The following is a 55,976-nucleotide window of genomic DNA, read 5'->3' as shown; positions in this document are numbered from 1 at the left end:
GGTGACTTGGTGGGGAGCGGTTCTTCAGACCGTTGCACCGCTCTCGTCGGCGGGGTAGACGGTCTCCCAGGAGACGTCCGAAAGGCCGAGCTCGCGACGCGTGGTGCTCAAGAATGCATCCTGCGCAGCCCAGAGAGCCTGAAAGGCCTCGACGGGGATGTCCACGCCCTGGCTTTCCGCCCGCGCGGCAGCTATACGCCGAACACTCTGCACTACTGCGGCACAGGCCTTCATGGTGTCGGTCGACTCCGATACGAGACGAACAGCGACGGACGCCGCGTCAAGCCGTTCCTTGTATCGCCGCCCTTCGTCGTCAAACCGCGGCATCAGCTCCCCCGCCCTCTGAGGATGTGGATCCGCGGTGATCTTGGCAGTCGGATCCACAGCGAACGCCACGAGTTCCCGATAGGCAGACGCGAAATCGCCATAGGTTTCGAGCCGGATGTCCCGCCACTGCCGCGCATGCTCCCGCTTCCACGACCGATCCTGGTTCCGAGTACTCAACCAGCCACCAAGAGCAACACCGAGCAGCGCAACCGCCGCACTCGTCGCCGTCGTGACAAAGACCATCGCTACCCCCTCCGACCGGCGGACGCAGGCCTCCGCCCCCGGGCCAAGTCAATCAGGACCCTGCGCCCTCAGGTTTGCGATTCGACTCCCTCTCTGTCCAGGACGACGAGCTCGGCGAGCGGCATCGACTTCATCGTCGTGTACTTCCACGAGTGCGCGTACTGCACGGCCGACGCGCATGCCTCGGACGGCGGCGTGCGCGCCGCGTGGACCCCGCTGTTCGACCAGTTCGACGTCGATCTGGTGATCAACGGCCACAACCACGTCTACGAGCGCACCGACCCGCTGCGCGGCGGCTCGGTGACCACCGCCGCCCCGATCGGCTCGACCGTCCGGTCGAAGACCTACGGCACCACCTATGTCGTGGCCGGCAGCTCGGGCAACAGCCTCTACCAGTTCCCGGTCGCCGACAGCTATGAGAACGACGTGGACAACGTCGCGCCGTTCGCGTCGTGGGTGCGCAGCCCCGGCGGCGTGAAGACACCGGAGAACGTCGACTGGTCGCGCGTGCGCTACACCGGCTACGCGCTGCTCGCGGTGGACGTCAAGCCCGGCCGCTACGGCCGTCCCTCGCAGCTGGTGCTGCGGGCGGTGAACGAGTACGGCATCGAGGTCGACAAGCTGACGATCGAGCGCTGAGAACGTGCCGGTCGCAGGCCCGGGCTGGCGGCCCGGGCCCGCAACCGACACCCGGGTCAGTCGGCGGCGACAGCCTTCGGCCGCCCCGGGACGAACAGCACCGCCACCAGCGCGGCGACCAGCACGAAGCTTCCGGCGACCGCGAAGGCGTGGCTGTAGCCGCGGCTCAGCGCCTTCAGGCTGCTGTCGTGGTGGATCGTGCTCACCGCGACGGTCGTCAGCACCGCGAGCGCGACGCTGGCGCCGACCTGGCGGCTGGTGTTGAGCAGCCCGCTGACGAGCCCGGCTTCCTGCGGGGCGACGCCGGAGGTCCCCATCGCGGTGTTGGCGACCATGCACGCGCCGATCCCGACCGAGGCCACCAGCGAGGGCACGAGGAATGACCAGAAGGTGGAACCCGTGTCGAGCAGAGAGAAACCGAGCATGCCCGCGGCACCCAGCAGCGACCCGACCGAGAGCAGAACGCGGTTGCCGAAACGCGCCGCCAGCTTCGCGCTGGTGAAGCTGCCGACGACGATCCCGAAGCAGAAGGGCAGGAAAGCCGCGCCGGCCTTGACTGGGCTGTAGTGCAGCACCTCCTGCAGGAAGAGCGAAGCGAAGTAGAAGCCGCCGAGGGTCGCCGCGCCGATGAAGACGACGATCAGGTCGGCGACCCACACCGTGCGGACGCGGAAGATGCCGAAGCGGACCAGGGGCTGCGAGGCGACCCGCAGCTCCCAGTACGCGAATCCGGCGGCCGTGACGACCGATCCGATCAGGCCGACCAGGGTCGTCGTGCCGCTCCAGCCGTGCTCGCCGGCGTAGACGGTCGCCAGCACCAGAAGCGTCATCGACGCCGTGGCCAGCACCGCCCCCACCACGTCGAGCCGCCCGGCGCTGGGCCGCCGCAGGTCGCGCACGCCGGCCAGCGCGAGCGGGAGCGCGGCGGCGACGATCGGCACGTTGACGAACAGCACCCACCGCCAGTCCAGGTACTCCGTCAGCACGCCGCTGAGCAGCACCCCGAACGCGCTGCCGGCCGCGGCGACCATCGACCAGACGGCGATCGCACGCCGCCGGGCCGGGCCCTCCGGGAACGTGACCAGGATGACCGTGAGGGTCACCGGCGCCAGGACCGCCGCGGCCAGCCCCTGCCCGCCGCGGGCGGCGATCAGCTCGCCCGGGGTTGTCGCCAGCCCGCCCAGCACCGAGGCGAGCCCGAACGCGGCCAGGGCCACCACCAGCGTGCGGCGGTGCCCGACCAGATCCGCGATCCGCCCGCCGAGCAACAGCAGCCCGCCGAAGACGAGCGTGTAGGCGTTGACCACCCAGGACAGCGACCCCGGCGCGAACCCGAGATCGGCGCCGATCCGTGGCAGGGCCACGTTCACCACGCTGATGTCGAGCACGACCATCAACTGGCACAGACACGCGACACCGAGCACGAGGCCGGCCCGCGCCGGCGGGTCGGTCGCGGCCCGGACACCGGCCGGCTGCTCATCGACGACACTCATGGGACCCCTCCAATGCGAACGTTGTACGCGTAAGGTAACCCTAACCACCCGAACGGGCAAGACTCAGCGCCAGACCTGCCAGGATGGACGTCGTGATCGAACGAGCCGACCCCGCAACCCGGGGTCGCTACGGGCCCCGCCGGCCGCGCCCGGGCCTGACCCCCGACATCGTCGTCGCCGCCGGCCGCCGGGTAATCGAACGCGACGGCCTCGACGCCCTGACGATGCGCACCGTCGCCGCCGAACTGAACACCGCCGCCGCCTCCCTCTACCGCCACGTGGCAGACCGGGACGCACTCCTGGTGGCGATCCTGGAGCAGATCGCATCAGGCCTGCCGGTAGACGTCCCGGGCGACACACCGCAGCAAAGACTCCGCCACCGATTCGTCGGCGCCCACGACTACCTGGCCGACTGCGTCTGGGTCCTGCACATCCTCATCCGCGGCGAACTCAACGCCGAAGCCGCCCTGCCGTTCAACAACGCCTGCCTGGACGACTTCCTCCAGGCCGGCCTGTCCCCGAGCGAAGCCCTGACCGCCTTCCGAGCCTGCTGGTACCTCACCGTCGGCGAACTCCTGGACAGGCACCAACACAAGCCGCGCGAGGACACACAGCGGGAGCGGGTGATCCGCGACTTCGACGCCCAGCGCTTCCCCGCACTGGCCCGCGTCCGCGATCTCACCGCCGACGAACGGGCTGCGGACGACTTCGAGGCGATGGTCGACAACGCGATTCGTGCGACGCTCGCGCGGTGAGGCTGGGCTCGTGCCGTTCCACCACTGCTGACCGCCCCGCGGGTCGCGGCCACGATGCGTAGACCTTTGCGTGCCGCTGAGGCACGCTGAACGCTAATCTCGACGAGCGCCGATCGGGACGCAGTCAGACTTCGCGATCAGTGAGGCGGGGGAACGCCGATGCCAGGGCACAGTGCACAGCGACGCAGGCGGCGTGTCGTCCGCGGCGTTGCGGCGGCCGCCGGCGTGGCGGCTGCGGTGGCGGTGGTCGCGGGGTGCGCGAGTAGGAGTGGGCTCGCGGCGCGGTCGGACAAGTCCGTCGGGGGTGCGATTCAGTTCGCGGCAGCGCAGGTTGTCGCAGCGAAGAGTGTCCACGTCCACGGGGTGCTCTCCGGGGGTGCCTCCGGGACGGTCGACGGGGCGGTTGTCTTCGCGCCGGCCGTGCAGGGCGAGCTGACGTTGAAGCTCAGCGATGCGGCGGACATGGTTCCCACCCACGTCCTCTACGACGGCACGACCTTCTACACCTCGATACCGAAGGGCTACCACGCCACTTCGAAGGCCAAGCCGAACGCCTCATGGTTCGCGATGAGCGCGACCGATCTCGTGCCGAAGAACTCGCCGGTCCTCAGCATGCTGAGATCCGACCCGGCGGCGCTGGTCAAGGAAGTTCTGGCGAAGGGCAGGTTCACCCAGGCCGGGACGGGTACGGCTGACGGCGTCGCCGCGACCCATTTCACCGGCGACCTGGCCGGCGACACGACAGGCCACGTCGATGTCTGGCTCGACGCCTCCGGCCTCCCGGTCGAGATCGTCTTCCAGTCGGCGGCGACATCAGCGTCAAACAAGCAAACCGCGGGCCGCACCGAGCTGCACTTCAGCCAGTGGGGCAAGCCGGTCACGATCACCCCGCCACCGGCCGATCAAGTCCTCACGGACCAGGACCAGATCTCCTTCGCGATCTCCGGCCAGCAGTTCAAGGTCTCCGGCGACCCCCTGAACGGTTCGACCTCCCCGCAAAACGGCGGCGGCGTGATCATCGGCGCCCCGCCGTCGGGCGGCGCCGGTCAGGCGACCTGCGTCCCAGTCAGCCTCCCGTCGCCGATCCAGCCGACTTCGACAAGCGTGTGCGTCACGTTCACACTACCGGCGGCGCCGACGCACACCTGAGTGAGAACGGGTGATGTCGGAGGGATCTTCCCGGGTACGCGGCGCCCCGACGTCGCGTGGCTCCGAGATGACCACCGCCAGCGTGGTCACGAGCAGGATCAAGCCAAGGATCAACAACGTGGCGAGAAGACCACCGGCGTACATGACGACGTCTCCCTTCCTAGCGGTCAGACGTCCCTAGTAGCCCGGTTCAGCAAGCTCAAACGATGACGCGCAAAAGGTCGCGTTGTTCCGTGGTCTTCGTGTCACGCGGTCACGGCGCGTCAGGTCCACTTGCTCTGTGATGAGTCGTCGTCGATCTTCCCCCGCCATCGGCGATCGTTCGCGGGGTTTCCTGTCGCGCCTGGAGCGCACCAGAACAGAGTCGCGGAATCCTTGCCACCCTCGGCGCTATCGAGGGCTTGCGTCAGCGCGTCGACGATCGTCAGCACTCCCACATTGGGTGCAATGTCGAGTCGACGCATGTGGTCCCCTGACAAGGTCGGCGATGTGCTTGCGACGCTCGGTACTCAACGGCAACAGTTCGGGAGAGGCGGGCTCCACGCTTGTGACTGCGATCGCGACTCTCACCACGTCAGTCCCATTGTTACCGCCAACGCGCTGGGACTGTAGAGCCCGCTGCAAGCCCTCGACCTCTATGACGCGTGTCACCGAGGTCGTGCTGTCGGCGAGCACCAGCACGCGGCTCCCTTCCGGGTTGGTGAGGCCGTGCCCGGACCAGAAGACCCACAGCAGATCCGCCTTGATCTGAGCAAGCTCATCCATGAACAGCTCGCTGACCATGGCGGAGTCGGCGGAGCGGGTGATGATCCCGTCAGGCAGCAACGGCATGCCGGAGCTGTCGTGCAGACTTCCGGGCTGGGGCGAGGCTAAGGAGATCACGTTCCCCACGGGTACGTGACATACGTCCACAAGCCAGGTGGCGAAAGCGCAAGCGTCCGCATAGGGACCACTGACATCCCAGCTCGAATCCCTGTGTTTCTCGACGGAAACGATCAGAGCGAAGACCCGCTCCGGGTCAACATCGGCGTCAGCGGTCACAGGCTGCGCAGTTCCTGGACCAGCCAACGATAGAACGGCTTGTGGCCGAAGTACGCGCTGTGTGCGCGGATCAGAGGCCGCCGGGTGTTGAACTCCACGTCCTTCACACGCTCGGTGCCGAAGACACCCTCGCCGATATAGGCCAGCGGGTCCCGGGGGTCATAAGCGTTGAGCCACCTCGCCGGAAAGAATTCCGGAAGGCTGTCACCGCAGCGCAGAGAATGCAGCGCGTCGATCTCATGAGAAACGGCGCTTGCGAACCCACGGTGATCAGTGCGGACACGACGTCACGATAGTCGTCCTGCGCGAACAGGTCGACGCAGGCCACACCCCCGAGGCTGTGAGCGAGGACGACCACGGGTGGTTCGGCCGTCGCCACTGTCTCGGCGATACACGTGCGAATCGCGTCGCCGCGCACCTGATACCACAGGATGTCGCCGATGAGGCTGGCCGACTTCTCGCCGATCTCGCCTCGCTTCGAATGCAGCCGCCACGACCCGGTCCATTCCGTGCTCCGCCACAACGGCAGCCAGACCGGCTTGGTCAGCGTCGAGAAGATGCCGAGCGATTCGCCGGGCTCTCCGAGCGCTCCGAGGATCACCTGGGCCATTTCATCGATGGCCTCGCCGTCGAGGCCAATGTGGACGCCTTCGTCGGGCCCTCGTCGTCCCGGTCGGTCAATAAGTGCGCCACGACCGAGCGGGCGACGGCACGGCGGACGTCCGAAAGGTCCAGACGGGTGTCGGCGAGGAGCAGCCGCAGGTCCTTCGCCACACCGGTTGCGGCTTTCGCGACCGATTCCAGGTTGAATCCGTGGGCGGCGGCCAGTTCTGTCACCGCAGAAACGTCGGTCAGCCCGGCCAGAGGCCCGGCCAGGACCACGTCCGGGGTGGCGTCCTGAGCCGGTATGTAAGGGGCCTTGCTGCGCCTCGCAAGTTCCTTCAACTCGGCGAGCGGGTCCGCCTCCAGCAGTGCCCATGCTGTAAGGTCGGCGTCCTCCGCCTCGGTATCCGTCCCAACCTCGAGGCTCCGGCCAGGCCGAGGCGCGCGCCGTGTTCCTCGCCCCATGAGCAGGGGACGAGCGTCACGTCGCACTTCGCGGCGGCCAGGTGCTTGCCGACCCTGCCGCGAAGGGTATTGAAGCCGTCCTCGCGACACCCGTGCCATGGACCAGCACCACACTCGTCACGTGATTCCCTCACAACCGGAGCGCGAACGTCCCGGATCGGCTAGTTCGATACCGGAATCATTTCAGCGTACGAAGATGATCCGTCGCATCGAAAGCAGCGATTCCACCGACATCGCACGCCCCTCCTTCCGATGGAGCGAGAGGAACGGCGAGACCTGTTGGCTGCGGCACCATGGCGTGAAACCGAGGCACTTCACCGGTTAGCGGCCGGTACAAAGATCGGACCCGAAGCCTGAGTACGACTGTGGGCGGCGGCCCGCTTAAGGATTCCCCCAAGCGGGCCGCGCCTACGCCTGAGCGCCGAATTCGGCTCTAGCAGGGCATTTGGAACTCATGATTGAAAACCCCGAGCTCGAAGGCCTCCCACTCGGCCCGGTCGAACACCAGCACCGGCCCCTCGGGCTGCCGGCTGTTCCGCACCTGGGCCACAACGTCGCCGTCTGTCCCTACGTGGAAACGCACCTCGACGCAGCTCGGCCCGGTGTCGCTGAAGCTGCTCCTCTTCCAGCCGTCGCACTGTGAGCTCATCGCCCCTCCTCCCGTGTGATCCCCCGCGCCGCCGGAGCCGATTCCGGTTCGGCGACGTGCCGCGGTTTTCCGCGCATGGGAGGTTTTCCACGAGATATTGCGGTCCGGCTTGCGGATCGTTGGATGCCGGCCTTGCGGCCCTCTGTGTCATTTGATGCATTCGGCCGGACCCCCGGCCCTCGGGCGGGATCAGCAGGAAACAGTCTGCGACGGCTGAGTGCCGTTCGAACCCGACCCCATGTGCGATATCCAGCTTGCTGGAACCAGCAAGACCACCTGCACCCCGCTCGGGCTCGAGTCGAAGACCGCTCCTCGAACCAGAGGCAGTGCACTCGTAGGTAGTTGCGCGTGATCCTCGTCGGCGCGAAGCATTATCGAGCCAGACCGTTGAGTGGCCGTCGCGTCAGCGGCGACGCTTGCGGCCTGCGCGCTTATGACGAAGGTCAGAGCTACGAACGAAGCAGCCTGCCGAGGGGCGGGGAGGCGCATTGAACTCCTGTTCGACTACGGAAGGTGAGTCCTTGACCAGTTCGAAGCAACCCGGGACGACAGCCGGGCGCCAACCAGCGCCGGGAAGAAAGACCGCAAGGTCACCGATTTGTCGCACTTGTGTCGCTATGCTGCGGGCACCGTGTCAGGATCCTGTTTCAGTGATACGCAGCCGGTGCAGGGTAGCGGGCGAACAGCAGCACGGCACAGGTAGATTATCACTTGATTTCGATCGCTTCGCACGCACGGCGGGCCGGCGGGCAAGACCGGGAATCTGCTCACTGATTCGCGCCGAGCGCGTCGCGAACCGTTGTCCTCGCAGCACGGGTCCGGTAGGTTCCATCGGGGTCAGTCCGGGAACATAACGCAATGGAGCTGCTTTCGGACAACAAGGCTGATTCGCTATTTTCCGGACAATGACGTCAGCGCATCGACGGTTCGGACATGCGGGGTGTTTGATGGGGCTGCGGGTCAACGCGGCAGTGCAACGACGATCGAACGCGATCCAGTTGCAGCTGCTGGCAGCCCGAGAAGCCGCGGGCCTGTCGAGGGAAACCCTGAGCGAGCTCCTGAGAGTCTCGAACCGCACGCTCCGGGACTGGGAACGGCGGTATGACTCCCCCGGTTTCGCCAACCTGCTCAACTGGGCGCGCGAGCTGGGGTTCCGTCTCGCGATCGTGGATCGGCTGGGCGGTTCCGAGCCGTCCCCCGCTCCACAAGAAGACGACGTGCCGTGGGAAGTCCATGAGATGCGTCGGCTGGCGCCGCAGTTGAAGTCCAGGAGGCTTGCCCGCAAGATCTCGCAGACGGACCTCGGCTTGATAGTCGGCGTCAGCAGGTCGTCCCTGCAGCGGTGGGAGGACGGCGAACAACTACCCCGGTTGATCGCGCTGATCGTCTGGGCCGATCGGCTGGATCTCGTCGTTGAGCTGCACCCGGCAGCCGAGCACGGTCCGACACGAATACCGCGGCCGGCGCCCTGAACATCCTGATACCACCCCTCACCAGCTCCGATTCCACCGCAATCGGAATTTGTGGCAGAGAAACACCGTTTGTCGCGAATACCTCTGGAGCCTGACAAAAACCCGTGTCACCATGTGCGCAGAGCAACGTTCTGTAATGCACTTGGGGGGCACCTGTGCAGTACAAAATGCTCGGTCCAGTGGGCGTACGCGTCCGAGAACGTTTCCACCTGGCCGGCTCTCCCCGCGAACAAGCTGTGCTCGCCGTCCTCCTGATGGAGCGGCGCCGGGCGGTCCCAGCGCGGACAATCGCCGACCGCCTGTGGGACGACGACCCGCCGGACGGCTTCCGCAGTACCCTGTCGTCCTACGTCTCGCGGCTACGCCGCCAACTGCGTAGCGCCGACGAAGCCGCCGGCAACATCGCCAGTGGCCCTGCCGGATACTGCCTCGACGTCCCGACAGAACAAGTCGATGTCCACTGTTTCGACCATCTGGTGACGCAAGCGCAGTCCCGTGCCACCACCGACCCTTCCGTCGCCCGGAGACTGTTCCGGCAGGCCGAGGCGCTCTGGAGCGGGGAGCCGCTCGCCGGCCTGACAGGGGTCTGGGCCGACACCGTCCGCAGGATCCTGATGGACAAGCGCCGTACAGCCATCCTGCGCCGTATCGAGCTGGACTTACACGCCGACGGCACCGCCGCCGAGGCAGTGGTGGAGCTGACCGAGCTGGCCGCGGCGAACCGCACCGACCAGCGTGTAGCCAGACTGCTGATGGCCGCGCTGGACCGCGACGGGCGCAACACCGAGGCTCTTGCCGTCTTCCGTGACCTGCGCGCCAGACTGCACGACCTGGCTGGAACCGAGCCCGGGCCCGAGCTGCGAGCACTCCACCAACGACTCCTCAACGGAACCGCGCCGGCCCAGCCCGCACCTGTCACCGCCGTCGATCGTCGAGTCCAGTCCGGCATCGACACGCTGGACCCTGCCCCCGCCTACCTGGCCGGGCGGGAAGCCGATCTCTCGGTCCTCATCGAAGCGGTCACAGCCGACCTGCGCACCGGCCAGCGTGCTGCGACGTTCGCGGTCGAAGGGCTGCCAGGAGCAGGAAAGACCGCCCTCGCCCTCCATGCCGCCCACCAGCTGCGCTCCCGGTGTCCGGATGGAGCGCTGCAAATCAACCTCCACGCCCACGACCCCCACCTGGCGCCCCTGGACCCCCGCGAGGCGCTGACCCAACTCCTCGACGCCTTCGGCACCCCGTTCCGCGAGCTGGCCCGCGCTGACACACTTCCGGCCCTCGCAGCTCTCTGGCGTCGACGTACAAGTGGCCGCCGCCTGCTGCTCGTCCTCGACGACGTCCAAGGCTCCGGGCAAATCGAACCCCTGATCCCGGCTACACCTGGCACGATCGCCCTGATCACTTCCCGGCGGCGCCTGACCGGGCCGCCGGGCCTGCGTCAGCACACACTGGCTCCGCTGCCCGACGACGCGGCGGTGGCGATCCTGGCCCACATCACCGAACGCGACCTCCCCCGAGACGACGACCTGGTCCGCTTCACCCGCGTCTGCGCCGGCCTGGCCCTGGCGATCACCCTGGCGGCCGGCCATCTGCGCAGCCGGCCGGTCTGGACCGTCGGCGACCTGGTGACCCGCTTCTCCATGACGTCGCGGGCCCTGGCCGACGACCCGCTGACCGGACCGATCCACACCGCGTTCGCCATGTCGTACCAAGCACTGGACGGCACGCTTCGCGATCTGCTCCGCTATATCGCAGCCCACCCCGGACCGGACATCGGGCCGGCTGCGGCCGCCGCCATGTCCCAAGCCCCGCCGGCTGACACCGACGTGCGCCTCGATGCCCTGGTGGACCACCGGCTCCTGGACCACACCGGGCCCCACCGCTACCGCCTCCACGATCTGCTCCGCCAATTCATCCTCGCTCAGTCCGACGAGCAGCAGGCCGAAGCCAGCCGCCAAGGCGTGGAACGGGCCGTCACCTTCTACCGCGCCGCCACCGCCCGCGCCGACCACGCTCAGAACCCGCGCCGACGAGCCCTGGACTACCCCGCGGCCTCGGCGCCGGTGGACGGCATCGCCCTGGACACCGCGGAACAAGCCCGCACTTGGCTCGATCACGAGCAACTCAACCTGGCGGCCATCACCACGTGGGCCTCGCAACACGACCGCCCCGCCCACACCGGGCTGCTACCTCACGTGCTCGTCCAACACCTGGACCACAGAGGACGCTCGCATCAGGCCTTGGAGCTGATCGCACAGACCTTGGTCGCACCCACGGACACCGGACCTGCCGCCGATGCCGTCACCGCCCGCTTGTTGACCGACCAAGCGGGACTGTACTTCAGGACCGAGGAACTCGGCCCAGCGCTCGAAAGCGCCCAATCAGCACTGGCCATATGGAACGCCGGCGAGGACCGCTACGGACAGGCCGACAGCCACGTCCAGGTGGGCCGTATCCACTGGCACGCCGGACGCCTCGACCAAGCCGTCGCCGCCTACCGCGAAGCCGCCACCCTTTACGAAGAACTCGGCGACCACAGCCGGGTGGCCGCAACAGAGAACCTCTGCGCCGTCGCCACCTACATGCGAGGGCAACACGAACAGGCGATCGCCCTCAGCAACCACGCCCTAGACCTAGCCCGCCACGAGAACGACCTGACGGTGATCGCCGACGTCCTCCTCGATCTCGGCGAGATGCACCGGAGACTCGGCCGCCAGACCCATGCCCTGGCCTGCTTCCACGAAGCCCACACGCTGTCCGCGACCCTCGGCGACCCGCTCGTCACCGCTGTGGTGAACAACAACATAGGCGCCGTCTACCAACACGCCGGCAACCACCTGCAGGCACTGGCTTCCTTCGACGCGGCGCTTCAGCTCCTTCGCGCGATCGGCGACCACCACACCGAGGTTGACAGCCTCGTTTTCATGGCTGCCTCCTACACCCACCTTGCCGACCACGACGCCGCGTTCGAAGCGCTCCGAAATGCAGCGGTCCTGGCCGATCAGACCCGCGACCAGCTCCAGCAGTCCCAGATCCGACTGGCCGAAGGAAACGCGTACTGGGCGATCGACGACGCCGGCCGGGCGATCGACGCCTACCAAGGCGCCCTGGACTTGGCCCGAGAAGCCCAAGCACCGATGGAACAGGCCGAAGCCCACCGCGCGCTGTCCGAAGTCCTCACCGCCACCGGCGACACCACTCGCGCGTACGAACACCATCAATCGGCCCTCGCCGTCGACTCACGACTCAACTGACGTGCTCACACGGATAGGTCGTTGTGGACCTCATACGCACGCCTGGTCTACTCACCACAGCGCTGACAAACCCTCTGAACAGTGGCGCCAGCGAGGCCTGGGAGGCTCTCAGGTCCACCGCGACGCGAGACGAATCCCTCGCTGAGGGTCTCTTCGCCTGGCAGCGCTCGATCGGCTCCGACGGCGCGACCCAGGATCACCAACGGCCGGTCGGACGCCTGGCGCAGGACCGCGACTTCACCAGCAGCACCATCACGTTCACCTGGCATTCGGCGCGGGTAGTGGTCATCAGAGTTCTGATTCATGACTCTGCAGGCAACAGCCACGAGAGGTGAGGGCACTGATGGGGTGGGCCGATCGGCGTGACGTCCGCGATTCCACGGTCACCTCGCACCTGTCGGGAAACGCCGCAGATGTGGTGCAGGCCCGGGACGTCTCCGGCGGCGTGCACTTTCACGGCGCCTCGCCCACGATCGCGATACCACGCCTGCTGCGCGCCGACGTCGCCGGGTTCGTCAACCGCAGCCGCGAGATGGCGGCGCTGGCCGAGGCCGGTGCTGCCGAAGAGGCCGCAGGGCTGCGGATGGTGGTGGTGGTCGGCACGGCCGGAGCGGGCAAGACATCGCTGGTGATGCGATTCGCCCACCAGGTGCGGGCCTCGTTCCCGCACGGGGACTTGTTCGTGGATCTGCGTGGATACGACGCAGGTGCACCGGTACCACCTACCGCGGCGCTGGAACGATTCCTGCGTGCTTTGGGCGTGCCGACCAGTGAGATACCGCAGGATCTGGAGGATCGCGCAGGGCTGTACCGCTCCCTGTTGGCTGGCCGACGGATGCTCGTGGTTCTGGACAACGCCGCGACACCGGGGCAGATACGGCCCCTGCTGCCGGGCGACGGCGCACCGCTGGTACTGGTGACCAGCCGCAGTCGACTGTCCGGACTCACGGCCCGAGACGGAGCCCGGCGCGTCAGCGTGGGTCTGCTGGACCAAGCCGGGGCCGTCGCCCTGATAAGAGCCGCGACCAGTGATTACCGAAGCTCCGACGACAGCGGGCAGATCGCGGAGCTGGCCGAACTGTGCGCCCGCCTTCCGCTGGCGTTGCGGATCGCTGCGGAGCGGGCGGCGGCTCGGCCGTTCATGGCGTTGGGCGACTTGGTTGCGGAGCTGCGTTCGGGCCCTGGACTGTGGCAGGCCCTGTCGGCCGATGACGATCAGGAAGCCGATGCGGTGCGCACCGTCTTCGCCTGGTCCTATCGCGTCCTGCCTGGGCCTGCGGCCAGGGCGTTCCGGCTCTTGGGACTCCATCCGGGACCGGAATTCGGTAGCGGTGCGGCCGCCGCACTGCTGGGCCTGCCGCACCAGCGGGCACGGCTGATGCTGGACACCTTGGCCGGGGCCCACCTGCTGGAGCAGACCAGCGCCGCCCGGTTCCAGTTTCACGACCTGCTGCGGGCCTTCGCCGCCGATGTCGCCGCCGCCGACGAGCCCGAGGACGAACGCCAGGAGGCCTTCCGGCGATTGCACGAGTGGTACCTGCACAGCGCCCGTGCGGCCTCCGCCCTGACCCAGAACGTGGCGACCGACGTCGTGGACGCACAGGCCCCTCCGGAGGTCGAACCGGAACGCTTCGGTGATTACCGCCAGGCCGTCGACTGGTACGCCGTCGAGCACACCAATCTTCGAGGACTGATCCGCTCTCTGGAACAAGCCGGAGACGGCGGCGCGGTCTACCGGCTCGCAGCGACCATCTGGCCGCTGACGTTCACGTTCGGTTCGGCTGACGAGCGCCTTTCGACAGCGCTCGCCGCGCTGCGCGGCGCCCGCGCCACTGACGACCTCACCGCGCAAGCCCGCGCACTGCGAAACGTCGCCAGCAGCGAACGGCTCACCGACGACCTGACGCACTCGCGGGTTCACTATCGGGAGGCGTTGGCAGCCTTCGAGTCCTTGGACAATCCCGCGGGCTCCGCCGATGCGGCCAACGGCCTGGGCTTGGTGCTCTTCGCAGAACGTCACCTCGACGAGGCCCTGCTGGTTTTCACTGAAGCTGCCGAGCATGCCCGCGCCGATGGCCAGGCACAGTGGGCAGCGATTCTGAGAAGCAACGTCGCTCACGTCATGGCGTATCAGGGCCTGGCTGCCGCGGCCATCGAAGTCGGCGAACAGGCCTTGAGCGAACTGGCGACCCCCGGGCGCCAGGGCTCGGCAATCCTGGAGACCTACAGCACGATCGCGCGAGCCTACATCGAGCTGGAACGCTGGGACCAAGCGCTCACAACTCTGGACACCGCCGACCGCATCATCAGCGCTGATGGGGCGGATCCCCTGTTGCAAGCCTTGTTGTTGATCGATCGGGCGGAACTAGCCCTTGCCATGGGGCAGCCAGCGGATGCCGAAGGACCGCTTTGGCAGGCCCAGAACCTGGGACGTGCCCTACACCACCGCGACCAACAGGCACGGATGCTGTCGGCCATCGGACGTACACTGCACGCTTTGGGCCGCACGGCACAAGCCGCCGACTTTCACCGGCAGGCTGTGGCATCGAGCCGCGGCCGGCACGACCGCTTCCGCCTCGCCGACGTGCTGTCCCGCCTCGCGGACACACTGGATGCCCTCGATCAGGGCGACGAAGCGGCCGCCGCGCGCACCGAGGCCACCACGCTGCTCAGCGGATACCAGGATCCACGTGCTGCCGGTCTGCGCGCCCGTTTGGCTGGCCATGGTGCGAGCTCGCAGCCGTAGAACGTAACTCACGACCAGCACGTCGGACACGCAGCCTGTTGCAGACCCCAGCGGACGGCGATCCAACCCGCGGTCGCGGAAGGGCGGCCAGCGCCGCAATCGCCTCAAGTCCCGGGGAAAGAGCGTAGCGGGGCAGCGACCCGGCCGAACGCGGAAACGGTCGACACGCCTCACCCGTCCCCAACTTGGACGACGCCGTGCCTCCATGGGAACCGTTTTCCGGACGGATCAAGACATGGTCGCCAACTTGGCGACGATGCCAGAGATCAACCGCCATTGCGCCCGCAGACCCGCCCTTCGAGGGCCACACGGGATACGCGATCATGAACAATGCGCGGTGGACACTTGCCACGCCTGACTGGCAGAAAGTCATATCCTGCATGACCTGCGGAAACGCCACTTGGGATCCGGAGATGGCCCGAAGCAAACACTCAACACGGTGCGCGCCACAAGTACCGCCTCGGCACCACATCGGAGCCCGTCGATTGACCTTGTCACCAAATCGCGGAGCGCGACATGTCCTCCCGGAGCGACTTCACACCCCCTCGGTCACCCGATCCGCGATATGCCGAGCGATCTCAAGCGCACTCGTAGCGGCCGGCGACGGCGCGTTCAGCACGTGCACCTGGTCGCGGGCGGTCTCGATGAGGAAGTCGTCGACCAGGGAGCCGTCGCGGCGCATGGCCTGGGCGCGGACGCCTGAGCCGTGGCGGACGATGTCGTCCTCGGTGACGGCGGGGACGAGGCGGGCCAGGCTGGCGGCGAAGCGGCGCTTCGAGAACGAGCGGCGGACCTCGTCCAGGCCCGTCGGGATCGCGTAGCGGCGGGCGAGGCGCCAGGTGCCGGGGAAGGCCGCCACTTCGGCGATGTCCTTCGCGGAGACGTCGGTCCAGCGGTAGCCCTCGCGGCGCAGTGCCAGTACGGCGTTCGGGCCGGCGTGCACGCTGCCGTCGAGCATCCGCGTCAGGTGCACGCCCAGGAACGGCAGCGTCGGGTCCGGTACCGGGTAGATCAGGCCCCTGACCAGGTGGCGGCTCTCGGGCCGGAGCTCGTAGTACTCGCCGCGGAAGGGCACGATCTGTGCCGACGGCATCAGTCCGGCCAGCCGCGCCACCCGGTCGGAGTGCAAGCCGGCGCAGTTGACCAGGGCGTCGGCTCGGACGATGCCTGCCCCGGTGGCGACCTCGACGCCGCCGTTGCGCCCGGCCCGGATCCCGAGCGCGGCGCTGTTCAGCCGCAGGTCGGCGCCGGCCTCGCCGAGGAGCCGGACCAGCGCGGCGCACACGCCCGGATAGTCGATGATCCCGGTGGACTCGACCCGCAGCGCGGCGACGCACGAGACCTCGGGCTCGTACTCGCGGGCCTCGGCCGGGGTGATCCGCTTCGCGGGCACGCCGTTGGCCACGGCACGCTCGGCCAGCACGTCGAGCGCCAGAATCTCCTCGTCGCCGGTCGCGACGACGAGCTTCCCGCACACCTCGACGGGCACGCCGTGCTCCCGGGCGAACTCCACGATGGACCGGTTGCCGGCGACGGACATGCGGGCCTTGAACGAGCCCGGCTTGTAGTACAGCCCGGCGTGGACGACGTTCGAATTGTGGCCGGTCTGGTGCGAGGCCCACTCGGCCTCCTTCTCCAGGACGGTGACGCCCAGCCCGCGCCCGGTCAGCTCCCAGGCCACGGCCAGACCGACGATCCCGCCCCCGACGACTACGACACTGCGCACGATTGGTCAGGCTACGCGACTCGGTGGCAGCAGGTGTGGGAATCGGCGGTGGCGCCGGGATCGAACGGTGAAGCGAAGCCCGGCCGGACCCGAAGGAGCGGTACTTCGGATCCGCCCGGCGCTCAGTTGCCTTACACGTGCTTACACGTATACGTGCCTAGACCTACCCCTGGCTAGACGGCCGCTGCGGGTTCCCCGGCGGCGGTCACGCGAACCCTCGCCTTAGCCCGCAGCGCGTCGACCGCCAGCGGACCGGGCCCGACGATCGCGATCATGAGGAACGCCCACGAGAACAGCGCGGCGGGCTCGCCGCCGTTCTGCATCGGCAGCAAGGCCTTCTCCTGGTGCACGGAGAAGTAGGCGTACGCCATGGTCCCCGAGACCATCACCGCCGACGTCCGAGTGCCGAGACCGAGCAACACGAGCACCCCGAACCCGAACTGCAGGGCCGCCGCGACCCCGCCGGGCCACGCCAAGGGCGAGGACGTGTGGCCGGAGACGGGGAAGCCGAACAGTGTGGAGGCGCCGTGGCAGGCGATGAGAAAGCCGACCACAATCCGGAACAGTGATGCGCCGTACTCCGGCACAGACTTCAGGGTGGACATCTGGTTCTCCGCTTCCGTGTCCGTCCGCCGGCCTGCGCCGCCGGACCGTGGTGGTGTCCCCCCGTGCGGCCGGGTGTGGCCGACTGTCACAGAACGTTGAAATAAGGGCCCTGGTTCAGTTCCGGAAGCGGATTTCCGGTGCGGGTGAAAGTTACTCCTCACCCGGGCGTTCACCAGGGCATTCACTCAGGCCAGACGCCCGTCCAGTCGTACAGCGGCGCCGAGGTCGCGTACTCCCGGAGGGAGGCGATCCGGCCCCCGTCGAGCCTGGCGATCGTCGCGCCCTCGAAGGTGGCCGCCTCGCCGTGCGAGGTGCAGGAGAAGATCCATTCGGCGACCGGGGTGTCCCCGGCGGCGGCCCAGGCGTCGATGTAGTCGTGCAGCTGGGTCATCCGGACATCATGCCTGCCGATGCCAGTGGGGGAACCCCCTAAGGACACTAGGGCCACCCCGTGGTTCGCCGGTCCGAAACGGCGACTACACTAAGTCACCACGAATCAGGGTTCTGCCGAGCCCGGCAACGCGAGGAGGGGCGCCCATCGTGCCCGCAAGCGAAGGAAGAGGCCCGGCGGAGGCCTCTGACCGGCAGGTGAACAGCGTGTTCGACATCGACGAGGTGTCCGGGTACCGGACCGTCGTCAAGTGCATGGGCCGCACCTTCTCCGCCGTGGCGGCGGACGGCGAGGTCACCATCACCGACGTCACCGACATCACCCGACCGGTCCGGCTCGGGGTCGCCCGGGGACGGGACGGCGACGGCCGGTGGCGGATCGTCGGCCCGCACGACCAGGACGTCCTGACGACCGCGAGCCTGCTGCACGCCGCCATCGCGCTGCGGCAGGCGGTCGAACCGGCCTTCGCGGCCCCGGCCGGCCAGGGCGAGTGAGCACGTGAGCGAATGAGCACGTGAGCGCATGTTCCCGCCGCACCGGATCCGGCGGGAACATGCGTCCGGGTGACTAACCGGCCGCCCACACCTCATACATCTGCGTCCCGTGACTGGTCGCCCCCGGCACCTGCGCCACGAGTCGATACCCGGAGCCCTGCGCGCTCAGCGTCTTGTCCAACTCGTCGTCGAGCGCCGCCGTCGGGCCGTGGTCCAGGATCACCAGGTTGAAGTAGTGGTCCTGCAACGCGCTCTGGTACGCCTGGACGCCCTGCAGCGCCTGTCCCTGCTTCGTCGTGTAGGAGAAGAAGAACGTCGTGAACCACTCGTACGGTTGCGTCTTGTCCCGGAGGTAGTACCGCGGCACCTCGTTCTCCTCCGCGAGGTACCGCTCATGCCCGTCGTGCACGAGCGGGCGGATGGTGTCGATCATCTTCGTCGAGTTCGGCCAGCCGTCGTAGAGCGGTACCACCGCGTGCGTCGCGTAGAGGGTCAGTACCGACGCGATTCCCAGCGCCAGGCCCGGAATGCGCTTGCGGACGTCCTTGTGCTGGAGGCGGGCCAGGCCGGCGATCGCCAAGCCGGCGACCGGGGCGGCGAACATCAGGCCGAACCCGAGGTGCTTGTGCAGAGACTGCATCTTGTGCAGGTGGCCCTGGTAGACGGTGGCCAGCAGCGCGGAGCCCGCGAGGACGGCCGCCAACCAGGTGCGGGCCCGCGAACGGTTGCCGCGGAACGCTTCGAAGCAGACCCCGATCACCGCCAGCGCGAACACCCAGCCGCACCAGACCAGCGACAGCCGGACGATCGCCGAGACGGGGTCATTGCCCAGGTCGCGGCTGGTCGTCGTCTGTCTGATGCCGAGCTTCATGTCAGGACTGAGCGACATGTACGCGGCGAGCAGAAGGGCCACGACTCCGGCCGTCAACGCGAGGCCGCGTACCAGGCCCCTGATCCAGTGGGCGCGCGACAGGTGCGCGCGGTCCGGGACGATGAACACCGACACCGCGATCACCGTGGGCACGTAAAGCAGCGCCGCGTACTTGACCGCGACTGCCAACGCCAGAACAGGGGCCGCCGCCAACACCACGGCGACCGGCATCCGCGCCGTCCGCACCACGATCCAGAACGCCGCCGCCAACAGCAGGATCGCCAGCGCGTCGTAGGTGGCGAACCGGCTGAGGAACAGCGTCGGCGCGGACGTCGCGAACAGCAGCGCCGCGAGGATCGCCGGAGCCTGCCCGTAGAGCCGCCGCGTGATCGTCCAGAGGAGTCCGGTGGTCGCGAGCAGGAACACCAGGCTCATCGCCCGGGCCGCCTCCAGGCCGCCGAGGTGGTCGGCTGCGGCGGCGAGGATCGGATACAGGAACGGGGCGCCCGAGAAGTAGCTCGGGTAGGAGTCGTAGGTCGGCGTGCCGTGCAGCTCCAGCGCGAGCTCACGGTGGCCGGCGTAGAGGTACAGCGACTCGTCCTCGAAGGCCGAGTTGGACAGCCGGTAGGCCAGGACGACCTGCAGGATCATGATCAGCGCCAGCGGGAGCCGACCGCGAAGCAGGGTGTTGATGCGGTCGCCGAGGCTCGATCGCGTTGCCTGCGACTCTGTGGCAGCCTCAGCCACCTCAGCCACCTCAGCCACCTCAACGCCCGCAAGCGCCCCACCCTGTGGTCCCGGCCCGTCCTCGGCCGTGTCGGACCGGGATTCCACCGTCGTCACCGATTCACCTTCAGAATGTCGATCCGCTGGTCCCCGCTCCCGAAGGTCGCCACGACCCCGGCGTGCCCCATGGCCTCCCGCACCGTCGGCAGCCCGTTCGGGTCCTGCCGGATCACGGACGTCGAGACGACGTAGTCGATGTCCTTCCAGCCGTCGGGCATGGTGTGCGCGACCGCCGGGTCCAGGTCCACCTTGTAGAACCAGATCACCCCGAGCCCGGGCTGGAAGCCCTGGTCGGCCAGGTCCGGCCACATCGCGTCGTCGACGACGATCCGGGTGTGCGCGTGGTCCGGGACGTGCGTCCTGATCCAGGACGAGGCCTGGGCGTACTGGTCGTTGGAGTAGGCCGTGTCGGCGGTCGCGTCGCCGGTCTGCCACTGCGGGGCGATCAGGCCGATCAGCACGACGCCGCCGAACGCGGCCACGTCGAGCCGCCGCCACGGCACGTCCCAGCGCCACCAGCCGCGGATCCAGGCTCGCGTCCGTTCTTGCAAGAGAAGAGAAACGACGGCGTCGGCGAGCCCGGCGATCGAGACGGCGAAGAACGGGATCGCCTGGATCACGTACATCGCCGGCAGGTAGCCGGTCGGCCGGGCCCCGACGACGATCAGGATGACGCCGGCAAGCGCGACCGGCCGCAGCCGCCGGACCGCCAGGGCCAGGAACGAGGACGCCGTCCCGGCGTACATCAGGATCGGGTCCCGCACCAGCCACCAGTGCAGCGTCAGGTTCGACACCGATCCGCCGCGCAGGATGTTCCCGGAGCCGGACCGCCCCAGCTGATAGGAGATGGCCCCGAACAGCGAGTTGTGCCCGGGCCCGGCGAACAACTCGCCCTTGAGTAGCGCGTAGAGCGGATACTGCAGGACGATCAGCCCGGCCGCGGACAGGAACCCGACGACGGAGAACTTGCGCGTCGCCTTGTCCGAGCCCTGCCATAGCGCCCACAGCAGCGCCGGCGCGACGACCAGCATCGTCTCCTTCGACAGGATCGAGACCGCCGCGCAGGCCCCGGACCCGACGTGGTGCCACAGGTGCCGCTTCGGCGACAGCGCCAGCACGAAGGCGGCGACCATCCACACCACGGCGAAGTTGTCGAGGTAGATCTCGCGCTGCATGGTCACCGACAGCGGCGACAGCCCGAAGACCACGACGCCCAGCGCGGCGGCCCACCGCGCCATGCCGATCCGGCGGCAGAGCACGTATACGAGCGCCGAGGCGATCGCCGTCACCGGCAGCATGATCACCCGCGCGTGCATCACGACCATGGTCCCGTGGTCGAACAGCGCCGGGATCCAGGACAGCGCGGCGATCTGGATCCAGCCCAGCGGCGGGTGGTCGTACCAGTAGCTGTAGTGCGCGAGGCCGTGGCCGTGCTGGATCGCCCAGGCCTGCGCGAGGTAGGTCCCCTCGTCGTCGCTGACCGTCGGGAAGTTGGCGATGTTCTTGCCCTGCACCAGCACGATGAGGGCCACCAGCGGCAGGCAGACCGACAGGTCGGGGTGGCGGCGGACGAAGTCCAAGGCCCGTCCCCGCATCAGAGTGCGGCCTCGGCTTCCAGGTGCGCGCCGACGTGCTTGGTGAGCTCCCAGTCCTTGCGGCCGCGCGCCTCGCGCCACACCGCGCGCAGCGCCGCCCAGGCCAGGATCAGCTGGTAGACCGGGCCGCCGAGGAGCAGCTTGACGTAGTGCTGCGGCCGCACCGGAAGCTGGTACTGCTTGCCGAAGTCGTGCAGCCCCACGGCTTCGAAGAAGAACGTCGCCAGCATCGGGATCACCGGCAGGAACGAGATCAGCGCGACCCCGATCGGCACGTTCGTGATGAGCGCGACGGTGAAGCCGAGCATGACCAGGATGCCGGAGAACGCCTGGAAGAACGGCGTCATCAGCGTGTAGCGGGCCAGCATGCGCTGGCGCCGCGAGGGGAGCCGCTTCCAGTCCTTCTTCCGCAGGACCTGCAGGAAGCCCTGGTTCCAGCGGGTCCGCTGCTTCATCAGCGCGACGACCGAACCGGGCGTCTCCTCGCGGGTGACCATCTCCGAGTCGTAGGCGACGACCACCTTCGCCCCCTGCGACGAGAGCCGGACGCCGAGGTCGCAGTCCTCCGCCAGGCACTCCTGGTCCCAGCCGCCGTTCGCGCGCAGCAGGTCGGTCCGCACGAACACGGTGTTGCCGCCGAGCGGGATGAAGCCCTTGCTGGCGTGCAGGTGCAGCCGGCTGCGGAACCAGAAGAAGTACTCCAGGCAGTTGCGCAGGCTGTACCAGGAGGAGTGGTAGTTGATGAGCTGCACGCCGCCCTGCACGACCGCGGCGCCGGTGTCCCGGAACGCGTGGTCGACGTGCGCCAGCAGCTCCGGATGCACCTGGTCCTCGGCGTCGAAGACCCCGACGACCTCGCCGCGGCAGTGCGGGAGCGCGTTGTTCAGCGCCTTGGGCTTGTTCTTCTTCTCGTGGTAGTCGGTGACCACCCGGACCCGGTCGGCGTTCCGCGCGGCCAGACCGTGCGCCACCTCGGCGGTCTCCGGGTCGTCGTGGCCGACGATGACCAGGACCTCGTAGTCGGTGTGCGTCGACTCCAGCAGCCGGGTCACCGTGTGGTCCAGGACCTCCTGCTCGTGCCGCGCCGGCACCAGGAGCGAGAACGACAGGCCGCAGTCGCCGTCGGGGGCTGCGAACTTCGTGGATTCGAGCGTCTCCGGCGTGCGCCAGGCGTGCAGCATCCACCACAAGGTGAAAGCCGCGACGCCGAATTGGAACGCGGAGAACAAGATGATGGCGATTGAGAACATTGAGTTGGATCCCCCTGAACGCGACCGGTCGACCCGGGGTGGCCCGCACTCAACACTTTCCCATGGCCAAAGCCAACGCTCTGGGAACGGAGTGTAAATTATTGCGCACCGCGATCGCCGAGGTGCTTGGGCGCTGGTAGTTTCCGGCTTCCGGCACAATGGCCGGATCGGGATCCGCGCAGGGGGTAAAGTGCTTCTTTCGGGCAGAATCACGCGAAGGCGCGCACGGCCGGCGATCGCCGTCGCCGTCGTCGCCGTACTGGTCTCGGCGGTTCTCACCTTGCCCTCACCCGCGGCCAGTGCCGACGTTACCACGGTATCGCAGGATACTTACAGGACCGGATGGGACCGGAACGAACCCGCGCTGACCCCGGCCGGCGTCGCGTCGTCCTCGTTCGGGCAATTGTTCAGCACTCCGGTCGACGGCCAGGTCTACGCACAGCCGATCGTCGTCAAGAACACCGTCGTCGCCGCGACCGAGAATGACAAGATATACGGTATGGATCCCGCCACCGGGGCCATCAGATGGACCGACGACGTGGGTCCGGCCTGGCCGATCACGAAAGTCTGGAGCCAGTGCACAGACCTTTATCCGAACATCGGCGTGACCTCGACCCCGGTTTACGATCCGGCTTCGGGATACGTCTATTTCACGGCCAAGGTCAATGACGGCACGGATATCACCAGTCCCAACTGGTATATGCACGCGGTGTCGCCGGTGGACGGCACGGAGAAGGCCGGCTTCCCGGTGCGGATCGGCGGTTCGCCGTCGAACGACCCGCAGAACGTGCCCTTCAACGCCGAGCACCAGATGCAGCGCCCCGGCCTGCTGCTCCTCAACGGCGTCGTCTACGCGGCCTTCGGCTCGCACTGTGACAACGGTCCCTACCGTGGCTATGTCGTGGGCGTCTCCACTGCCGGGAAGCAGACCGCGATGTGGGCCTCGGAGGTCACCTGGGCCGGCGGCGGCGGTGGCATCTGGCAGTCCGGCGGCGGGATCGTCGCCGACGCCAATGGCGGGATGTACATCGCGACCGGCAACGGCGTCTCGCCGGCCCCGGCGGCCGGAACCAACCCGCCGCCATATCTGTCCGAGGCGGTGGTGCACCTGTCGGTCAATGCCGACGGCTCGCTGTCGACGGCGGACTTCTTCTCGCCGACGAACGCGCACGACCTGGACAGCGCGGACAAGGATCTCGCCTCCGGCGGCCCGATGGCCCTGCCGGACACCTTCGGTACCGCCGCCCACCCGCACCTGCTGATGCAGCAGGGCAAGGACGGTCGGGTCTTCCTGCTCGACCGCGACAATCTCGGCGGCATGGCGCAGGGTCCCGGCGGCACCGACGCCGATGTCAGCACCATGACACCGGGGGCCGGCGGCCAGTGGAACCACCCGGCGTTCTGGGGCGGCGACGGCGGCTACGCCTACGTCGTCGACAACGGCGCACCGCTGCGGGCCCTGAAGTACGGCCTCGACGGCGCCGGGACTCCCGTGCTGAGCCTGGCCGGCACCAGCAGCGGCGGCGGCTTCGGCTACACCTCCGGCGCGCCGGTCGTCACCTCCTCGGGCACCACCTCCGGGACCGCGGTGGTGTGGGTCGAGTACTCCGGCGGCTCCTTCGGCACCGGCGGCCAGCTGCGCGCCTACAACGCCGTGCCGGACGGCAACGGGACGCTGGCGCTGCTGGGCTCCTGGCCGATCGGTTTCGCCTCCAAGTTCGCCACCCCGGCCACCGACGGCGGGAAGGTCTACGTCGGAACGCGCGGCGATGTGCAGAACGGCTCGACGCAGGGCACTGTCATGGCCTTCGGCTCGCCGACCACGGCGGCGCTGACCGCGGCCACGGTGGACCTCGGCAAGGTGAACGTCGGGTCCTCCGGCACCGCCACGCTGACGGTGACCGCGACCAAGCCGGTGACGATCTCGCGGATCACCGCGGCCGCACCGTTCTCGGCGACCGCGCCCACGCTGCCGGTGACGCTGGCCACCGGCGGCACGATGTCGCTGCCGGTGTCTTTCGCGCCGACGGCCGCCGGCTCGGTGACCGGGATCGTCGACTTCGCTACCGACTCCGGCACCGTCGGCGTCGGCGTGACCGGCTACGGCGTCAAGCCCGGTTTCGGTGCCTCGCCGGGCACGGTCGCCTTCAACCAGCAGCCGACGGGGACGACGGACACGGTCAACGTGACCGTCACCGACACGGGTACGGGTGCTGAGACGATCAGCGGCACGACCGCACCCACGAGCCCTTACACGGTCACCGGACTGCCGGCAGCAGGCACCGTCGTCCCGGCCGGCGGCACCTTCGCGTTCAGCATCACCTACGCCCCGACGGTCGCGGCGACGGACAACGCCTCGGTCACTGTGAGCTCCACGTCTGGGACGCTGACCGTGCCGATCTCCGCTTCGGCCATCACCGGACAGGCCAACCTGGTGTTCAGCCCGTCGACCCTGGCGTTCGGGAACGTCCCGGTCGGGGCCACCGCCTCGGCCTCGTTCACGGTGTCGAACACCGGCAACATCCCGACCACGCTGTCCAAGGCGAAGGCGCCCGGCGGCGACTTCAACGTCCCGAACCCGGTCCCCGAAGGCCTTGTTCTCGGTGCGGACCAGACGATCACAGTCACCGTGCAGTTCAAGCCCTCGACGACGGGAGCGCAGACGACTCAGTACACGCTGACGCCCGACAGCGGGCAGGGCGTGATGAACGAGCCGATCACCGGCACCGGCGTGCCGGTCCTGCCGACGCCGCCGACCTCGTGGCAGGCGAACGGCGCGGCGACGCTCCCGAGCAGTGCGGCGGGCACCATCCAGCTGACCCCGGCGACGAACAACCAGCGGGGTTCGGCGTTCTACACCTCCGCGGTGCCGACGAACGGCCTGACCGCGTCGTTCACCGCGCGGATGAGCGGTGGCACCGGCGGCGACGGCTTCAGCTTCGCGTTGGTCGACGCCACCAAGGGCACGGCGGCCGGCGTGGGCGCCGCGGGCGGCGGGATGGGCTTCTCCGGCCTGACCGGGCTCGCGGTGGTCGGTGCCTCGTCGTGGAACGGCAAGCTCGGCTACGGCGACTACGTGTGCGTCGCGCAGGGCCCGGGCGACGGCGGCCAGGACGTCAACTGCCTCGCGGCGGCGAAACTGCCCGCGGCGTGGGGGTCGGCGGCGCACCAGCTCGCCGTCACGGTCACCGGCTCCTCGGTGAAGGTGTCGGTGGACGGGACGCAGCTGCTGAACTACGCGCCGGCCGCCGGGGTCATCCCGGCGAGCGCGTTCGCCGGGTTCACCGGGAGCACCGGCGGACTGAACAACGTCATCGCCGTCAGTGGCCTGAGCATCGCGCCGGGGACCTCGACACCGGTCGGCCAGGCGCTGACCGCGAACCCGGGCTCGGTGGCGTTCGGCAACGTCGCGATCGGCGGCACCGCCTCGCAGAACGTCGTGCTGACCAACAACGGCGGCCGCACCGAGACGGTGACCTCGGTGACGGCCCCGACCGGCGCGTTCACCGCGACGCTGCCGGCCGCGGGGGTGACCGTCGCCCCGGCCGGGACCGTCACGGTGCCCGTGACGTTCGCACCGACCTCGTCCGCCTCCGGGTCGCAGGGTTCTTCGTTCGGCGTCACCACCACCTCCGGGACCGTCACCGTGGCCCTGTCCGGCTACGGCGGCACCGGCGGCGTCACCGCGAACCTGCCGGCGCTGACCGACGCCACGTGGCGGGCCAACGGCACGGCCGTGGTCGCGGCCGGCACCACGGCCGCACCCGGTGGAACGGCCACCCTGACCGCCGACGGCACCACGGGCTCGGCCGGGACCGTCGTCAACAGCACCGCGGTGAACCCGATCGGGCTGACGGCGTCGTTCTCGGCGACCATCTCCGGGTCGGCGACCCAGGGCGCGGACGGCATGACGTTCGCCCTGCTGGACGCGTCGCAGACCACGAACACGGCGCTCGGCCAGGCCGGCGGCGGACTCGGCGTCGCGGCGCTGCCGGCGACGTTCGTCTCGCTGAACACGTATGGCGACATGGGAATCTACGGGCACGCGGCATGGTGCGCGGTCGGGACGGCGACCTTCGGCAACGCCAACCTGAACGCGGTCGCGTCGAACACGGCGATCCCGGCGCTCCGGAACACCGGGGCGCACGCGGTCACGGTCACCATCACCGCGGCGTCGCACGTCGTCGTCACGCTGGACGGCACGCAGGTCCTGGACGCGGCGGTCACGCTGCCGCCGAAGGTGCTGGTGGCGTTCACCGGCGGGGACGGGTCGCTCACCGACACGCATCTGGTGACGAATCCGGTGGTGAGCTACACGCCGTAGTCGGCTGTCGGTCGGGCGCCGCCGTGCTGTAGTAGCGCGGCGGCGCTCGACGGCAGCAGATCGCGATCATGAGGCATGAATATCTTTGATGCCCGTGACGATCAATTCCACGGCGCCGGGCCAGTCCCCGAGGCCCAAGCGGCGAGGCTGTCATTGTCGATCAGCCGGATCCCGAGTTTGGCCGCGTACTCACGCGCTTGCCTGGTGAAACCACCAGTCGTGATGACAACGGCGACGTGCGCTCCATGAATCGCGTAACAAGTCCCTCCGAACCGCTGGAGATCCGGGCCGGACACGTTGTTTCCCTGTGCGTAGCGTTTGGCCTGGATGACGAGTCGCCGACCATCCGGGGTGACGGCTACGACGTCCGCCCCCAGATCGCCGGAGCCTCCGACAACAGACGTCTGCGAACATCCATCTCTGGCACAGAGATAAGCCAGCGCTTCCTCGAACTGCCGTGCGTTCATGGCGTGGTAGGTGGCGATCTCCCGTGCACGAAGGGCCTGCAGCTGCTCCGCAGCCGCTCTGTCGGCCTGCCTCTGCAGCCATCTACGGTACCGCCAGCGCCCGAAGAATCCGGCGACCACGATAGTCCCGATGATCAGGACTGCGCTGCGCAACGGATCTCCAGCGCTGCCATCGGCGGCCACGACCAACAGCACCGGCGCGAGCAACAGGAGCAGCGACGGCATTCTGACCACGGCTTTCACTACAGCCACCACGGTCACGGTCACGAGCCGGCCCGCGAGGACCGTCACGTCCGTCGTAGTCGAGCTCCGTCTGCGTGTCACGACACCACCTCCCCAGTCGCATGCTCGAAAGACGCCTGCTTCATGACCCGAGGACGGCGAACACCAGATAGCGGTGAAGTCGCAATCGGCGGAAACCGCGCCGCTCCACGTCGGCTGCAGCGACCGCCCGATTCCGCTGGTTCACCTGGTCTCGCAGCGCCGCCGCTTCCGATGAGAACTTCACTCGGCCGCCCGCCAGCTCGGCCGACAACTCCTTGTGCCGATCGGCCAGCCGGGTCGCTTCCTGACCCGCCCTGACGTTGAGGTTGATCTTCTCCAACCGGGCCGAGTCTTCTGCCGTGCGGTGCTCGGCATCAAGGCTTGCGAAGTCGGCGCTCTTGGCGTTCCGCAGGGCGGATTCCTGACCGGGCGGCAGCGAAGTCGGCGCGGTGCGCAGCGCCTCACGGGTCAGGCCGTCCCGCCACGCCAGCAGCGCCTTCGCCTTGACCTCCCCTATTCCGTCGATCCGCGTCCTGTTGCCGCCGGGCAGCACGAAATACGCCATACGCGAGGAGTACGCGGGGCTTCCGGCGACAAGCGCGATCTGGACGTCGGCCGCGGTACGGACACCGTGCGCGGTGAGTGTGGCAGCCGCGGCCGGACCCAGGCCATTGATGCCCTTGATGCCCTGGTGAATGGTGTGGCGACGCAGCCGGTCCTGGACGTGGGCGGTACGGATCCGCTCGAGTTCCAACGTGATCCGCCTGCTGTGATCCGCCTCGATCCGCTGCTTGCGTTGAGAGATCGCGGACAACTGCCCGGCAAGTGTGCGGTCCACCCGCGCCACGTCGTTCACTCGCCTGGTGACCGCCTCGCGTTGCTCTCGGACCACGGCGTCGATCTGTTGCGAGATCTGCGTGTCCTGTCTGACGCGGTCCCGCTCCACCTGCTGAAGTCGCCCCGCCGGATCGCCGAAGGCGGCGATCTGTTTCGCCCGCGACCGGCGTGTGTCACGGGCCGTCCGCCACTCCGGACGGGCTCGTCGGCCGAGGTCTGCGATCACAAGTCCGACCGCGATCACGATGGTGCCGAGGTACGCCATCAGCGGGTCGAGGACTATGGCGATGAGTCCCAACGCCGTCGTGAGCAGTCCTGAGAGTGCGAAGACCACATCGGAGGGCCGACGGTGCGTGAACCGCGCCTGCGCAGGGGCCGGTGTGGGCTCGATGTGGTCGTCGAGCCAGGCCGGACGACGGCCGGCGCTCGGCGCGACAGATCCCGCAGCGGTGTGGGGCGCGGGCGACGCTTCGATCACGGAGCTTGTCGAGGTGCCGCGTGACACCGGCGCGAGCTTCGGCATCGAATGAGTCGGTTTGCCCGCGAGGTCCCGGACCATCTCAGCGATCCGGCCCACCTCGCCACCGGTAGCGACCAGTTGGTTCAGCCGCCAGGACGCTGACGGGGTCGCGTAGTCCTCTTCGCAGGTCAGGAGATGCTCGGCATCCGCGGCCCGCAGACGGTCCCACAAAGTCGAGTCAACCGAGAGCGCCATCAGCGAAAGGTAGATGACCCACGCGGAGAATCGATCGATGGTCTCGTTGTAGTCCCCTGAGTTCCGGCGCATGGGAGCCTGGTAGTGCCGGTGTCCCTCTTCGACTGCTCGGGCACTGGCGAGCGCCGGCACGAACATGCCGTCGTAGTCGACGAGCCGCAAGGTGCCGTCGGGTGCCACCAACAGGTTGCCGTGCTGGAGGTCGCCGTGGCCGATGCGAGCGGTTTCGAGATCCGCGACCAGCGCGGCGAAGCGGTCTGCGAGATTGTGGACGGCTACGTGATCGGCGCGGTGCGTCTCCAGCCAGCTGATCAGACCCGTGCCGTCGACCCAGGCCATCTTGAGCACGGGCCAGCGCTTGCCGTGGACGAGTATCCCGTCTGGCAGGTAACTGAAGTCCATGCGCCAGGGTTGCGACAGGGAGCTGTCATCAACTCGGGCGAGATGCCGGCTGATGGCCTCGTACCGGCTGCGCTGATCGGCGACGTCGCGCGTGAAGCACTTGACCGCGTAGCGAAGTCCGCTCGGCGAGGTCATGGAGAACACGGAGGCGAAGTTGCCGGAGATCGGCCTGGGTTGCCTGAGACCCGTCAATTCCGGCCGACCATCACGCAGCTCGGGATCCTGGAAGCAGATCCGTGGGTTCTGAATCGCCTCGGCGTAGTCGGCGCCACTGGGGAAGGTCTGGTTTCCTGCCATGGACCCTATCCGATGTCGAAGTGGACGAAGGCGACGTCGTCATTGCGCATGTCCCCGACGGACCGCAGCGAAGCTATGAAGTCCTCGAACTCCGAAGGTTCTCGACCTGCGAACTCGCGGAGGAGGTTCCACGGCTGCTTGCCGGTTGCCGTACTGGTGAGGAACCACGCAGCGAGGGCGTCCGTCGCCATGAAGAGGGCGTCACCGGATTCGCACTCGCCAGCCGCGACTTTTACGTGCCTGGCGAGAAGCGCGGCGTCGTGGTTACGGCTCCCCGCCAATGCCGGGGTCACACCGAAATCCACCGGATCCGAAACGGGGAACGCGTAAAGCAGTCGGTCGCCACGGACGTGGAACAGGCACGTGTCCCCGAGTGCGGCCGCGTTCCATCGCCACCGCTTTTCGTCGGCACGGACGCTCACCGCAAGGGCCGTGGCGTACGCGCCGCGCTCGAGGCCCGGCTTCTCGTACCAGGCCACCGGTTTGCCGCCGTTCTCCCTGCGTTCGAGGTACGAGGCCAGCCAGGAGTCCCACCCCCGTGCCGCCGCCGCGATCGCGTTCGCGGCGGCCGTCGGGGAACCCACCGTTCTCGGCCTCCGCTCAACGCGACTGGCGAGCTCCTCCGCAAGCAGGCGGGCCCAGTCCCGGGCCAACAGGCTCTCCGATGCCCCATCGCACAGGACGGCCAGGAACGCGTCGGCGATCGGCTGGTCACACTCGACCAGCGGCGACACTACGAGAGCGTCTTCGCACTGGTCTGCGTCATGCCCGTCCTTCGGGACGAGGAACCGCGAAACATAGGCCGGTGTGGCGGTCACCGCAGTTCAGTGGCACGAGTTCCGATGTCCAGGAACTGCACGACGGCACTGATATCGGCGTTGTAGACGAAGCCGCGTGTCCCGTCGCTGACCTTCTTACCCTGTGCGGCGGCATACGATCTCATGTGGCCGGGCAGCAGGCTCGAGATGCCGAACAAGGTGCGCGCGTGGGCATCCGGGAGCGCGGCATCCGTGTCCGGGAACCCGACCGGGGTACCACCGACCGCGGAGACGTGCAGGTTGAACAACAAGACGCCGCCGTCGGCGCTGGCCAGTGACGTGATCTCAGCGGCCGCGGGCCCCGGATCGCCGTCGGTCGACTCCCCGTCCGACAGGTTCAGGACGATCGGCGGAAACCCGCCGGGATGCTCGTCGAGCCACTGCGCGATCAGCCGCCGTGCGTACCCGAGGCCGGCCACCATCGGCGTCCCACCGTTGGCTACCGGAGTCATCCACACCGGAAAGCTCGCTGTCGTCTCGACCAGGCCGCCGGCCCCGTCCGGGACCTTCTTCGACCGTTCCTCGACCCGCGCCGGGTTGTCAGCGATCTGGCTCAACGGTACGAGGTCGCGGCCGGACAGCGGGCCGCCGAGGGCCGGGCCGACGGAATGGCCGTACCCGATGACCGCCACGTGGAAGTAGTCCCTGACGCCCTCTTCCTTGGCGCATTTCACCGACAGCTCCGTAAGCAACCGGTTGATCGCATCGGAGACGACGTCGGCTTTGCGCCCCGGCGCCTCGCCACCGATGGGATCCGACATCGACGCGGACTGGTCGACCAGGAACACGAAGCATCCGGGATTGGACCTGCTGATCTCGGCTGTATAGGTCATTGGCATCCCCCCAAGGATTTCGACGGCCGCACACATGCTCATCAGAGCCCTGTCATGCGACCGATCGCCCGATCATACAGCGGGTGACCGGCCGCGCACAGGGATTGTGCGGGTCCGGCACGCACCAACAGTCCCGCCGGATCGGCTCGTGCTATGCGATGTCAGAGGGCAGCCACCCCAGGGGGAGACGCTCCAAGCCGATGACCACGTCCAAACCGAGGTGCTCGGCGAGGAGAGCCTTGAGATTGCTGCCGTCGATGAGCTCTATACGCCCCATGCGATCGGCGAATTCCCGGTCGGCAGAGCTGAACCACGAGGTCGCCACCAGGATTCCCTTGGCGGCGCGTTTGTCTTGGATGGTGCCTTCCAATGCACGCACCGCCTCGATGGGAATCACCTTGCTGTAGCGCTTAGCCTGAATCACGCACTGTCCGCCGAGCACCGGATCGGGGTTGAAGGCGAACCCGTCCACCCCGTCGTCACGGCTGGCTTGGGTGACCCACGCTTTCAGCCCCATCGCCTCAAACAGTTGGCGCACCAGATGTTCGAACTCCGTCGGGCTCAACTGCAGAAGATCCTTGCGGTGATCAAGCTGGGAAAGCACGTCCAGCTCTTCGACGAACTTGAACCGGCTGAGGTCGAAGGCGAGCACGGGGCGCACACCCTCGAGGTCGTAGGGGTGCGGTGACAGCATGGCGTTTAGGTACTTCAGGCATGTGCCCGGGTCCAGGGTCGGCTCATCGAGCTCGATCTCCTCGAAGTGCTCACGGGTGGTCTTCACGCTGACCAAGCAGGGATGGATGGGTTTGCCGGTCGCCGGGTCCTTGGCACGCACATGCCCGTTGACCAGAATCACGTCCACCAGACTCGGCGGGCTGATCGCGAGGGCGTAGTCGAGAGCCCTCAACGTGAAACGCGCGGCCAGATCACGGAACATCTGTCGGATCTCGGCGGGTTTCCTCGGCTCGGCCACGATGGCCGCTTTGGACGGTGCGTACCGGAAGGCGGCTTCGGCCGGGATCACCGTTTGGCGGGGAAGCTCGATCTCCAGCAGCAGCTCACGTGTCTCCGGGGCGTACGCCGCGCGCACAGCGTCCTGCAGGTGCTCCGGATAGCCGAGCTGCGCCAGCAACTCAGCAACAGCCGCAGCCAGCGCCTCGGCACCGCGGGAATCGAACTCCTCCTCCAGCGCCAGTCGGTGATGGTGCAACCTGCGCTCACGGTCCGCGAGAACCCCGGCGAAGGCAGCGACGCGCTGCTCTACTTCGGCCGTACGTTGCGCGGCCTCGGCCTTCATCTCTTCCACCGCGGCCGCCTTGGCCGCTCGTGCCTCGGCGGCGTCGGCTCTGGACCGTTCAGCCTCCGCCGCCTTGCGCGCCCGGGCCTCGACGTCGCGTTGGCGCGCCGCTTCACGCTCTCGCTGCTGCTCGCGACGCTCCAGATCCCGCTCGATCTTGGCGGCCTCTGCGGCCTGCTGCTTCTTCTGCTGTTCGGCGCGCGCAAGATTCGACTTGTAGGTTGCCAACTCGCGCGCGTCGCGGTTTTTCTGCTCCTGGAGTTCAGCCTGCTGCTGGGCCCGCGCCGCGCGGTCCTGCGCCGCAGCCTGCCGTTTCTCTTCAGCTTCAGCGTGGCGCTGCCGCTCCCGCTGGGCAGCCAGCATTTGCTGCATCAGTGACTTCTTGCGCGCCATGTGGCCCCCAGGCCGGTTCGATCCGGATACGCCGGAGTAAGTACCCTGACTCACCTGGGATCGAACCTGCCGATGACGGGATGCGTTCGCCGGCTGACATCATGTACACGAGCCAGCCGTCCGACGGTTCTGTCAGCTGGCCCTGTGGACCACGCAAACCCGGTGGCGTTCGCTGGTTCGCAAAGCCATCGCGGGGTCGGCGACCCGTACTCGAGCAGCTTCTCAGCCCTGCTCGAAAGTCCCGAGCGGATCGTCGTGCGTCGGTACCCAGCCCAGCTCGCGCCGAGCCTTGGCCGACGTCAGCCGCTGGTCCAGCGCGAACGCGTCCGCGACCGGACCCATCTGGGCGCGGGCCTGTTGGAGAGTGATCGAGACCGTCTTGCCGCCAAGGCCGGCGCCGCGCGAGGCCGCCTCGGCGACCTCCTTCATCGTCGGGTGGTTCTCGCCGACGCCGATGTAGACCGATCCGGCCTTCGCGGCGAGGGCGGCGACGTAGAGCGTGGCGACGTCGTCGACGTGGATCAGCGACCAGCGGTTGGCGCCGTCACCGATGTACGGGACCGCGCCGTCGCGCTTGCCCGGGGCGATGAAGAAGTGCTCGATCAGCCGGTTGTCGCCGCCGTAGAGCAGGCCGGGCTGCACGATGACGGGGCGTGCTCCTTCGGCGGCGCGCGCCAGGACCTGGTCCTCGACCGACTTGCGCCATGCCACGACGCTCGGCGGATTCCACGGCGCGGTCTCGTCCTGCACGCCGTCGGTGTCGCCGTAGACCCAGCTGCCGCCGGTGTGCACGTAGGTTCCGGCCCCGACGCCGTCTTGCATGGCGGTGGCCGCGGCGAGTTCGGTGGCCGGGGAGTCGGCCTGCGCGAGGTGGATCACCGCCTCGGCGCGGGCGGCCGCGTCACGGAGCACGTCCAGGTCGGCGAGGCCGCCGCGGACCGCGACCGCGCCGACACCCGCGACGGCCTGCGCCGACTGCTCGCTGCGCGCCAGCGCCTCCACGGCGTGGCCGTGGCGCACCAGCTCGGCGATCGTGGCCCGGCCGATGTAGCCGGATCCACCTGTCAGGAAAATCCTCATTTGCCATCCTCCGCCGCTGTTCGGGTTCGTCTCCACGATGCGGCCTGATCGACGATCGCGTCCAAGACCTCTTCGGCTCTCTGTGATACCCGCAGGGCATCACAGGACGCGGAATAGGTCTTGGACGGCACAGGGTCGGGAGGTCAAGAGTTGATGTGTCGCCTGCGGCAGCGGCCGCCCGCGAAGCTCGAACGAATCTCGAACGCTCTCCAGAAGGTGATGCAACCATGGCTCACGTCCTGATCACCGGGTCCTCCGACGGGCTCGGCCTGATGGCCGGCCGCCTGCTGATCGCCCAAGGCCACTCGGTCACTCTGCACGCGCGTAACGACAAGCGGGCCGAGCAGACGCGCGCCGCAGTGCCGGCCGCCGAGCACGTGCTGGTGGCCGATCTAGGATCCCTCGACGGCATCCGGTCGCTCGCCGCCGCGGCCAACGCGGCGGGCCGGTTCGACGCCGTCATCCACAACGCGGGCCTCGGCTACCGCGAGCCGCGCCGCGTCGAGACCGTCGACCGCCTGAGCCAGCTGTTCACGGTCAACGTGCTCGCGCCCTACCTGCTGACCGCGTTGATGACGCGGCCGGACCGGCTGGTCTACCTCAGCTCGGGCATGGCGCGCGGTGGGGACCCGGATCTGTCCGATCCGCAGTGGGCCGACCGCCGCTGGAACGGTTCGCAGGCTTACAGCGACAGCAAGCTGTTCGACGTCCTGCTGGCGTTCGGTGTCGCGCGCCGGTGGCCGGACGTGCTGTCGAACTCGGTGGAGCCGGGGTGGGTTCCGACGAAGATGGGCGGGCGCGGCGCGCCGGACGACCTGGATCAGGGCCCGGTGACGCAGGCGTGGCTGGCCGTCAGCGACGACGCGGCGGCGAGGGTCACCGGTCGGCACTTCTACCACCAGCGGGAGCGCCTGGTTTCCGCCGAAGCGCACGAGGCGGCGGTTCAAGACGCGCTCCTCGACTACTGCGCCGAACTCACTGGGACGACGATCCACGGCTGATAGAGCTCACCATGGCCGGAGTTTGAAAGTCGCGGTCCCCCATTTGGCCGAGCGCAACAGCCTCCCCGAGTCCCGTAGAACAAGTTCGGTCGCGCGCGCAGACATACGGTGTGGGTATGTCGCTCGTTCCGTGGTGGACGCTGCTGTCATCCGGTACCGCCCCGATCCTGCTGATCGGCGGCTGGACGGCCGCGGCGGCCCTTCAGCCCACGGGGTTCGATCCGCTCAGCCACACCATCAGCGCGCTGGCCGCCGACCGGGCGACCGACCGGTGGTTGATGACCTCGGTGTTCGCCGGCATCGGCGTGTGCTACCTCGTCACGGCGTACGGGCTCAAGCAGGTACGGCCCGCGGGGCGGATGTGCCTGCTCCTCGGCGGTGTCTGTTCGATCGCGGTGGCGGCCTTTCCGGAACCCGGCGACGGCGGCACCACGCCCCAGCACGTCGTGGCCACCGGGACGGCCTTCGCGGCGCTCGCGGCCTGGCCCTGCCTGGTCGTGGAAGACCGTCCGTCCGCCCCGTGGCCGTTGCGGCCGGGGACCTCGGCCGCGTTCACCGTGGTCGTGCTAATCAGCGCGGCCTGGTTTCTGGTCGAGCTGAACGGCCACGGCTACGCCGGGGTCGCCGAGCGCGTCGTCACGGGGCTCCAGTCGCTGTGGCCGGTGATCGTCGCCGCCGGGCTTCGGTACGCGGCCGGTCAGCAGGGTCGCGACCATCCCGACGAGGAACCCGCCCAGAGCCGGCCCCGGCAGGCGCCCACCTGGCGCGAAGCCGTCGACGGCGAAGGTGGCCAGGCTCTGAGCCGCGGCCGCAATGCCGACCACCAGCAGCACCGGTGACCACCACCCGGCCGGGCCGACCCCGCCGGGCAGGCGCAGCATCGGCCGCTCGGCCCGGCTGACGCCCGCGACCACCGGAACGAGCAGCACCGTCAGCAGGGCCAGCCAGATCACCCGCAGCTCCCACCACCGCGCGCTGCCGATGGCGGGCTGCGCGAACACCCCGGTGGCGTAGAGGGCCAGCGCGGCGACGAGCGCGGGCACGAAGTGCCACAGGTAGACGTTCATGACCACGCTGTTCAGGCGCTTCACCCGCGGCCACAGGCGCGGCCCGGCCAGCCGCCGGGAGGCCCAGGGCTCCGCCGCCAGCACCAGGCCCGACTGGGCGGCGGCGAACGCCAGCAGGGCGATCGAGGGCGGGTTGGTGTTGCCGGAGCCGACCATGTCGACCTTGTACGTACCGGACGCCACCAGCCCCACCAGCAGCGCCGCCCCGACCACGGTCATCGCGTACGGGCGCCACCGCGGCGCGGTCAGCCTGCCGTCCAGCCACGCGAAGCCCCACTGGTGGATGCCGCCCCACACGAACAGGTAGTTGGCGTAGCCGACGAAGTGCAGGCCCGGGGCGGTCCGGACCACCTCGACCAGCGCGGTCGCCACGGCCATCGCGGCCGGCACCGCCAGCCCCCACCGCCGGTGCGCGGCCAGCAGGACCGGCGTGAGCGCGTTGAGCAGCAGGTAGACCGGCAGGAACCACAGGTGCAGGGCCATGAGCCAGGCGATCTCGGCGAGCTCCGCATGGGGCACCCCCGCCGCCTGCGCGATCAGCACCGCGACGATCGCCACCGCGATGTAGGCGGCGGTCGGCCACAGCAGCCGCATGACGCGGTCGCGGACCCACCGGGTCCAGCCCTCGCCCTGGGCGTGGTGCGTGATCCACGACCCGGCGTTGACGTAGCCGCCGACGAGGAAGAAGACCGGCATCACCTGCATGGCCCAGGTGACCCACCGCCCCCAGCCGATGTAGTCGATCGCGTTGACGCCGGACAACCGCCCGTGCCGGTAGGTGACCGAGACCAACAGCCAGTGGCCGTAGACCACCCCGCTGATGGCCACGACCCGCAGCAGGTCCGCGTAGCGATTCCGCGCCATGTCGTCCTTCGGCCGGCCTTGGGCGAACTTCGAGATGAAGGGGGCCTACCCGGGTCTGGGGGAATTATTGGACCGGACCACTGGCAGCGCGGCCACGCTATGGTGGCTCGACCGTTGATGAGGAGCGATGCGCGGGTGGAATTGCCAGAATGGGGTCGCGTTCCGTATGGAGCAAAAGCCGCGGAGTGGAACACCTTCCGGACGCACTCGGACTCGTCTGTCCTTCTGGTAGTCCACAACGTCACTGCGGCCACGCGACTGCTGGATCTGGTGCCCGCCTTTGCCGGCGACTCCCGCCTCGGGCTGGCGTTCACGTGCCCGGGCTCGTCTCCTTTTCGAAACGGCATCTCGGCACTGTTCACGAGCAACGGCTTCGTCGGCCTCGACTGGGCTGACGCCTGCCGACTGCGGTTCGGATTGGCGATATCGGCGTCCCATGGGGGTGCGTTGTGGGAGCTGAATGCGCCAATTGTCATACTTCCACACGGCATGGGATACAATAAGTACCTTGAGTCCGGGAGCCGGGAGCCGGGAGCCGGGAGCCGGGAGCCGGGAGCCGGGAGCCGGGAGCCGGGAGCCGCGAGCCGCGAGCCGCGAGCCGCTCGGTGTTCGGCTTGTCGGATGCCTGGGTCCTCCATGACGGCGAACCCATAGCGACCGCCCAGATCCTGTCCCATTCCGAGCAACTCGAGCGGTTCCGCAAGGCCGCCCCGGCGGCCGCGTCAACCGCCGTCGTCGCCGGCGATCCGTGCTTCGACAGATTGCTGGAGAGCGCACCGGACCGGGACCTCTACCGCTCGGCTCTCGGCCTGGGCGACCGCCGACTGGTGGTCGTGAACACGACCTGGGGCGAGAACTCGCTGTTCGGCAGGCATATCGACCTCGTCGAGCGCCTGGTGGCGGAGTTGCCGGTGGATGACTTCATGGTGGCCGCCGTGATCCATCCCAACGTCGTCCACGCACACGGCAGAGCTGAAGTCGAGCGTGTTCTGGCCCACGCACGCCGCGGCGGACTACTGGTCGTGCCGCCGTTGGAGTGGCGCGCGGCGCTGCTTGCCGCCGACGCCGTCGTGGGCGACCACGGTTCCGTGACGTTCTACGGCGCGGCGCTCGGCATTCCCACTGTTCTCGCAACGTATCCCGCCGACGCGGTGGACCCCGAGTCGCCGATCGCGCAATTCGCCGAAGCGGCGCCGCGGTTACAGCTGGACTCGTGCTTACGGGACCAGATCGAGAAGCTGATGGCCACGTATGAACCTGCTCAGTACGCCGACGTGACGGGCCGCGTGACGTCCTTCCCCGGACGCTCGCTGGAACTTCTCAGAACCCTGTTCTACCGCGTACTGGGCCTGGATGAGCCGCCGTCGCCAGCCGTGCCCGAGCCGGTGCCCGTACTGCATCACCAGCGGCAACGCGTGTCGCCGTTGTGGGCCACAGTAGAAGGTGACAGGGTCGAGCGGTTCCCGATGGCCGTAGCCCACGCCAGCACGCCACGAGTCGGCGGGCATGTGGTCGTCGACGCGACGCAGCCAGCCGGGCGTGCCGCCGAGATGGCCGACGTGATGGTCCGCGACGCGCTCGGGGCGCCACCGGATTGGGCGGAACGAGTCTTCGAGCGCCTGCCGGGCCTGACCGTGGCTGGTCTGATCGATGGCGATACCTGCCGGATGAGGCTGCGGGACGGGACCGAGATCGTCCGCGATACTGCGCCGGGCAGGGACCCCGCGACATTGGCGTCCCAGCTCTACGACGAGATCGTCCGCGTCCCTCTACCCCGCGACCCCTGATCGTTCAACTCTCGACTCCACCTTGCAATGCCTGAGCGCGGGCTCGGACATCAGGTGCCTTGAGCGAGCCCAGCGCTTCGTAGACTTCGGCCGCACGGAGCAAGGCGTTGGTGGCGTTCTCGATGTCGCCGAGCGCCTCGTAGGCCGACGCAAGAGTGGTCAGCGCCACCGCGCCTTGCAGAGGGTTGCGAAGGCGGCCGAACTCCGCGATGGCCAGGTGCACGTGTTCCACGGCTTCGTCGGCTCGGCCGCCGGCGATCAGAAGGTCACTGAGATCGACGAGCGTTCGAGCCAGGTTGTAGGCGCTGTTCCCGTCGGCCTCGTAGGCGGGGATCGCGTGATCGTTGACGATGGCGATGGCCTCGGCCTGCCGACCCAGGGCACCGAGGGCTCGAGCCCGGTGCCGCTGAACGTTGCCGACAGCGGCAGGCCCGGCCTCAGGATCCGCCTCAACCAGCGCGAGCACCTGATCGAACGCGTCAAGGGCCTGCCGCGGCCGCCCGAGCCGCAGATCGGCCAGGCCGACCGACTCGATCGCGGCAGCCAGCAGCTTGGCCATTCCGCTGTCCTCGGCGGCGGGAACGGCGGAAGCGAACTCCGCCGCGGCTTGGTCTATATCGTCCTGGTTGTAGTAGGCAAAGCCAAGCTGCAACCTGATGCGCCCCTCCGCCGCCCGGTCGCCGAGACGCATCGCCGATTCGATGCCCAGCTGGTGGGTGTCGATCCAGTCGCCGAAGGCGTTGCTCCAGAAGTACAGACCCCACAGGACCTCGCACAACTGCCACACAGTGCCGTGGTCGCCCGAGTCGGACGCCGCGATCACGGCGCTTCGCAGATTCGCCTGCTCGGCTTCCAGCCAGCGGACGGCGGCGACGGCATCCTCGAAGGGCGGCTCGTCCGTGAAGTCCGGCCCGATGTGCCAGCGCGGAGAACGGGCCCTGTCGGCCACCGCGGTGCGGCGCAGGTACCAGCCGATGATCGCCTTCTCGGTCGCGATCGACGCGGTGAGATCCGATGCCGCCTCGCGCCGGACGAAGTCCTGCACCAGAGTGTGCAGCCGCCAGCGTCGCAGGAAGCGGGGCGCCCCGGTCTCGTGCAGCGGGGTGACCAGCCCCGACTCGACCAGATCCGCCAGGGCACCGGAGTCTGCCCCCAAGAAGGCGACCAGGTCCGCGCCGAACTCCGCTCCGGGATGGGACGCCAGCGCACGCAGCAGAACTCGGCCGGGCTCCGACAGACCCCTGACGCTGAGCTCCAAGGCGGCGTTCACCGAGTAGTCACCCCCTGATGCCATGATCTGGTCCGCGGCCTGAAGTCTGCTGCGGGTGTCCGCCAACTGCAGAGCCAACTCTTCGGCGGTGTCCCACCGACCGCGGTTCAGTTCCGCGGCGATGACCCGCAACATCAGTGGATGGCCTTCGCTGAACGCCGCCAGTTGGTCGAAGGCTTCCTGTTCGGCGTGGAGGCGTTCCGCGCCGACCAGGCCGGCCAACAGTTCCAGGGCATAGTCGTGTTCGAGCATCGGCACGCGGAGGAACTCCGCGCCGTGGGCCGTGCGGATCCCGCCGAGCTCGTGGTGGGCGGTTACCATGATCAGGCTGCCCTCGGACGTCGGGCACAGCGGCGTCACCTGTGCCGTGCTGACGGGATCGTCGATGAGCACCGCAACCGGCGCATCGGCAGTCATCTGCCGGAACAGCGCCGAGCGCGCGGCCAGACTCGGCGGAACGTCGGCCGGCAGAACGCCCTTGGCGACCAGCCAGCTGTCCAGGGCATCGGCGACCGATACGCCACGACCGGAACGGCCGCCACCGAGATCTGCGTAGTAGACGCCCCCGCGGTATCGCTCACTGCGACTACGCAGATAGCGCAGGGCGGTCGCGGACTTCCCCACCCCGGCCACGCCGCCGAGCTGGACCATCCCGACTTCTCGATCGGCGAACTGGTCCAGACGCTCGTGCACTGCGATCCGGTCGGTGTAGGGGCCATAGCTGGGCGGCAGCATGGCCGGAGTGCCGATCGGACGCGGAGGCGCGGAGCCGAAGAAGTTGATCGTCGCATTGTCGAAACTGCGGCCCTGGACGAGGCTGTGCACCGACCCGGAGACGTCGTTGTCGACCGCTCCCCGATTCGCCTCTCCACCTGCGTCTATCACCTGCCCAGCCTACGGTGACAGGGCTCGTACTTGCCAGACCGACACCTGCCGCGCGCCACTCGGCAAGCATGCTCGGCCGGACGCCGAGCTCACAGCGTAGGATGTCAGAACCCATATTCGACGCGCGAAAGGCCGACATGGATCCCATACTGACTCCGACCATGATCTCGGCCGCGCTGACGAAGTTCCTTGACAGCGCGGCAAGCCAGGCCGGCTCGAAGGCGTGGGACGCCCTGAAGGCCCTCGTGACCCGCCACCGGGGTCGGACCCCTGAGCTGCCAGCATCCGCCGAAGAAGCATCCGCGCTGGCCGACGAACTCGCCACTGCCGCCCAAGCGGACCCGGCCCTGGCCAGAGAGCTCGGCGAGTGGCACCAGTCGGTCATGGGATCGGGAAACGTCACGATCGCAGGCTCGGACAACGTCACGAACAATGTGTCCGGGTCGGCCGAGCGCGTCGTGCAGGGCCGGGACTACACCCACGCGAACATCACGCTCAACTGAGCGATCCGACGCCGAGGGCTTGTAATCGCATGGGGGTTCGGATGGCACGGGGCGATGGGTCGGCACAGACCGTCAGGTTCTGGCGGGCGGTGGAGATATTCAGCCCTCCCTCCATCCGAGAGCGGCCCTCAGACCACAAAGACGTCCTTGACCTGCAGGAAAACCAGGTTCCGCCCTGGCATCCACAGCATCCGAACCAGACCGACGAGCGACTCCGGCCCCCGGCGGGCTTCACCTGGCAGCACACCGTCTTCGGCGGGGTCTTCGAGCTGGAGCGGATGCGTGACGCGGTAGTAGACGTGTTCGGCGACGATCCGCAGTACCGCGACGAGCGGCTCTCCGGGTGCACGGCGCTGTTCGCCCTCACGGTGAACGCCGAGGGCAAGCTCATCAAGGATTCGGAAGTGTTGTCGGCCTGCGCGTGGGCGGTGGGCCGAACCGTCGGGCCGGGGCCGGGGGATCCGAAGTGGCTCGATGATGTCGACTGGGCACTCGCCCGCGTCGGCTTCGGCAGCGCAGTCCGTTCCATGAGTGATCCGGTGATCCCGACTCTGGGCCAGGCCAAGGCCAAGGATCTGGTCGATCGCGCCCGGGAGGCCGCGGCCGAGGCGGCGGCAAGCGGATTGTCGGCGATCGTCGGCCCACTGACGACGTCGTTCGCGGGACCGCTGATCGGAGCCGCGGCGGGGAAGGCGACCGAGACCTTCGCCAAGAAGCTGATCTCCCCGGACGATTCCGCGCCCGAGGGCTCGAAGGAGCGCGACGACGCTTCCGGCGGCGATCCCGCGGACAACAAGCAGAGCACGGCGAAGGTCACCGACCGGCGCCGCCCGCTGACCACGCCGGATCTGTTCGAGTTGCGCAAAGCGCAGGCTTACCTGTTGGGCGTCGAGAAGGCGTTGGACCCCGGCGCGATCTGGGTGGCGAGTCGCCGGGTGCGCGTCAAAGCGAACGAGAACGCCGACAACGGCTTCTTGAACAGCTTCATCCTGGACGACCTCACCCGTGCGGCGAACGCGCTGGATATAAGCCGGGCCAGCGCGCCGTTGACCGCCTACCTGCGCCCCCGCGAGGCGATCGATGTCCACGAGCGCATCGATGTGCGGCAACAGCCCGGAGCAGTCCTCGCCGCCACCGAGCCCCGCCACGTTCCCGGTGGACGCTGGGTCACCAAGGCGGGACATCCACTGGTGCTCAGCCAACAGTTCGCCGTGAACCGGATCTTCGACGCCCAGACCGCCGACCGAGTTCCCGTGTTCGCGGTCAACGGCCCGCCGGGCACCGGCAAGACGACGATGCTGCGCGATGTGATCGCCGGCCTGGTGGTGCAACGCGCCGAACGTCTCGCGGCGCTGCCGCGACCGGAGGCCGCGTTCATCGGGAGCCACTCGTGGAGCACTGAGAACTGGCGCAAGACGGTGCGCCAACTGCGGCCGGAGCTGGTCGGCTTCGAGATGGTCGTGGCGTGTGCGAACAACGGCGCGGCCAAGAACATCACCCGCGAGTTTCCCGGCCCCAAAGGCATCGACGCGTCCTGGCGGGCCACTGCAAAGGACGTCGACTACTTTGCCGGCGCGGCGTCGATCGCGCTGGGCTTGGAGCAATCGCCGCCTGACGGGCAGGCCTGGGCTGCGATCGCCGGGGCGCTTGGCGCCATGAAGTACCGCAAGGCCTTCACCCAGCGTGTGTGGTGGGGCGTCACCGAGCAGGAAGAGAACGCCGCCGCCCGCGAGGAACGGGAGGCCGTTCGGAGCCAAGCCGGACTGGCCGACATCCTCAGTGCCCAGAACAACGGTGGCGAGCCGGTGAACTGGCCCGCTGCGGTTGCCCGGTTCTCCGCTGCCAAGGCAGCCGTCGAGGCCTTGACGACGCTGCGGCAGGCGGCAGCGGACGCCGGCCGCAGAGTCACCGAACTCGCCCTGGACATCAGGACCCTGGCCGATTCGGCCGACCACTTGCGCGAACGGATCCAGGCCACCGATGCCGCACGCGCACAGGCCGATGCCGCGCTCGCCGAGGCGGAGAACGCCAGGGAGCTGACCCGGCGGGCCCGGAGCGAACACTCCGACTACAAACCGGGTCTCTGGGTGAGCCTGTCCACTCGGGGCCGGGCCGGACGGGAATGGCACGAGCGGGATCAAACGCTGGCCGCGGCGATGGCGGCCGCCGATGCCGCCGGCGCCGTTGTCCGCCGCGCCGTGCAGGACGCCGCGAACCGGTCCGACAGCCTGCGTCGCCAACTGGCCGACGTGACCGGTCGGCACTCCGAGGCGACCAAACGGCTCCAGCGCGCGGAGCAGGAGTGGAGCAAGGCGGTGGCCGCCTGGCCGGGCCACGTGCCGACCGCGGACACGATCACGCAGGACGCGGCACGCGAGATGCTCGCCCCCTGGGGCGATGCGGAGATCGCAGAGGCGCGTACCCGGCTGTTCCTGGAAGCCCTCCGGTTGCACAAGTCCTTCCTGCTGGCCAACGCGCGCACGATGCGGCAGAACCTGTACGCGGCATTCGACGTCATCAGCGGCGCGGTTCCGGAGAACGCCGACGGCGAGGCGATCAAGGCGGCATGGCAGTCGCTGTTCCTGGCGATTCCGGTCGTCTCCACCACGTTCGCGTCCGCGGGCCGGCTGTTCTCCCACCTCGGCCCGGGCGACCTGGGCTGGGCGTTCATCGACGAGGCCGGGCAGGCCGCCCCGCAGAATGCCTGCGGGGTACTGCTGCGGGCCCGGCGTGCGGTCGTCGTCGGCGACCCGCTCCAGCTGGAACCGGTGGTCACCATCCCGCACACCGTGCAACAGGCGCTGCGGAACCACTTCGGCGTCGCCGAGGAATGGCTGCCGGGCTGGACCTCGGTCCAGGCCCTGGCCGACCGGCCGGCCCCACACGGCACCTGGCTCGACGTGCCCAGCCCGGACGGCACGACCGACCGGACCTGGGTCGGCGCGCCGCTTCGCGTCCACCGCCGCTGCGACGATCCGACGTTCACCATCAGCAACACCATCGCCTACGGCGGCACCCTGATGGTCAACGGCAAGCATCCGGTCCAGCCCGCCGACGACCCGTACCTGGCGCTTCCGGCCAGCCGGTGGGACCACGTGGAGGCTCCGGACGCTGAGGGAACGTGGATCCCCGCCGAAGGCCGAACCGTGCGCCGGATCGTCGAGGCCCTGCTCGCCCGAAACGTCGATCCCGCCGAGATCAAGGTGATCAGCCCCTTCCGTGACGTCGTCGAAGGCTGTCAAGGGCTGGGCCTGGACCTGCCCGGAGAAGACGCTGTCGGCACCATCCACACCATGCAGGGCAAGGAGGCCGACATCGTGCTCCTGGTCCTGGGCAGCGACCCGCGCAAGCCCGGCCAACGCGGCTGGGCCGCCGCCAAACCGAATCTGCTCAACGTCGCGGCCTCTCGGGCGAAGCGCCGGCTGTACGTCATCGGGAACCGCGACCTGTGGAAGAACGAACGGTACTTCGTCGAGCTGACGCGTCATCTCAACGACATCTAGGACTGAGATGGCCGGCTCGGACTCGAGCCCGGCTGGGCCGATTCCTCCCAGATCAGACCGGCGGCAGCACGTCGCTGGCGCTGATGGTGTACGTCAGCGGAGGGTAGACGAAGTCCGTTTCGTTGTTCTCGCGGCGGCGTAGTTGGTAGAACTCGCGCTGCTGCTCGTCGTCGGCTGGTGTGAGGCGCGCGTCGTTTGCGAGGTAGGCGTGGCCGTCGCGGAAGTGGATGAGGGTCTTTGATGTTCGGAAGGTGACGCCCAGCCATTGGTTGTCCGCCGTTTGGGCGGGCGCGTCCAGGGTGATCTTGTGCTTGAGGCGGCGGTTCGTGGTGACGGAGAAGGCGACGATGCTGTTGTGGGTGAGGGGGATCTCGAACTTCTCGCCGCCGGGTTCCTTGGGTTCGAAGGTCAGCTTCCTTGGCGGGCCGGCTTCGGGGTTCTGGTAGCAGGAGAAGACGGCGATGAAGGACTCGGCGGCCAAGTCGAGGGCTTGGTCGGAGTGGCTGCCCATGGTCGTGTAAGCGTTCGTATAGGTCTCGATGAGGGCGTTGTTGAAGCCGACCGAAAGCGCCGCACGCTCTTGAACCTCCTGCGCTAGCCGCTCGTGCACCGCCCGGAAACGCTGCGCCGGGCTGCCGTATCGAGTGGTGGTGCGCACGAGGGGTACGCCACCCGCCTCGTCGATCCTGGTGAGTACGGCGCCTCGTCGGCCCTTTCCCACGTCTTCCCAGCTCACCGAGGCGGACAACTCTGGAAAGAGATTCGCCTCGGTTGGCAAGGCGAATGACAGGACGTCATCCGAGATCTCAGACTCGCGGGGCATCGTAGTCTCCGGCGTTCATGCTGAAGAGAATGTCGTTGCCGTAGTCGATGAAGGACGCGGTCCTGTTCTCCTCCGCGTACAGCCTGCGCAGCTCGTCCATGCCGTCCGGCGTCGGCGGCTCCAGTTCCACGAGGTCCCCGGCCAGCTTGAGGAACGTCTGGCCGCCCTTGTGCACGGCTTCGGCGTTCGAACAGCGCACCACGTATCCCAGGCGGGTCGGGAGCTGCCCAGCGTCCAGCATCGACGGCCGGATCTCGTGCGTATAGAGGCGGTTGGTGGACAGCGGCATGAAGAACACGGAGCCGGGATAGAGCGTCACAGTGAACTGCGAAGGGAGCGCGGACTCCTCGCGTTGTTCGGTCGACTCCTTGAGGCGGAAGTGGAGTTTGGTCAGTCCACTGACACCCTTCACGCCGTAGTCGAAGGGATCTTCGGCTATGGGCTGCAACTTGTCGAGCTGGTCGTAGAAGGTACAGAAGGCCATGATCCCGTTGGCGGGCATGTCCTTCGTCTTGTCGGCGTGAGCCGAGATCTTGGCCTTGGCCTGCTTCCGCTCAGCCGTGGCGAGGGTGTTGTGGTAGATCTGCGCGAGGACGTGATTCAGCGTTGCCGGGCTCCGGAAAACAGCACCCGCCTCGCGGTTCAGCTCCTCGACGATGCGCGTGTCGGTCGGGCGAAAGTTCTCGGTCGGTCCCGAGAAGTTCGTGGAGCAGCGGAGTAGGCGGAAATGCAGTTCGTCAGCGTTCTGCGTCACCCGCGTCAGATAGATCCCGCTGCGATGGGCCGTTCCCGGCTTCGTGGACTCCGTCAGGGACTGGAACTCGTGCTCCGCACTGATCCGCCCGAAGTGATCGTCGCCGAGTTCGAAGAAGCGGCGGTAGTACACGCCGACGCCGCCCATGCGGATCGGGACCCGGCCGAGGTCGACGAGGGGCCACGGATTGTCGACGCCCTCGCGGTAGCCCTGAGATAGCTCGCGGATAACGAATACCCGAGAGGCCGTACGCACTTGGTCGCTACCGATCCCGGATATATCGCCGCAGAGGTAGACGGTCTTCCGCGCAAGGTCAGGCAAGCCCTTAGCAAGGTCCTCGGGCGTGATGGTGAGCCCGAAGAAGTCCCTGACCAAGTCGTTATCATGCAGCGTGGAAGGCGCCACCAAGATGCTGCCCGCATCGTCGATGCACGCTTCCGCCAGCTCCGACTCGTCCACCAAATCCCCCGTTCATCGGCTGGGAGCCACAGATGAGCTACACATTATCGTTCTACACAGTCCCGGCCGACGAATTGACCGCGCAGCTGACGGCCCGCACAACCTCCAACGACCCGGAGACCGTCGCCAAGCACGCCGTTGAGCTACTGCGGCACTTGGGCAGCCCGGTCGACGCCGTGGACCACAGCTCCGCTGGCGGCACCTGGTTCCGCGACCGCTTCATCGGCGAGGCACTCGCCGGCCTGATCGGCGCCGAGCCCGCCGGGCACCTGCTGGACCGTCCGCTGGCCGGCACAAAATGGACCGGCTACCCATCGATGGGCTGGCTCACCCGGAACGAGCTGGCCGACGCCGTGAGCGCACTGGACGAAGCCGGCGAGGACGCGCTGGCGCCCCTGGACGACCCCGACTCCGAGGAGCTGCTCGAAATCGTCGGCGACATCCTGCACATGGCCGCCCAGACGCATCAGGACCTTGTGACGATCTATTCGTAGTCCGGTCAATCGCGGCGCGCAACCACCCGGTACGCATTGGAAAGCCGGAGGCTGCGTATCAGAGCCTTGGGAATGATCCGGTCCAGCACCGTCGCCACGACCAAAGCCGGAACGCCGAGCGTCACGATCACCACCCGCGCCATCCGCTTCAAGCGTCCCGGACGCCGCGGAAGCCACGGTGCCTCGTCCCGCGGGGCGAGGGCGTCCAGCACGAACCAGGTGGCGGCGAGGAGGTCGACGCGGTCGTGGGGTTCGGCGTGTTGTTCGGCCAGCACGGTGAAGCCGAGGGCGGTGAGGCGGTCCCGGAGGTTCTGGACCGGGGTGAAGTGCAGGTGTTGCGGTTGCAGCCAGGGGAGCCAGCGGCGGCCGAGGAGGCGGGAGTAGCGGCTGGCCGCGTCGGGGACCTCGATCAGCAGGTGTCCGCCGGGTCGCAGGGCCTTGTGTGCCGCCTCCAGTTCCAGGCCGGGCTCCACGCTGTGCTCCAGGTAGTGGAACATGCTCACCACGTCGTAGGTTTCCGCGACTGATGGCGCCATGTCGACGAAGCTGCCGCGGTAGCCGTGGCGGACGCGGCCGGCGCGCTCGGCCAGTTCGGCGCCGTCGGTGAAGTCGAGGCCGTCGAACGCCGTGTCCGGGAAGACGTCGCGCGCCGCCTCGCAGAAGTGGCCGTGGCCGGTGCCGACGTCCAGCCAGGTGTCCGGTGTGCGAGCGGAGCCGGGGACGCCGGGGACGCCGGAGACGTGCGGCAGCAACGCCTTCGCGCGGCGGCGGTACGTCGCGCCGCGGCCGGCGAAGATGCCGCCGCTGCTCTTCTCGCCGAGTCCGTCGTAGAAGTCGCGGTAGTAGAACTCAAGTCCCTCTGAGCTCAGGCGCGGGTTCTGGAAGATGTGCCCGCAGTCCAGGCAGCGGTCCAGGCGGAAGTCGCCGGGCTTGTGCTGGAGCAGGTCGGTGGTGTGCAGGCGTTCACGCAGGCGGTCCGAGGCGCACCACGGGCAGACGGTGCGGCGCGGTTCGAAGAACCGGTCGAGGCCGTCCTTGAGGTCGGCCTCGTAAGCGGGGCGGCGTAAGGCGATCGCCTCGGCGCGGCGTGGTGCGGTCGCGGTCGGTGCTCCGGCAAGCTCCGGTGCTCCGGCGGGCTGGTGTGTCGGTTCGGGCTCATCGGTCGGACCCACGCGAGTTAAGTATCACAGCTCGCATCCCGACGCCAGAGCGGGCAAAGGTACGAAATCAGGGCCCGAAGCTCCGATCAGGGCGTTTGAGCCGCAAGTTTCGTCTCAGGGTCGGAAGACACCCTCTGTGTGCAATTTCGTTGATACAGCTTAACAGGGGACTATCTTCCGACATCACGTTCGATGTGCCAAACTCCCTACCCGTTGGTAACCGTAAATCAGTGGCCTTACGGCCGCGCCGCGCAGGACGGAGCCGCGATGCCCGTTGCACGGGATCGACGAGACCTGGTCGTCGGGATCGGACCTTGCGGTATCCCGAACGCGCGCCTGGCTGCAGCGGTCGGCCGCGGCGGGGGCACCGGGGTCGTGGACCTCGGCACCGGCGGGAGGGCGGCGCGCGAGGCGCTGGCGCTGGCTGCGGAATGGCTCCCCGACGGGTTCGGCGTCAGGTGCGGGCAGGGCTGTGCGCTGGAACCCGCCGAATTGGCCGAGCTCATCGGGATCGGCCCGGGAAAGGTCGACCTGGTAGTGCTCGGTTCGGGAGCACCGTGGGGCGTGGACGAACTGGCCGCGACCGGCTGCCGAGTCCTGGTCGAAGTGACCGACGTCGCAGAGGCGCACGCCGCCAGGACCGCAGGCGCCCACGGGCTGATCGCCAAGGGATCCGAAGCCGGCGGCCCCGTCGGCGAACTGAGCACCTTCATCCTCCTCCAGCGCCTCCTCACCGAACTCGGCCTCGACCTCCCGGTCTGGGCCGCCGGCGGTATCGGCGAGCACACCGCCGCCGCAGCGGTCATCGGCGGCGCGGCCGGCGTCGTCCTGGACACTCAGCTGGCGCTGCTTCCGGAAGCCGAACTCCCTGAGGAGATCCGCGCCGCGCTGCGTGCCATGGACGGATCCGAGACGGTCGTCGTCGACGGCCACCGGGTACTTCGCGCGCCCGCATCCGTCCCCATCGGCCAGGACGGATTCCTCGCCGACCGCTTCCTGAAGCGTCACAACGACACCGTCGGTGCGGTGCGTGCGGTGCGCTCGGCGATCATCGAGGCGATCCGCGACGAGAACGGCGCCGAATCCCTTGCTCCGCAAGCGCCGCTCGCCGCCTCTCTCAGCCTTCGTATACCGTTGGCTCAGGGTCCGATGACGCGCGTCAGCGACCAGCCGTCGTTCGCCGCAGCAGTCGCCGACGACGGAGCGCTGCCCTTCCTCGCCCTGGCGCTCGCGACCGGCGAACAGACCCGCGCGATGATGGAGCAGACGGCGGCCGCGCTCGGCGAGCGTCCCTGGGGTGTCGGGATCCTGGGATTCGCCCCTGCCGAGCTCCGGGCCGCGCAGCTGGAGATCGTCAGGGAACTGCGACCGGCATACGCGATCGTCGCAGGCGGACGCCCCACTCAGGCTCGCGCCCTGGAAGACTCCGGCATCGCGACGTTTCTCCACGCCCCCTCCCCCGGCCTGCTCCGCCAGTTCATCACCGCCGGGACCCGCAGATTCATCTTCGAAGGCTCGGAATGCGGCGGCCACACCGGCCCTCGCGCGAGCTTCCCGCTCTGGGAGGCGCAACTCGGCGTCATCGAGGACTGGCTTGCCGAACAAGCGAAAGCAAAGCCCAACACAGATCCGGCAGACAGCCTCCAAATCCTGTTCGCCGGCGGCATTCACGACGCACGCTCGGCTGCGATGGTCGCCGCGATGGCCCGCTCGGTCGTCAACGCCGGGGTGCAGATCGGCGTGCTGATGGGCACCGCCTATCTGTTCACCGAAGAAGCCGTGGAGCGCGGCGCGATCCAACCGCTGTTCCAACGCCAGGCCCTGACCGCCGAGGCGACCGCACTGTTGGAATCCGCTCCCGGCCACACCACGCGCGGCATCGTCAGCCCCTTCACCACCGAGTTCCAGGCCCTGCGACAGGAGCTGCGAGCCCGCGACGTCCCCGAGCGCGAAGCCTGGGAACAGCTCGAACAACTCAACGTCGGCCGCCTCCGTATCGCCAGCAAAGCACTGATACGTGAGGGCTCTGAGTTGCTCCCGGTCGACGAGGACCGTCAGCTCCGCGAAGGGCTGTTCATGGCGGGCCAGGTGGCGGTGCTCCGCGACTCCGTCACCACCGTCGCCGACCTGCACGCCGAGGTCACCGAAGGCGCGAGCGCGTTCTACGCCGCGAGCGCGTCCGAAGCGGCCCGAGAGCTCGGAGTCCGCGCCGAATCCGACGACGCCGCGCACGAACCCCCGGCGCCCCTCGACATCGCCATCGTCGGCATGGCCTGCGTTTTCCCCGGCTCCCCGGACCTCGCGGCGTTCTGGGCCACGATCCTCGACGGCGCGGACCGCGTCACCGAGGTCCCGGCAGAGCGCTGGGACCCCGAGCTCTTCTTCGACCCGGACGCCGTCGGCTCGGCGGCCGGCCGTGGCACGCCCTCCAAGTGGGGCGGCTTCCTCCCGCCGATCCCCTTCGACCCGCTGCGCTACGGCATCCCGCCGAACGCGCTGAACAGCATCGAGCCGGCGCAGTTGCTCGCGCTGGAGGTCGCGCGGCGAGCACTCGTCGACGCCGGGTACGACCGGCCCGGCGTGGACCACGACCGCACCTCAGTGGTCTTCGGCGCGGAAGCCGGCAGCGACCTGTCCAACGCTGGCGTCCTGCGCACCACGCTCCCCGCCTACCTCGGCCCACTGCCCGCCGACCTGGACGCACAACTCCCCCGGCTCACCGAGGACTCGTTCACCGGCGTCCTGTCAAACGTCATCGCCGGCCGCATCGCCAACCGCCTGGATCTGGGCGGCGCCAACTACACCGTGGACGCGGCGTGCGCGTCCTCGCTCGCGGCCGTCGACATCGCGTGCAAGGAACTCACGCTCGGCACCAGCGACCTGGTGCTGTGCGGCGGCGTCGACATGCACAACGGGATCAACGACTTCCTGCTGTTCTCCTCGGTCCACGCGCTGTCCCCGACCGGCCGCACCCGCGCCTTCGACGCCGCCGCCGACGGCATCGCGCTCGGCGAGGGCGCGGCCTGCGTCGTGCTGAAGCGGCTCGCGGACGCCGAGCGCGACGGGGACCGGGTCTACGCGGTAGTCAAGGGCGTCGGCAGCGCCAGCGACGGACGCGCGCTGGGGCTGACGGCGCCCCGGCCGGAGGGCCAGCGGCGCGCGCTGGACCGCGCCTACCGATCGGCGGGCGTGTCCCCGGCCCGGGTCGGCCTCGTGGAGGCGCACGGCACCGGGACCGTGGTCGGCGACCGAACTGAACTCAGTACCCTGACGAAGCTGTTCGCCGAGGAAGGCGCCGAACCCGGAGGCTGCGCGCTGGGCTCGGTCAAGTCCCAGATCGGCCACACCAAGTGCGCCGCGGGCCTGGCCGGACTCGTCAAAACCGCGCTCGCCGTGCACACCGGCGTGCGGCCGCCGACGGTGAACATGACCAGCCCGAACCCCGCGTGGAACGCCGCCGAGAGCCCGTTCGCGTTCCGCGCGGCCGCGACGCCCTGGGCCGTGCCGCCGGGCGAACGCCTCGCGGGCGTCAGTGCTTTCGGTTTCGGCGGCACCAACTTCCACGTGGTTCTCTCAGGACACGAACGAGCCGTGGATCCGCGCCACGGTCGGTCCGAATGGCCCGCGGAACTCTTCGTCTTTCGCGGCCCCGACCGCGCCGCCGCGCACCGCGCCATCAGGACACTGCTAGACCGGACGACCGGAGACGCCGACAAGACTCCGTGGCGGCTCCGCGATTTGGCGCTGGCCGCAGCGCGGGCCTCCGACGCACGGACGGACCGCGCCTGGATCGCGCTGGTGGCCTCAGATCTCGACGACTTCGCATCCCTCGCCGAGCGTGCGCTGGCCGGTGAGCACGACCCGGCCGCAGGGCTGCACCAGCCGCCGGACGAGGTGTTCTTCGGACCCGGCGCACCGGAATCCGGGGGCACCGCGTTCCTCTTCCCCGGACAGGGCAGCCAGCGCCCCGGGATGCTCGCCGAGCTGTTCGTCGCGTTTCCCGAGCTCCAGCACTACCTGCGGCTCGGCCGCGAATGGGCCGACGTCCTGAACCCGCCGCGCGCCTTCGACGACGCCACCGCCGCCGACCAGGACCTGCATATCCGCGATACGCGAGTCGCGCAGCCGGTGCTCGGCATCGCCGGGCTCACCATGGACCATCTGCTGCGCAAGCTCGGGATCCGGCCCGACGCGGTCGCCGGTCACAGCTACGGGGAACTGGTCGCGTTGGCCAGCGCCGGCGCGCTGGATCCGGCCGCGCTGCTGGACGCCAGCCGGGGACGCGCGGAGGTGATTCTGGAGGCGGCCGGTGACGACCCGGGTTCCATGGCCGCGGTCGCGGCGGGAAGCCGGGAAGTCGTCGCCGTGCTCAAAGAGCACGGGCTCGCCGACCGTGTGGTCCCGGCGAATCAGAACTCTCCGAAGCAGGTCGTGATCTCCGGTCCCACCGAGGCGGTGGACGAGGCGATATCTCGGCTGCGGTCCGCAGGGTTCGGGGCGAAGCGCATCGCAGTGGCGTGCGCGTTCCACAGCCCGGTCGTCGCGGCCGCGGGTGAGGCGTTCGCGCGCCTGCTGAAGGACGTTCCGGTCCGTGCCCCGGAGACGCCGGTCTACGCGAACCGGACGGCTGCCCCGTACGGCCCGGGCGCCGACGACGTCCGCGACGAGCTGACCGCACAGATCGGCTCGCCGGTGCGCTTCGCCGACGAGATCGAGGCGATGTACGCCTCGGGCGTGCGGGTGTTCGTCGAGGCCGGGCCCGGCAGGGTTCTGACACGCCTCGTGGACGCGATCCTGGAGGACCGGCCGCATCTGGCCGTGGCCTGCGAGGACAAGCCCGGCGTCGGGCTGCGCGGCCTGCTCACGGCGGTGGCCCGGCTGGCCACCTCCGGCGTCGCGCTGCGCACCGGCTGGCTGTTCGAGGGCCGCGACGCCCGGGACGCGGCCACCGCGACCGCGGCCCCGCGGCCGGGCTGGACGGTCGACGGCCACCTCGTCCGCACCGCCGACGGGTCCTGCGTGCCCGGCGGTCTCACCCCGGCTCGACGAATCTCCCTGGAGGGGAGCATCTTGACGCCCGATTCCGTGACTCCGGCCAGCCAGGACGCGCTGCTCGCCGAGTTCCTGAGGACCAACCGCGAGATGATCGCCGCGCAGCGGGACGTGATGCTGGCGTACCTCGGCGGTGCGCCGGGGGCCGGGCGCGTGGTGTGGCAGGACGCTGAGAGACCCGCCGTGCCGCTGGCCGTTCCCGCTATCGCCTCGGCGCCGGTGGCCGTCGCGCCCGAGCCGCCGACACCGGACCGGGCCGAGGTTCCCGCCGCCGATCTGCTCGGCACGATCCTGGGGATCATCAGTGCCCGGACCGGATATCCGACCGACATGATCGAGCCCGACCTCGACCTTGAGGCCGAGTTGAGCATCGACTCCATCAAACGCACGGAGATCGCCGGCGAGCTTGCCGAGCGCCTGGGGCTGTCGGCCGCCGAGCTCGAAGACGAGCAGTTGGAGGAGTTGGCCAAGGCACGTACGGCGCACGCCATCGCCGACTGGCTTCGCGCGCACCTCGACGGCGGATCCGAAGTCGATGGGACGAGCGGCGTTCCGGCGTCATCGGGCTCTGAGATGGTGGCTGCGGCCCCGAAACGGTTCGTCATGCGCGAGGAAGAGCACAGCTTCGCAGAGCCCGTTGATACCGGAATCCTGACCGGGACCCGCTTCGTGATCGTCGGCGCGGAGGGCACCGACAATGTGGCGCGGGCGGTGTCCAGTCGGCTCGCCGAGCTCGGCGCGACCGTCGGCGGCAAGGCGGGTGCCGACGGGATCGTGCATCTCGGAGCGCTCGGCGCCGGGGACAGTGAGGAGGCCCGGGTCCTCCCCCACGGCTTTGCCGAGATCAAGGAGGCGCTGGCCGGATCGCCGCGGTGGTTCGTCGCCGTCGCGCCGGTTCAGGACCGTGTCGCCGGTGCGGGGCTGCGGGGTCTGTGGCGCACCATCAGCCGCGAATACCCGCAGACCACTGCGCGGCTCGTCGAAGTCGATCGGGACGCGTCGGTCGAAGACCTCGCGATGCAGCTCGTCGAGGAGATCGTCGGTGCGGACCGGGAGCCGGTCGTCCTGCGGTCCGAGGGGCTGCGGCGCCGCATCGCGCCGGTGGAGACAGCGCTGGGAACGCTGGCCACGAGTGGGGCCGGACCGGCTGGGGACGGGACCGCCGAGGTACAAGCGCTCGGGCTGGACCGGGACTCGGTTGTCGTGCTCGTCGGGGGCGCGCGTGGGATCACGGCGCATGTTGCCGAGGCTGTGGCGGCTGCGTGCCGGTGCCGCGTGGAACTTGTTGGCCGTACGCCGCTGCCGGACGGCGCCGAGCCCGCCGCGACGGCGTCGGCCGCAGATGGGGTGGCTCTGCGCGCCGCGCTCATCGCTGGCGGATTGAGCGCGCCGGCCCAGATCGAGCGCGAGGTCGGCCGCATTCTGGCGGGTCGGGAGGTGTCTGCGACAGTCGCGCGGATCAGTGCCCTGGGAAGCGCGGTGAGATACCACTCGGTCGACGTGCAGAACAGCGAAGCGCTGCATCGGCTTCTGAAGGGGATCCACGCCGAGCACGGCCGGATCGACGCGGTCTTCTACGCCGCCGGCGTCATCGAGGACAAGCTGATCGTTGATAAGGATCCTGCGTCCTTCGCCCGCGTCTTCGCCACGAAGGCCGACGGCGCCCGGGTGCTGCTGGCAGGGCTCGACGATCTTCCGGAGCGTCCGCGGTACACGGTCTTGTTCGGCAGCATCGCGGCCGTGTTCGGCAACCGTGGGCAGGGCGACTACGCGAGCGCCAACGACGCGTTGGAGGCGTTGGGCGCGGACTGGTCGGCTCGGACCGGGGCGCATTGTCTGACTGTTCATTGGGGGCCGTGGGCGCCTTCGGCCGAGCACGGCGGGATGGTGACGCCGGAGCTGGCGCAGTCCTACGGCAAGCGGGGCATCGCGCTGATCGATCCCGAGAAGGGGGTGCTGGCGCTGCTGCGTGAGCTGGCTTGGGGCGACGGTTCGGCGGCGGTGGTCTACACGGCTTCGCAGTGGTGAGCGGGGGCGGGGCGGTCGGGGTATCGGGCATGCCAGTCACGGGA

Annotated in this window: 37 protein-coding genes and 1 pseudogene; 15 read left to right on the top strand and 23 right to left on the bottom strand. The window is 68.8% G+C overall.

The window, feature by feature from the left end; all coding sequences use genetic code 11:
• Positions 1-24 precede the first annotated feature (24 nt).
• The gene (locus tag GWK61_RS16095; RefSeq protein WP_194909184.1) at positions 25-570 is read right to left on the bottom strand and encodes a hypothetical protein; all 546 of its coding nucleotides are present in this window, start codon (positions 568-570) and stop codon (positions 25-27) included.
• A gap of 138 nt (positions 571-708) precedes the next feature.
• On the opposite strand from GWK61_RS16095, the gene GWK61_RS16090 reads away from it, so the two are divergent.
• On the top strand, positions 709-1,209 hold the full coding sequence (locus tag GWK61_RS16090; RefSeq protein WP_194909183.1) for a metallophosphoesterase family protein: 501 nt from the start codon (positions 709-711) through the stop codon (positions 1,207-1,209).
• A 56-nt stretch (positions 1,210-1,265) separates the two neighbouring features.
• Here GWK61_RS16090 and GWK61_RS16085 read toward each other — a convergent pair whose 3' ends face one another.
• Positions 1,266-2,702 (bottom strand): MFS transporter, encoded by a 1,437-nt coding sequence (locus GWK61_RS16085; RefSeq protein ID WP_228562401.1) that lies wholly within the window; start codon positions 2,700-2,702, stop codon positions 1,266-1,268.
• A 92-nt stretch (positions 2,703-2,794) separates the two neighbouring features.
• Here GWK61_RS16085 and GWK61_RS16080 point away from each other — a divergent pair, with 92 nt between their 5' ends.
• Together GWK61_RS16080 and GWK61_RS16075 are read left to right on the top strand one after the other, a co-directional pair.
• Positions 2,795-3,457, top strand: coding sequence for a helix-turn-helix domain-containing protein (locus GWK61_RS16080; RefSeq protein WP_194909182.1), 663 nt, complete (start codon positions 2,795-2,797; stop codon positions 3,455-3,457).
• A 159-nt stretch (positions 3,458-3,616) separates the two neighbouring features.
• Positions 3,617-4,606 carry an LppX_LprAFG lipoprotein gene (locus GWK61_RS16075; protein ID WP_194909181.1) on the top strand — a complete coding sequence of 330 codons (990 nt, stop codon included), beginning with the start codon at positions 3,617-3,619 and terminating at the stop codon, positions 4,604-4,606.
• A 390-nt stretch (positions 4,607-4,996) separates the two neighbouring features.
• On the opposite strand, the gene GWK61_RS16070 is transcribed toward GWK61_RS16075, so the two are convergent.
• The 4 genes from GWK61_RS16070 to GWK61_RS16055 form a co-directional block, all read right to left on the bottom strand.
• Positions 4,997-5,647 (bottom strand): hypothetical protein, encoded by a 651-nt coding sequence (locus tag GWK61_RS16070; RefSeq protein WP_194909180.1) that lies wholly within the window; start codon positions 5,645-5,647, stop codon positions 4,997-4,999.
• Between the two features lie 103 nt (positions 5,648-5,750).
• Entirely contained in the window at positions 5,751-6,257 is a 507-nt protein-coding gene (locus GWK61_RS16065; protein ID WP_194909179.1) for a lipase family protein, read from the bottom strand.
• Positions 6,245-6,529: a hypothetical protein gene (locus GWK61_RS16060; protein WP_194909178.1), complete on the bottom strand. Its 285-nt coding sequence runs from the start codon at positions 6,527-6,529 to the stop codon at positions 6,245-6,247. The genes GWK61_RS16065 and GWK61_RS16060 overlap by 13 nt, the downstream gene beginning before the upstream one ends.
• Before the next feature lie 619 nt (positions 6,530-7,148).
• Entirely contained in the window at positions 7,149-7,364 is a 216-nt protein-coding gene (locus GWK61_RS16055; protein WP_194909177.1) for a DUF397 domain-containing protein, read from the bottom strand.
• A 947-nt stretch (positions 7,365-8,311) separates the two neighbouring features.
• Here GWK61_RS16055 and GWK61_RS16050 point away from each other — a divergent pair.
• The 3 genes from GWK61_RS16050 (at position 8,312) to GWK61_RS16040 (ending at position 14,836) form a co-directional block, all read left to right on the top strand.
• The gene (locus tag GWK61_RS16050) at positions 8,312-8,836 is read left to right on the top strand and encodes a helix-turn-helix transcriptional regulator (protein ID WP_194909176.1); all 525 of its coding nucleotides are present in this window, start codon (positions 8,312-8,314) and stop codon (positions 8,834-8,836) included.
• A 179-nt stretch (positions 8,837-9,015) separates the two neighbouring features.
• The gene (locus GWK61_RS16045) at positions 9,016-12,090 is read left to right on the top strand and encodes an AfsR/SARP family transcriptional regulator (protein WP_194909175.1); all 3,075 of its coding nucleotides are present in this window, start codon (positions 9,016-9,018) and stop codon (positions 12,088-12,090) included.
• 532 nt (positions 12,091-12,622) lie between these two features.
• On the top strand, positions 12,623-14,836 hold the full coding sequence (locus GWK61_RS16040; protein WP_194909174.1) for an ATP-binding protein: 2,214 nt from the start codon (positions 12,623-12,625) through the stop codon (positions 14,834-14,836).
• Positions 14,837-15,371: 535 nt separating this feature from the next.
• Here GWK61_RS16040 and lhgD read toward each other — a convergent pair.
• The 3 genes from lhgD to GWK61_RS16025 form a co-directional block, all read right to left on the bottom strand.
• Complete coding sequence (gene lhgD / locus GWK61_RS16035) at positions 15,372-16,562, bottom strand: L-2-hydroxyglutarate dehydrogenase (RefSeq protein ID WP_194909173.1); 1,191 nt, start codon at positions 16,560-16,562, stop codon at positions 15,372-15,374.
• A gap of 173 nt (positions 16,563-16,735) precedes the next feature.
• Positions 16,736-17,167 (bottom strand): DoxX family protein, encoded by a 432-nt coding sequence (locus GWK61_RS16030; protein ID WP_194909172.1) that lies wholly within the window; start codon positions 17,165-17,167, stop codon positions 16,736-16,738.
• Positions 17,168-17,349: 182 nt separating this feature from the next.
• Entirely contained in the window at positions 17,350-17,559 is a 210-nt protein-coding gene (locus tag GWK61_RS16025; RefSeq protein ID WP_194909171.1) for a nuclear transport factor 2-like protein, read from the bottom strand.
• A 149-nt stretch (positions 17,560-17,708) separates the two neighbouring features.
• Between GWK61_RS16025 and GWK61_RS16020 the strand changes: the two genes are divergently transcribed.
• Positions 17,709-18,053 carry a hypothetical protein gene (locus tag GWK61_RS16020; RefSeq protein ID WP_194909170.1) on the top strand — a complete coding sequence of 115 codons (345 nt, stop codon included), beginning with the start codon at positions 17,709-17,711 and terminating at the stop codon, positions 18,051-18,053.
• 73 nt (positions 18,054-18,126) lie between these two features.
• Here the strand turns inward: GWK61_RS16020 and GWK61_RS16015 are convergent, their stop codons facing one another.
• From GWK61_RS16015 to GWK61_RS16005, 3 genes are all read right to left on the bottom strand, one after another.
• Positions 18,127-19,680 (bottom strand): glycosyltransferase family 39 protein, encoded by a 1,554-nt coding sequence (locus tag GWK61_RS16015; protein ID WP_194909169.1) that lies wholly within the window; start codon positions 19,678-19,680, stop codon positions 18,127-18,129.
• An 83-nt stretch (positions 19,681-19,763) separates the two neighbouring features.
• A complete protein-coding gene (locus tag GWK61_RS16010; protein WP_228562398.1) occupies positions 19,764-21,290 on the bottom strand; it encodes an ArnT family glycosyltransferase in 1,527 nt (508 codons plus the stop codon).
• Positions 21,291-21,304: 14 nt separating this feature from the next.
• Positions 21,305-22,555, bottom strand: coding sequence for a glycosyltransferase family 2 protein (locus GWK61_RS16005; RefSeq protein ID WP_194909167.1), 1,251 nt, complete (start codon positions 22,553-22,555; stop codon positions 21,305-21,307).
• A gap of 403 nt (positions 22,556-22,958) precedes the next feature.
• On the opposite strand from GWK61_RS16005, the gene GWK61_RS16000 reads away from it, so the two are divergent.
• The gene (locus GWK61_RS16000) at positions 22,959-26,879 is read left to right on the top strand and encodes a beta strand repeat-containing protein (protein WP_194909166.1); all 3,921 of its coding nucleotides are present in this window, start codon (positions 22,959-22,961) and stop codon (positions 26,877-26,879) included.
• Between the two features lie 101 nt (positions 26,880-26,980).
• Here the strand turns inward: GWK61_RS16000 and GWK61_RS59525 are convergent, their stop codons facing one another.
• The 6 genes from GWK61_RS59525 to GWK61_RS15970 all read right to left on the bottom strand — a co-directional run bounded on the left by GWK61_RS59525 (position 26,981) and on the right by GWK61_RS15970 (position 34,282).
• Positions 26,981-27,637, bottom strand: a complete 657-nt coding sequence (locus GWK61_RS59525; RefSeq protein ID WP_323747588.1) for a restriction endonuclease — start codon at positions 27,635-27,637, stop codon at positions 26,981-26,983.
• A gap of 73 nt (positions 27,638-27,710) precedes the next feature.
• The gene (locus GWK61_RS15990) at positions 27,711-29,861 is read right to left on the bottom strand and encodes a phosphotransferase family protein (protein WP_194909165.1); all 2,151 of its coding nucleotides are present in this window, start codon (positions 29,859-29,861) and stop codon (positions 27,711-27,713) included.
• Between the two features lie 5 nt (positions 29,862-29,866).
• Positions 29,867-30,679: a hypothetical protein gene (locus GWK61_RS15985; RefSeq protein ID WP_194909164.1), complete on the bottom strand. Its 813-nt coding sequence runs from the start codon at positions 30,677-30,679 to the stop codon at positions 29,867-29,869.
• A complete protein-coding gene (locus GWK61_RS15980) occupies positions 30,676-31,512 on the bottom strand; it encodes a vWA domain-containing protein (protein ID WP_194909186.1) in 837 nt (278 codons plus the stop codon). The genes GWK61_RS15985 and GWK61_RS15980 overlap by 4 nt, the downstream gene beginning before the upstream one ends.
• A gap of 151 nt (positions 31,513-31,663) precedes the next feature.
• The gene (locus GWK61_RS15975; protein WP_194909163.1) at positions 31,664-33,202 is read right to left on the bottom strand and encodes a restriction endonuclease; all 1,539 of its coding nucleotides are present in this window, start codon (positions 33,200-33,202) and stop codon (positions 31,664-31,666) included.
• A 222-nt stretch (positions 33,203-33,424) separates the two neighbouring features.
• Positions 33,425-34,282 carry an NAD-dependent epimerase/dehydratase family protein gene (locus GWK61_RS15970; RefSeq protein ID WP_194909162.1) on the bottom strand — a complete coding sequence of 286 codons (858 nt, stop codon included), beginning with the start codon at positions 34,280-34,282 and terminating at the stop codon, positions 33,425-33,427.
• Between the two features lie 227 nt (positions 34,283-34,509).
• On the opposite strand from GWK61_RS15970, the gene GWK61_RS15965 reads away from it, so the two are divergent.
• Both GWK61_RS15965 and GWK61_RS60760 read left to right on the top strand, forming a co-directional pair.
• Positions 34,510-35,283: an SDR family NAD(P)-dependent oxidoreductase gene (locus tag GWK61_RS15965; protein ID WP_194909161.1), complete on the top strand. Its 774-nt coding sequence runs from the start codon at positions 34,510-34,512 to the stop codon at positions 35,281-35,283.
• Between the two features lie 116 nt (positions 35,284-35,399).
• Positions 35,400-35,900, top strand: a pseudogene (locus tag GWK61_RS60760) (DUF998 domain-containing protein); the annotation flags it as partial.
• On the opposite strand, the gene GWK61_RS15955 reads toward GWK61_RS60760, so the two are convergent.
• Positions 35,850-37,214 carry an acyltransferase family protein gene (locus GWK61_RS15955; protein ID WP_194909160.1) on the bottom strand — a complete coding sequence of 455 codons (1,365 nt, stop codon included), beginning with the start codon at positions 37,212-37,214 and terminating at the stop codon, positions 35,850-35,852. The pseudogene GWK61_RS60760 and the gene GWK61_RS15955 sit on opposite strands and share 51 nt — an antisense overlap.
• Before the next feature lie 614 nt (positions 37,215-37,828).
• Between GWK61_RS15955 and GWK61_RS15950 the strand changes: the two genes are divergently transcribed.
• Complete coding sequence (locus GWK61_RS15950; protein WP_194909159.1) at positions 37,829-39,001, top strand: hypothetical protein; 1,173 nt, start codon at positions 37,829-37,831, stop codon at positions 38,999-39,001.
• Positions 39,002-39,005: 4 nt separating this feature from the next.
• Here GWK61_RS15950 and GWK61_RS15945 read toward each other — a convergent pair whose 3' ends face one another.
• The gene (locus GWK61_RS15945) at positions 39,006-41,156 is read right to left on the bottom strand and encodes a tetratricopeptide repeat protein (RefSeq protein WP_194909158.1); all 2,151 of its coding nucleotides are present in this window, start codon (positions 41,154-41,156) and stop codon (positions 39,006-39,008) included.
• Positions 41,157-41,293: 137 nt separating this feature from the next.
• Between GWK61_RS15945 and GWK61_RS15940 the strand changes: the two genes are divergently transcribed.
• Together GWK61_RS15940 and GWK61_RS59520 are read left to right on the top strand one after the other, a co-directional pair.
• The gene (locus tag GWK61_RS15940; RefSeq protein WP_194909157.1) at positions 41,294-41,659 is read left to right on the top strand and encodes a hypothetical protein; all 366 of its coding nucleotides are present in this window, start codon (positions 41,294-41,296) and stop codon (positions 41,657-41,659) included.
• Between the two features lie 89 nt (positions 41,660-41,748).
• Positions 41,749-45,162 carry a DEAD/DEAH box helicase gene (locus GWK61_RS59520; protein ID WP_194909156.1) on the top strand — a complete coding sequence of 1,138 codons (3,414 nt, stop codon included), beginning with the start codon at positions 41,749-41,751 and terminating at the stop codon, positions 45,160-45,162.
• 52 nt (positions 45,163-45,214) lie between these two features.
• Here the strand turns inward: GWK61_RS59520 and GWK61_RS15930 are convergent, their stop codons facing one another.
• Complete coding sequence (locus GWK61_RS15930) at positions 45,215-45,985, bottom strand: alpha-ketoglutarate-dependent dioxygenase AlkB (protein ID WP_194909155.1); 771 nt, start codon at positions 45,983-45,985, stop codon at positions 45,215-45,217.
• Entirely contained in the window at positions 45,969-47,198 is a 1,230-nt protein-coding gene (locus tag GWK61_RS15925) for a hypothetical protein (protein ID WP_194909154.1), read from the bottom strand. Before GWK61_RS15925 ends, GWK61_RS15930 begins: the two co-directional genes overlap by 17 nt.
• Before the next feature lie 32 nt (positions 47,199-47,230).
• On the opposite strand from GWK61_RS15925, the gene GWK61_RS15920 reads away from it, so the two are divergent.
• The gene (locus GWK61_RS15920; RefSeq protein WP_194909153.1) at positions 47,231-47,692 is read left to right on the top strand and encodes a DUF7691 family protein; all 462 of its coding nucleotides are present in this window, start codon (positions 47,231-47,233) and stop codon (positions 47,690-47,692) included.
• 5 nt (positions 47,693-47,697) lie between these two features.
• On the opposite strand, the gene GWK61_RS59515 is transcribed toward GWK61_RS15920, so the two are convergent.
• Positions 47,698-48,765, bottom strand: a complete 1,068-nt coding sequence (locus GWK61_RS59515; protein ID WP_194909185.1) for a class I SAM-dependent methyltransferase — start codon at positions 48,763-48,765, stop codon at positions 47,698-47,700.
• Between the two features lie 354 nt (positions 48,766-49,119).
• Here GWK61_RS59515 and GWK61_RS15910 point away from each other — a divergent pair, with 354 nt between their 5' ends.
• Entirely contained in the window at positions 49,120-55,932 is a 6,813-nt protein-coding gene (locus tag GWK61_RS15910) for a type I polyketide synthase (protein ID WP_228562394.1), read from the top strand.
• Positions 55,933-55,976: the final 44 nt, after the last annotated feature.

The organism is Catenulispora rubra, assembly GCF_015356825.1.
Taxonomy (GTDB): Bacteria; Actinomycetota; Actinomycetes; order Streptomycetales; family Catenulisporaceae; genus Catenulispora; species Catenulispora rubra.
This window is presented reverse-complemented; position numbering and strand designations above follow the sequence as displayed.

Coding starts and splice junctions, on each gene's coding strand:
- GWK61_RS16095 (WP_194909184.1), bottom strand. CDS start 570: ATGGTCTTTGTCACGACGGCGACGAGTGCGGCGGTTGCGCTGCTCGGT.
- GWK61_RS16085 (WP_228562401.1), bottom strand. CDS start 2,702: ATGAGTGTCGTCGATGAGCAGCCGGCCGGTGTCCGGGCCGCGACCGAC.
- GWK61_RS16075 (WP_194909181.1), top strand. CDS start 3,617: ATGCCAGGGCACAGTGCACAGCGACGCAGGCGGCGTGTCGTCCGCGGC.
- GWK61_RS16065 (WP_194909179.1), bottom strand. CDS start 6,257: ATGGCCCAGGTGATCCTCGGAGCGCTCGGAGAGCCCGGCGAATCGCTC.
- GWK61_RS16055 (WP_194909177.1), bottom strand. CDS start 7,364: ATGAGCTCACAGTGCGACGGCTGGAAGAGGAGCAGCTTCAGCGACACC.
- GWK61_RS16050 (WP_194909176.1), top strand. CDS start 8,312: ATGGGGCTGCGGGTCAACGCGGCAGTGCAACGACGATCGAACGCGATC.
- GWK61_RS16040 (WP_194909174.1), top strand. CDS start 12,623: ATGGCGGCGCTGGCCGAGGCCGGTGCTGCCGAAGAGGCCGCAGGGCTG.
- GWK61_RS16030 (WP_194909172.1), bottom strand. CDS start 17,167: ATGTCCACCCTGAAGTCTGTGCCGGAGTACGGCGCATCACTGTTCCGG.
- GWK61_RS16025 (WP_194909171.1), bottom strand. CDS start 17,559: ATGACCCAGCTGCACGACTACATCGACGCCTGGGCCGCCGCCGGGGAC.
- GWK61_RS16005 (WP_194909167.1), bottom strand. CDS start 22,555: ATGTTCTCAATCGCCATCATCTTGTTCTCCGCGTTCCAATTCGGCGTC.
- GWK61_RS15990 (WP_194909165.1), bottom strand. CDS start 29,861: ATGGCAGGAAACCAGACCTTCCCCAGTGGCGCCGACTACGCCGAGGCG.
- GWK61_RS15980 (WP_194909186.1), bottom strand. CDS start 31,512: ATGACCTATACAGCCGAGATCAGCAGGTCCAATCCCGGATGCTTCGTG.
- GWK61_RS15975 (WP_194909163.1), bottom strand. CDS start 33,202: ATGGCGCGCAAGAAGTCACTGATGCAGCAAATGCTGGCTGCCCAGCGG.
- GWK61_RS15970 (WP_194909162.1), bottom strand. CDS start 34,282: ATGAGGATTTTCCTGACAGGTGGATCCGGCTACATCGGCCGGGCCACG.
- GWK61_RS15965 (WP_194909161.1), top strand. CDS start 34,510: ATGGCTCACGTCCTGATCACCGGGTCCTCCGACGGGCTCGGCCTGATG.
- GWK61_RS15955 (WP_194909160.1), bottom strand. CDS start 37,214: ATGGCGCGGAATCGCTACGCGGACCTGCTGCGGGTCGTGGCCATCAGC.
- GWK61_RS15940 (WP_194909157.1), top strand. CDS start 41,294: ATGGATCCCATACTGACTCCGACCATGATCTCGGCCGCGCTGACGAAG.
- GWK61_RS15930 (WP_194909155.1), bottom strand. CDS start 45,985: ATGCCCCGCGAGTCTGAGATCTCGGATGACGTCCTGTCATTCGCCTTG.
- GWK61_RS15920 (WP_194909153.1), top strand. CDS start 47,231: ATGAGCTACACATTATCGTTCTACACAGTCCCGGCCGACGAATTGACC.
- GWK61_RS15910 (WP_228562394.1), top strand. CDS start 49,120: ATGCCCGTTGCACGGGATCGACGAGACCTGGTCGTCGGGATCGGACCT.